The following is a 48,580-nucleotide window of genomic DNA, read 5'->3' as shown; positions in this document are numbered from 1 at the left end:
AGCTGGTCGAGATCGTGAATCCGCTCTCCATTGCCGGAACCTGCTTTGCCAATGCGTAACTGATCGCATCAAACGTCGCGGTCTTGGTGTCAGCCATTGTTTTGTTCCTCGTGCGGATCCACCGGCAGTGGCATCCAGTGAGTGACCGTGTGCTTGCATCCATCCTGGCTCACCTGAGATTCCCATTCGCCATGGAACAGGCCAGCGACATCGTGGTAGACCGCTTCGCCCCATTGCTTGCGAACCAGCACATCGATTTCCGGCTCGGGTAGTTGCTCGCTGACGGGTATCCACTGCGGTACCTGAGCCTTTAATTCTGCGATCGCTTCGAGGATCGGTTCGGCACCGCCGTCGTCCGGGTCGAGGTCGAGTGCCTCATTGATCAGCCCGAGGTCAGCGTAGGCCGCGCCGAACATTCGGGTCATCTTCGCCAGCTCGTCATTCGCGCCAATCTGTGGAGGCGCAGACGGCGGCGCCGGCTGGGTATTCAGCCCTTCAGGGCGGGGGTCGTAGGGGCTCATGCTAGGATTCCTGAAAAATTTGAACGAGCGAATACATGCGCACGTACACGGTGAGCTTTTTCGGGGGTGTTGCTATCGGTGTGCTTGCTGCCGCGTTTTGGCGATTTCCGCCTCAAGGCAGTGGCGAATTGGCGAGTTGGGTGCAAGCATTCGGATCAATCGCTGCTATTGCGGCAGCCGGGTACTTCCCTGTGCGCCATGCACGGGTTCAGGAAGCGAACAGGCAGCGCCGACTTCTGTCTACGATTTCGCAGATTGCGACGATGACAGAATCCGAACTGAAGGCATTTCGCTTTTACATGAGAACGCCCCAGGAAGCGGCTGATTATCGATTCAACGGCGCATTCTCGAGGTGGGCAGCGTTGTCGGTGCAGGTAGGCGCGTTATCCGTGTACGAACTCGACTCGGTCGCGGTTCGCGGTCATCTTCTATCGCTCGGACAGTCAATCAACACCATTGAAGGGCTCTTGCGACAGATGCCGTCCGGGGATAGCGCCAGCGGGAATAACCCATGGTATGAAGAAACCCGTTTGGAACTGGACCTTCACCTGATGGCTATTGAACTTGCGAAATCGCCGGAAAATATGGGGCCGTTCTCTGAGGGCTGACATACTCCCGCCAAGGGATCCAGCCTCGAGGCGTATGGAAGCCCCAGTTACGCTGCCACGGCCCCATGATGAACAGGGACCAGGCTTCGCCGCCGTCGGGGATTTCGAGCCGATGGCGATCCGTCGCACGTCGAAAGACGATGGAACCGGGGCCGCGCCAGACGCGGCGATATCCGCGCAAGAGGGTCGTTTCTGGGCGAGCATCCCATTTGGCCGGCTGCTCCTGCTCGGTTGGCATGATTTCCCAGTAGCCGCCGAGCAGCACGATGGAGATGCTCCACCACGGGTGATCGTGAAGATCCCGGCCAGCGTCACTGCGGAGTGTGTTGTGCACTCGTGCGCCCCAACTGGTGTCGCGGCGCCCGTCGGTGGCGGCGCTGGCATCGTGCCCGCGGGGCTTCTTGACCCACCAACGGCGCATATAGCCGCGAAGGTCGAAGTAGGGCGTGCGCTGGGCGTAAGCGATGATGGCTCGCGCGACAATCTTCGGCATCCAGATTCGCATATCAAGCTCCGGTGGCAGGCGTGGTGGGCGCGCTGGCGGCGCTGATATCGGAATGGGCTGCGAGCAATTCGCGAAGTGCTTTTGCGCTGACCGTCACGGGAAAGTCAGTTTCGCTGTTGGCGATTGCCTGTCGGTCTGCGTTGGGCAAGGCGGAGACGAAGGTTCCAATACGCTCGACGTATGCCGTCACTACCTTGCGTGAGTAGGACTTGCCCTTGATGGATCCGGCAGTGACTTTCTTCTTCCCGCCGGCGGATGCCTTCTCAAGCTCGCCCGACAGGAAGGCCCCGGCCTTCTCGCCGTGCTGACGCACCGCGTCAGCCGCGACCGATGCAGATGCCTTACCGGAAAACACCAGGCGGTGAACGTCGGAATTGGCCCCGGCGAGCACGAGCATCTTGCCTACCCATTGGGGCGAGACGTCGTCGGCTTCCGCGATTCGCGGGTTGTCCCATCCGAAGCGGGCAAGGCGCTGGTAACCGAACGCTTTTTCGAGCGGATGCAACTGCCGGTTCTTGTTGCTGGACAGGATGCGAAGCGTTCGGTCCGCGTCGTTGCCATCGAAGGCATCGATACGAACCATCAGCTCGCCGTCACGATCCCGCAGCGGCGCGCCGGCTGCGTCTGCCCGCCCGATGGCCGCATGGCGACGATGCCCGTCTACCAGCCAGACGCCGCCCTCAGCGCGAGGGCGAACCTCGAGCGCGGGGTATTGGCCGCCAGCCATGATGTGACGAAACAGGCTTTCGTCGTCTTCTTTGGCCTTCTCAAGCGCTTCGCCATCGAGCAGATCAAGCGAGGCGCGGAGATTGAAGCCCGGTTCGATGTGGATGTCGTCGTAGCGGATCTTCATCGCGTCCGCACGCCGGATTTCCTTGTCGTTGATCTTCTGTTTGAATGACGGCACAGCGGTCATTTCATTCCTCGTTCTCGGTCGACGGCGGTACGGATGTGTTCTCGGAATCCCTTGGAAGGGTGTCCGCCGTATGGGTAGTGGGATTCGACGTGGCGCCAGCGCTCGGCATCCGCTTCGGTATCCGTGCGGCGTTGGGCGTCGGTCTTGATGTAGAAGGCGAGGGCAGCGAGAAGGACGGGAAGGTGAGCGGCGATTGCTTCGTGCAGCTTGTGCCGATCTTCGGCTTCCTCATGATGCCGCGCGGAGCCCGTAAGGATTGGACGGCCCGATCGCACTCGCTGTTTGTTGACGAGAGGGCGTAGGGCTTCCCATGCTCGCTTTGCTGCCGCCCTATTCGGGGCATTGCTCATACATTGAAAATGAGTTTCGCGAGAAGTGCGGCACCAAGCGCCGAGAGGTGGCAGGTCCAGGCGGCGCGCTTGTGATCAATCGTCCACTGGTTGTATCGAAGGAAGGTGGCGTTCACGGGATCGACAACGAGGCGCTGAAACATTGCGCGCCTCAGTGGGTAGCGTCGCTATACCCGAGTCGGTACGCGAAGTCATCGGACTGACAGGGCATGCCGTGAAGGGCGTCATGCCAGCCTGCGTGGTACTGACGAATCTCTGCTGCGTGCATACCGCCCTCCTCAGTCGAGGCGAATGGTTGCGCTCTTGCTCAGGAAGCCCGAGCAGACGGCGCCGGAAACCGGTACTCCGGTCGGGCCCTTGGCGGTGAACGCGGTCGAATAGTCATCGTTGTCGCCACAGCCGTAGAAGCTGTAGCCGTCGATGCGAATGTCGGTATATCCGGCACCCTGGAGAGCGCGCCGCGCCGTATCGGAATCGGTGCAGGCAGACAGAAGGGCGAGCAAAGCCGCGAGCGCGACGAGTCTCATGGGGAAACCTCGAAAGGGAAGAAGGGGAAGCCCCGGCAGAACACCGGGGCGATGCGGCTTTAACCATGTCCGCCATGGGCCTGTGAGCTGTCAGGCTCGCTCTGATTCAGTAAGCGGGCGCAGATCACGCGGCACCTAACCGTAGTCGATTGGCACGGCGTGGTTACGGGTTCGTCGGATACGTCGGGGCAGCGCTTGCCCTAGGCGCGGATAAGCTACCGCTCGCGCCCATAGGAGCGGCAGCAGGATCAGGAGAATTGGCATCGCTATAGCAGGAGCCCGAGAGCACTGCGATCACGCGCGAGAATATCGCGCAGCTTGTTTAGGCTGTTGCCCCCCCCGCTTACAGAAGGGAAGTTCGAGACACGGGAAAACTCAAACTCTGCACGGTCGCGCCACTCGGCGGATTTCGTCGCGTCGGCCATTGCTATCCAGCCAGGTACGCGCCCGCACGCCAACAGAATCTGTTCCCGGAGGCTTCTGATCTCGTCTACCACTTGATTCTTGGCGAGCTGGATCTCCAGCGCCTTCTTGGTCGTTGCCATGTGTCCGTCCGATAGATGGGCGCGCGAGTTGAAAGAAGGCGCGCAGGTGAGAGGATCTAGGTGAAGAGGGTGGCCGGTGCTGACCCCGGCTCAGAGTGGCGCGCATGTTTTCATGGCAGCCGGCATACCGGCCTAGGATGTCTGCCCACCCGGTTGTTTCCATTCGCCGCGCATCAGCCTGCGCATTCACCCTCAAGAGAGCAGACCCTTCCAGCTACCGGGGAACGGTGTACGGGCTATTTAACGTCGCCGCGCCGACGCGGGTCTGCTCGCTTCAGGGTGCCGCACTCTGGCGGCCGTCACGCCTACGTCATCGGGGGCGTTCCCTCGCCGGGGAGGTGTCCGATTCAGTCGCAATGCGGGTAATAGGTGCTGATTTCCTTGGTTTCGTCGTCAAGGATCAACTCCGTTCCAGCCGCATAAAGCTGGAACAGGCGGCGCTCGAACCCGTACAGCCTGCCGATAAACAGCTTCTTACTCGGATCAACTTCGTTGAATGTCACGTTCGAAACGACGCCGTCGACAATCCGAATCTGATACTTGCACTGGTACTCGCTCTTATAGGCATCGGGATCCAGATACACATACTCGAACCGCATGGATCGGATGGATGTGTCTCTCTTCACGATGAGCGTGAATTCGTCGCTGGTCGGCGTGTGGCCTGCGCGTTCCGTCTCAAGCTTGATGAACTCGGTTACAAGGGCCGATAGCTCGATAGCGGACGGCGCGGGCGCGAGCAACTCAGCCATACGCTCTTGGATGTGTTCGGTGAGCGCCGAACTCATGTTGGCCTCAAGCTGCTGGCTCACGATCTTGAGGATCAATTCGTTATAGCCGGGCAGTCCGAGGGTGTCGAAATTGATCTGGAGCGATTGTTTGATTCGCTCGCCTATGATCTTGCCAAAGTCGGAGTAGCTGCGCAGTTCGCTGTCGATCGCGTCGGTGATAGTCTTTTGCAGCTTTTCTTCAACGGCTTTTTCGATGGCGCCCGAGGCCACGATGTTGGCGAAGGCGGTCGAAACTACGTTTTGCAGTTCCTGCATGGTTTCTCTCCTCGTGTATATGGCGCGGCTCTCGGAAGAAAGCCGCCTCAGATACAGCGTTTGGATGCAGCGCCCCGCGCTACTCCCGGCTGGGCCGGCTCACGACGGCGCTGCATCTCTTCAATCCAAGCGGCGGTCTATAGCTGCACGAAGCAGCCAGGCGGCGCTTGGATAGCCTCCGGTCTTTGATCAGGGGTAGAGGGTTCCGCCCTGCGCCTAGCCGCGCTCGCAGAGAATGCGAACGCCATCGGCGTGTTCTATCGGTAACTGAATTTTTAGAGAGCACCCGAGAGGTCGGGCGGGCAGCGATGTGTGCTGCGTTGGAGTGAAATATAGACAAACCGATAATATCAGTCAATAGATTTTCCGATATTTCTTGAAATGCTTCGTGAGCGTAAGCGGGCGCCGCTGCGAATGAGCCAAAATCGTGGCGGGCTTCTGAGCCAAACGAGGCTTGTCAGGACGTGGTGGCGCGAGGAGGGGGATGGGATTACAGGCGCCCAAGAATGACAAAACCCGCCGAAGCGGGTTTTTGCGTACGGATATTGGATGACAGGCGCTAGGCAGTAGGTGTTGCGCTGAGATCAGCCTGACAATGCTTGCAGCGAATGGCTTCGACCTTGATTTCCTCGGCGCAGAATGGGCACTTTTTTGTCAACGACGCACGAACTGGCGGCGGCGCTTTCTCGGCAGCCCAAGGATCTTGCGGCAGCGTAGGATCACTTTCGAGAACCCATCCTTTGTTGAGATATTTCTTCGCCAAAATGCCCTGGATGAACATTGCATACCCGGCGGAGAGAAGGAGAAGAGTCAATACCCAGAAAGGCCCCATGGAAGCTATCGTTGGCAACGAGATGAGCGCAAGCCAAATGAAGACATGGGACCACAGGCCTTTGAGCGCTAGGTAGATTGGGCCCAAAAATAAGACCCCATAACATGCCCCATAGCCCACTTCTTCGACGTATCCATTTGCTGGATTCTTGAACCGTTGCGACATTGCGTTTCCCCGTTGATCTGTGCACTGCTCTAGCGTCTGAGCACCTGCCGATGCTCGACAACGACCCCTATGATACGCACCGGCTCATTCTCGCTATTTATCGTTGCATAGTCAGGGTTGAGTGGCACAAGCTCGAACACGTCTTGGCCGGCGGCGTTGATGCCTCGGGGGCGATATTTCTTGAACGTGGCTTCCTCGTGACCGTTCTTCGCGATCACGAAATCACCGGGTCGCGGCGATAGAGCTGGATCAACTATCAGTCGATCGCCTTCGTAGAACTTCGGCTCCATGGACCGACCCTCGACCTCAAGGCCGAACGCGTGTTCCGACAACTCCAGATCGGTAAGCAGGTACTCGTATGCCCCCCCCGGAGGGAACGGGACCACCGTCTCAGTCATCTGCCCGGCTTGCACACTGCTGATGAGCGGAATCCGGCGATGCCCAATTGATGCTGCTGTGACGTTCTGAACAGGTTCATTGCCCCGTCTTGGACCTCGCCCTTCTGCAAGCCATAACGCACTGACCCCAAGAGCAGCCGCGATAGTCGCAATTGCCGTTGAACCCTTGGTTACATCATTTTCGAGGTCGGAAAGAGTGGGCTGCTTGATCCCAACGCGCTTCGCAAGCTCTGCTTGAGAGAGCTTTGCGTCTTTTCGCGCCTCGCGCAGTCGTTGTCCTAGTGTCATATCGGAATTCTTATATATCGAGCTATAGATTTACCGATTGACTTTGATTATCGGTTTGTCTATATTTTCAATATGGACATCCAACAAATCGTTCTCGAACTAATTGACGCCGGCTGGACCCAGAAAGCGATCGCAGATCGCCTTGGGTGCAGCCAGCCGACTATCTCTGACATTGCGCACGGGCGAGTCGGGAAAAAGCGTCCCGCCTACAAGATCGTCGTAGGGCTCGAGAAACTTCATGCGGAGGTCTTCGGTGCGCCGGGCGTGAGTCCGCCGCGCCTCCGACCACGCCCCGACGCTGCAAGAGACAGCGAGGGGGCGGAAGCAAGTAGTTGCGGGGCGGCGCTGATGGCCGGGGGTGTTTGAGATGAAACGACTTCGTATGTTCTTGCTGTTCGGGCCGCTCGCATGGATTGCGCGCGCCGTCGAAGGGTTGGTGGCCCCCATTCGCCGCGCGCAATTGCGGGAACTTTTTGGCGACGGCGTCATGAATTCGGTTTCAAGTGGCCCTTCAACCAGAAAGCGGCCTTGTTCAGTCCATACGTCTGCCAGTCATTCCCGAGAGAGCAGATGAACACACGATCGTCCGACATTGTTGCCTCTTGCACGGCGCTCAGGATCGCGTCGGCGCAATGATCGGAATTCACGACTGCGAATACGCCCATCTTATGCAGGTGCAGAAACTCATATTCGCCGTCCGACAGGGCATCGATTGCGCTTTTGATGCCTGCGTGCTTGGTTGCGGGCTCGCTGATGAAGACGCTCAATAAATAGGTTCGCTTATTTGAGCCCATGAGTCCCCCGACGGATGTTGTGTTGAACGAAGTGATGAGCGGCCAGCATAGCACCGGCGTGGGGACTCACCTTATGCAGTAGGCCAGATCGAAATTTCTCCATGTGGCCATCGTAATGACAGTCGCAGAAAACAAAAACGTTCGAGGAAACGACACATGAACATCACCGACGCAGCATACGCAACGGTCCACGACTACCCGGGTGGTAGCGAGTCGCTCGCGCCGCGCATGGGCTCGTCGGCCGCTGTTCTGCGAAACAAGGTCAACCCCAACAACGACACGCACCACCTGTCGCTGGCTGAGGCCGTGAAGGCGGTCGACATCACCAACGACGACCGGATTCTGGAGGCCTGGGCTGCTTCGCGGGGCTATGCACTCGTCAAGATGCCGCAGGTGTTCGAGTGCTGCGATTCGGCCATCGTCGAGATGATGGGCAAGGCATGGGAGACCCATGGTGACGTCGGCCGGGAGATCACGAAGACGCTGGAAGACGGCCGCGTCGAGTTCACCGAGGTGACGCGAGTCGAATCCCGAATTTTCGCGCACGCTCAGGTGCTGTTTAACCTGGCCGCACGCCTTCGGGGGATGGCCGAATGATTGAATCGTTCACGAATACCTGGCCCTTTCCGAAAGACGGCGCGCCCGTCGCCAACGCCTTCGCCGAGATTTGTGGCGATGCCCCGAATGCCGAGCCCGAAGCATATGCGCCCGTTTGCATTTCCTGCGGCGCTCAGCCCAATCAAGACGGCACTCTGCCGTGCGACCACTGAGGAGCATGCATTGAGTTCCCATCGAGTCAATCAAGCCTGGTCTATCGAGTTGCGCCACACCGAGAAGATCGTGCTGCTGGCGCTGAGCCACCACGCCGTGATGTCGACCGGCGAGTCGTCGCCCAAGATCAGCCGCCTGGCGCGTGACTGTGGCATGTCCGAGTCTGCCGTACGCGATTCGATCAAGTCACTGGAAGCGGCAGGCCACATCGTGGTGATGCCTATTCGCCGCGGTGTGACGCAGTTCCGCGTGAAGGCTGGAGGTGGGGAGTGAGCACGGTCATCATGTCCCAGTGCTGGCCGCTCGCTGGCATGACGATCGCGCAGAAGGCAGTACTGATCTCGCTGGCGGACAACGCGAACGACCAGGGCGTCTGCTGGCCGTCGATCCCGACGATCGCGGCACGTGTCTGCGCATCCGAGCGTGCGGTGCAGAACGCCATCAAGTGGCTGGAGTCGGCCGGTATCGTCTCAGCGAATCGTTCGAACGGCCGTCACACCAGCTACACACTAACCCCCGCAGCATATTCACCCCCGCAGGATATTCACCCCCGCACCAAATGCACCGGCGAAGGAAATGCACCGGCGCAGCAAATGCACCACACCCCCGCAGGAGATGCGGGGGACCCCCGCAGCAAATGCACCACACCCCCGCACCATGTGCCGTCTAACCGTAAAGAACCATCAGTTAACCGTAAAGGAACCGTCAAAGGGGCGCGCGCTTCGCGGCGCGTCGAATCGACGATCAATCTTCCCGACTGGTTGCCTGAAGAAGCCTGGGCGAATTGGGTGGCCTACCGCCGCAAAGGCAAGGCACCGTTCACGGATCACGCCGCGACACTCTCGATCGAGGCGCTCGGCACATTGCGGGCTGCTGGCTATGAGCCAGTCGCCGTGATCAACCAAAGCATTCTGCGCGGCTGGACTGGATTGTTTCCGGTCAAGGACGCTGGGAGCCCAGCGGAGCAGGGCGGCACAACGGCCGGTGCTGGCGCGATTTGGTGGGATTCGGCCTCCGGTATCGAAGCGAAGGGTGCAGAGCTGAAGGTTGAGCGCCGACCGGAATGGAACGGCCTCACTTACAAGATGCATGTCTTCCGCGCAGCAGGCCCCGGTGCGTGGATTGAGTCGGAGCTGGCGAAGGCACAGAAGGCGAACCCGAACGAGTACGAGCGCGCATTCGCGTTCTTCCACGGGGTGTCTGCCACCAAGTTTGAGGAGCTGAAGAAGCGCGCCGCGCCGTGATGGACCCGAATGAATGCTGGCGGCGCTTCGAAGAAGCGGCAAGGGCGGCGCTGGCGGGGATTGGCAGCGTGCCTCGCGCCTACCTCGCAGCGGTTCGGCGGCGCTTTGGGGACGAGATAGCGGCTAGGCAGGAGAAGGAGTTACGGGCGTACATCGCCCACTTACGGGAGAAGGGGAAGTGACGAGAAAGGGCCTCACGTTTCCGGAAGACGCAGTGAGCAATGGACGAGTCGGCACGGCGAGGATTCGCGCGCAGATCGGCGCTACGGCCGCCGCACTGGCATCACCCGAGCCCGCGCCGCTGATGGCGCCCCTGCTCGGGATGGCCGCGCCGAAGCGGAGCAAGTACAGCAACGAGAAGTGCGTCGTAGATGGCATTAAGTTTGACAGCCGCCGCGAGGCTGCCTGCTGGGTAGTGCTGCGAAGCCAAGAAGCGCAGGGCCACATCACGGATCTTCGGCGGCAGGTGAGATTCGAGATCGCGCCGCCGGCCGTGATCCAAGGGCGTAAGCGGCCGGCACGCTACTACGTGGCCGACTTCGTGTACCAGCGCAGCGACGAGGAAGTCATCGAAGACGTGAAAGGGCACCTGACGGCGGAATACCGGCTCAAGCGGCACTTGATGGCCGCCAAGGGCCTGACGATTACGGAGGTCAAATGAAGCGCGAAATTCTGGAAAGCATGGACAAGGACTTTTGGTACAGCTACCAGACCCTGGCGTCGATCACCGGTTTCGATACCGCGTCGATCAATCGAGCATGCCGCGCGCTGGCGGCTGAGAAGGTAGTGGAAATCGAGATGATCGGCAAGAAGTCTCGAGTCCGGCTCCTGATGAATCGTCCGTCGCTGAAAGTGAGTTCGTATCCAAGCGTTCCCTCTGTGGCGACTGTCCCGTATCAGCCGCGCTGGACGCCGATGCAGACGTATAGCCGCGACGTGCTGGCCCATCAGGCGCTGTGTGAGGAGCTTCGATGAGCCGCAGCAAGAATCCTCGTCGTCGGTATGACCCCAATCGCTCGCTCCGACGCATAGCGGCCAGCCAGGAGCGTAAGTCCGCCGCGCTCCCGCTGGATCAGTCGCAGACGAACGACATTGGGCTTATATATCACCTGTCGCTTGATGCCATCAAAGGTGGGTGCGCTACCGAGGAAATGTGGAGCAATCTTGCGTGCTCGGTGAATATCGCCCTGATCCTCGCTGAGCAAGGCATGGAAGAGGCTCGCATTGAAGACATCAAGCGAGCACAGGACGCGCTCATGAGAGCCAAAGGCCGCAGCGAGAGATTTGGCACTTGGGGCTTGGATGGCGACGGAATCCGGGATTTGCAGTTGGCTGTCACGGTGCATGACTCTCAGATGAAAACGGCGCCCAAGGCGCAGGTTCGGGCGGCGATCAACGAAATGCATCGCCGGATGGCTGCTGGTGATTTCCTAGAGATCCAGTGATGAAGCGAAGCAAGCCCATGAAGCGCACCGGATTCAAGCGCAGTGCGCCGGCGGCGCTCAGCCCGTTCAGCGGCAACGCGGCGCTTCACGGAACGACGTTCAAGCGGAAATCCCGGAAGAAGCGGGAAGGTCACGACAAACGGATGCTTGACGCGTGTCGCGGCGAGAACTGTTATCTGCGGGTGCCCGGCGTCTGCCCCTCGACTGCGGAAACCGTAGTTCCATGCCATTCGAACGAGCAAGAGCACGGCAAAGGGATGGGAATCAAGGCACGCGATGAATTTACCGTCCCGGGATGTTTCGCGTGCCACGCCTGGCTCGATCAAGGATCTGCACCACGCGAGGAGAAATTCAGTGTTTGGCGTGCAGCGTATCGAGCGTGGGAGCCGGTACGAGCGGCAAAGCTTTCAATCGAGGTGGTGTGATGGCGGCGCTCCCATCGAGGATGTACCAAGACCCAGCGATCGTATTGGAACAAGAGGAAAACAAGACATGCAAGGGATGCACACACAAACTGACGCTTTGGGGTTTGGAATATTGCGCCAAGGAGCGGACGAAAGCGGGCGCTCTGAACATGCGGCGGTGCAACCTATACGAGGACGGGAGTGCGCGCCGATGAAGCGCGATTTGCATGCATTCTGCGAAGACTGGTCGGCGTGGCATAGGTCGAGACGCCTGTTCGCGCCGCCGGTTCCAGAAAATATCCTGGCGCGCCTCGTGCCGCGCAAGGTCGGCGCAGAGCCTGACGCTATCTGTTCGTCGAGCCTAAGTTTCTTCAACCTGGCTGTACTTGCGTTGCCAGAGAGCGTTGAGAAGCAGACGTTCTATCTGTACTACATCCATCGGGTGAAGAATATCAAGGCAGTTGCCTCCGAGATGGGCGTTTCGCGCGATGCCTTCTACAAGCGCGTCGAGTCATTCCGAGATCAAGCATATCGCGCATATCGGCGCATGACTGAAATGGCGTAGCACGCCCCTAGTACATTGATGGAGGAATGTAAAGAACAAAGATGTATAGCCCCACGCTATACATCTTCGCGCTATACAAAAACCGCAAAAAACGTATCATTTCGGAAAGGCTGAATCAGTGCCTCCAAAGCCCGCACAGTGCAAATTGTGCGGGCTTTTTTGTTGTCATTTCATCGGGGCAGCAGACTGCCGGCATGGCTGGCTAAGCGCGTACGTGCTGCGAACGGGTTGGCTGCTTCGATGAAATGGCATGAGTTGTCTCCTCTGCGCCGACCGGCGCTTGCCCGACCAGTGCGGGCCTTTCTATTTATGGCACAGATCAAACTGAGAGTGACATTTGCATGGTGGCTCAAGCCATACATCTTCGCCCTCGCGTTCTGTGCGGTGCTTGCTGGCACCACCCCTGACGCGGAGAAGCTGGGTCGGGTGATCAAGCGTGCGGTTCGTGTGAGCGTTCGATGAGCCGCAAGCTGACCACGCTCAAGCCGCGAGTGCAGGCAGCGAATACCAGTCGCATTCCTACGCTTGAGGCTAAAGCAGGAACAACCGAACGCATTCGCGGAAGCCGCTGGGTTAAGACGCGGAATCGCATTGCGATCGCTCAACAGTTCAAGTGTCAGCGCTGCGGTCGTGTGTGGCTGCCTTGGCATGACCAGGTCGACCACGATGTGCCGCTCGAGCAGGGTGGCAGCAACGACGACAGCAACCTGAAGCTACTGTGCGACGACTGCCACAAGGGGAAGACCGCCGACGAGGCGCGTGCCCGCGCGAGGTGACGCACAAACGCGAATCAATCTCATTCGCGATGACTGCGCAAGCGGGTAGATCGGTGCAAATGATATCGATTCGCATTTGCACCGGGGGGTGTCGAAAGTTTGGCGTTCCGCATCGCGGGAAACCGACCGATCCCGCACGCGCAGAATTTTTCCTCGATTGGAGTTTTTGTTAATGGCTCTTAACAGCAAAAAGCGGCTGTTTGCCGATGCTGTTTTGGCCGGAAAGTCCAATAAGGACGCGGCTATCGCGGCGGGCTACAGCCCCGCGACAGCGTCGGCGGCCGGATCGCGACTTGTTAAAGACAAGGACGTAGTCGCATACCTGGCCGAGCGGCGAAAGAAGGGTGCGACGAAGGCGAAACCGGCTCAAGCCGAAACCGATGCGGCAATGACCAAGGCTGCAGTAGCGGCGGGCTTTGATCTGAACACGATTTTGACGTTTTCGGACCCGAAAGCGTTTCTCCTGGCAGCGATGAACGACCAGAAGACCGAGCCGAAGCTTCGGATCGACGCGGCAAAGACGCTCATGCCGTTCATGCACGCCAAAGTTGGCGAGACGGGCAAAAAGGACCAGCGCAACGAGGCCGCCAAGAAAGTCGCGAGCCGGTTTGCGCCGGCGGCGCCGCCCAAGTTGGTGGCGGCCGACGGTAAGAAGGTCGGATGATGGATTGGTCAACGGCCTGTCCCGACTGGGAAGCGCGTCTGGTTGCTGGCGAGTCCATCATTCCGAAGCCGATCTTTCCGGATCAAGCCGCACAAGCACTGGCGATCTTCAAGGAACTGCGGGTTGTCGACCTGCCGGGCAAGCCGACATTCGGCGAGTGCAGTGAGCAATGGGTGTTCGATTTCGTCGCGGCCATTTTCGGCGCGTACGACGCGGAGAGGGGCAAGCAGTTGATTCGGGAATTCTTCCTGCTGATCAGCAAGAAGAACACGAAGTCGACGATTGCCGCCGGCATCATGCTGACCGCTGTGATTCTGTGCTGGCGCGAGGAAGAGGAGCATCTGATCCTTGCGCCGACGAAGGAAGTTGCCGACAACAGCTTCAAGCCTGCGGCGGGGATGATCCGCGCGGACGAGGAACTGACCGCTCTCTTCCACATTCAGGATCACATTCGCACCATCACGCACCGCGTCACCCGCGCTTCGTTGAAGGTGGTCGCCGCGGACACTGATACGGTGTCGGGCAAGAAGTCGGGGCGCATCCTGGTGGATGAGCACTGGCTCTTCGGCACGCGCGCGAATGCCGAAGCCATGTTCATGGAAGCGACTGGCGGCCAGGTGTCGCGCGATGAAGGCTGGGTGATTTACCTCACCACGCAAAGCGACGAGCCGCCGGCCGGCGTGTTCAAAGAGAAGCTGAACTACTACCGCGACGTTCGCGACGGAAAGATCGAGGACCGGAAGTCGCTGGGTGTGATCTATGAATTCCCGCCGGACATGATCAAGTCCAAGGCTTATCTGGATCCGACGAAGTTCTACATCACGAACCCGAATATCGGTCGCTCTGTGAGTGCAGAGTGGCTGGAAGACCAGCTTAAAAAGAATCAAACCAAGACGGACGGAGCCTTTCAGCAGTTTCTGGCGAAACACCTGAACGTCGAGATCGGGCTCAATCTACGCTCTGATCGTTGGGCCGGCGCAGACTTTTGGCAGGACGCGGCGCGCGTGCCGGGGGTGACGCTCGCCGATCTGATTGCGCGCTGCGAAGTGATCGACGTCGGTATCGACGGCGGCGGCCTCGACGACTTGCTAGGTCTGGCGGTCGTTGGTCGAGAGAAGGTCACTCGACGCTGGCTTTTTTGGGCGCACGCATGGGCACATCCATCCGTGCTCCAGCGGCGCAAGGAGATTGCTCCGACCCTGCAGGATTTCGAGAAAGAGGGCGACTTGACGATGGTAGAGCAGATTGGCGACGACGTGCGCGACGTCGCTGACATCGTCTCGCTCATATTCGCATCGGGACTGCTCGACAAGGTCGGCGCGGACCCAGCCGGGATCGGAGGCGTCCTCGACGCATTGGTCGAGGCCAATGTGCCGGAAGAGCTTGTCATCGGCATTTCGCAGGGCTGGAAGATGTCCGGCGCGATCAAGACGACTGAGCGAAAGCTCGCCGAGGGCGTCCTTGTGCACGGCGGTCAGCGAATGATGGCGTGGTGCGTCGGCAATGCGCGTGTCGTGCCGGTAGGAAATGCGGTGAATATCACCAAACAAGTCAGCGGGACGGCAAAAATCGACCCGCTTATGGCTGGCTTCAACGCCATAACCCTGATGAGTCTCAATCCGCAGTCAGCACCAACACCGGGAATCGTTATCCTATGAGCGAAGCATTCAAGGCGGCGCAGGCAAAGGCCCGTATCCCGGGTTCGGCTGTGCTGAACGCCTGGCGCGCGCAGCATGGGCCCGAGACGACTGGTCGCGTCAACAACCTCAATGAGACGCGGCAGAGTCTGACCGTTCAGGAGTTGGCGAACATCATCGGCGGCGGCGCAATCAGCAATGCTGGCCCGGTCGTCAACGAGACGACCGCGATGAAGGTCTCTGCGGTCTACGCATGCGTTGCGTTGATCGCTGGCGCGATCTCGACGCTGCCGATGCAGATCTACGAGCGCACGCCGACGGGCCGCGCGGCTGTCGAGCACCCGTACTGGTGGCTGCTGAACGAGCAGCCTGAGCCTGACGTTTCGGCGGCAGTGTTCTGGGAATACATGGTCGCGTCGCGGCTCTTCTACGGCGATTGTTTCGCAGAGATCGTACGCCCGTCGTTCCGCAGCAGCTCGGTGTCGGGGCTCAAGGCGCACCACCCATTGCGCGTCTTTCCGTTCCGCGACAGCCATGGCGATCTCTGGTATCGCGTGCAGCCGCTGGTTGGCGCCGAGTATGTGCTGAACCCAGCAGACATCATCCATATCCCGAGTCTCGGCTACGACGGGATTCGAAGCCCGAGCCCGATTACGTATGCAGCGCGGCAGGCTGTCGGAACGTCGATCGCGGCGGCTGAATACAGCGCCCGCTTCTTTTCGAACGGCGCGCGCCCTGATTTCGCGCTGACGACCGACGGCAACATGACGGACGAGCAGGCGCGGCTGCTGCGCGCCACGTGGGGCGAGCGCCACAGTGGTGTCGCGAACTCGCACTTGCCCGCGATTCTCACCGGCGGCCTCAAGGTTCAGGAATTGACCATGTCGCCGGTCGATGCGCAGATCCTCGAGACGTCGAAGTGGGATCTGGAAGAGATCTGCCGCATCCTCGGCGTGCCGCCGTTCATGGTCGGGTCGACCGAGAAGACGACGTCGTGGGGCAGCGGCGTCGAGAACATGAGCCGCGGCTTCGTGAAGTTCACATTGCTGCGCGACCTCGTGAAGTTCAATCAGGAACTCAACCGCAAGCTTTGGCCGGCGCGGCAGCGGATCTTCTGCGAGTTCGACGTTTCCGGCATGGAGCGCGGTGATCTGGCGAGCGAGAACGACGCGTTGCGCGTTGCGATGGGAGGCCCCGGTGCGCCCGGCTGGATGACGGCGAACGAGGTCCGACACATTAAGCTGCTTCCGCCCGTCGAAGGCGGCGACGTCCTTTTCAGTGGAGTCTCGGGATCAGCGGCCGGAACGGACCCGAAATCGGGCGGCGAAAAGGCGGCACCTGAGCCCGCAGGGCAACCACACGAGGGAGCAACATGAGCAAACTGATCAAGCTGCTGGCGAGCAACCGCCGGCCGACAGCGCGCCCGCACGCGCTCGAAATGAGCGGCGGCGACGCGACGCTGTATATCTACGACGCGATCGTCGCGGACGACGACACCGCATACTGGTGCGGCGGCGTTTCCGCACAGTCGCTTGTGCCGGAGATTCGAAACATCAAGGGCGGCACGCTCAACCTGCGTATCAATTCGCCTGGCGGTGACGTCTTCGCCGCGCAGTCGATCGTTGCCGCGATCCGCGACACCGGCGCAAAGGTAATAGCGCACATCGACGGATTCGCGGCCAGTGCTGCCACCGTGATCGCATCGGCGGCAGACGAAGTCGTCATGTCCGATGGCGCGATGTACATGATCCACTGCGGCTGGACGATGGCAATCGGTAACTCCAAGGACATGACCGATACCGCAGCGCTGCTCGACAAGGTCGACGGCGTGATCGCGGGCCAGTATGCAAAGCGCAGCGGCAAGAGCGTCGACGAAATGAAGGCATTCATGGAGGCCGAAACGTGGTTCACCGCGCAAGAAGCCGTCGATGTCGGCCTCGCTGACAGCATAGCCGAGAGTGAGCCGCAGGCACAGGCATCGTGGGATCTCAGCGCCTACGCCAACGCACCGAAGATCGCGGCATCGGCCCCTGCGCCCGAGCCGATCGACGCCATCACCGCAGAACACCGCGATCGTCAGCAGCAGCGCCTGCGCATGCTGAATCGCCTCAATCATCAGTGACGCGCCTCGCGCAACTGAGAACAGCCGCCGAAAGGCGGTTTTTTTTCGTCCGAACGACCTGCGCGAGCGGTCAACTCTTAACGGAGAGAGTCACATGAAACTGCAGCAACTGCGTGAACTGCGCAATTCGAAGGCGAAAGAAGCCAACGAAATCAACAACAAATATCCCGCCGACCAACGTATGCCGGCCGCTGAGGCGGATCGCATGGATTCGATCCTCGCTGAGATCGAGGCCATCGACGGCGATATCGCACGCGAGAACCGCCGAGCGCAACTCGCCGCAGAAGACCCGGCGGCACAGCACGCCGCCGCAATGAATGCGGCGACGCGCGCTCCGGCCGCGCAAAGCGACGAATCGCGCGCACTGCGCGCCTTCATGGCCGGCGGCATCTCCAACATGGCCGACGAGGACCGCACGCGTATGCTGGCGCGCCAAACGCCGGACATTCGCAATGCAATGTCGACGACGACCAGTACGGAGGGTGGCTTCACTGTGGCGACCGAGTATCAACGCTCGCTCGAAATCGCGATGAAGGCATACGGTGGCATGCGCGCAGTCGCGCACGAGATCCGCACTGCTACCGGCGCCACGATGAACTTCCCGACGACGGATCCGACGGCTGAGGAAGGCGAGATCGTCGGTCAAAATAGTCCTGTGACCGGTCTCGACACATCGTTCAACAACATCGCGCTCGCCGTGTTCAAGTACAGCTCGAAGAAGATCGCTTTGCCATTCGAGCTCGTGCAGGACAGCTTCATCGACATCGAGGCCTACATTCAGGCGCTGCTCGCAATGCGCCTCGGTCGCGTCCAGAACCGACACTTCACGCTCGGCGATGGCGCGACACAGCCGATGGGCATCGTCACGGCGGTCGGCAATGGAAAGATCGGCGCAACCGGCCAGACGGTTACCGTCGGATACGACGACTTCGTCGATCTGGAACACTCCGTCGATCCGGCCTATCGCAGCATGCCTGGCGTCTGTTACATGATGCATGACACGACGCTTCAGGCCGTTCGCAAGATCAAAGATGCTCAAAACCGTCCGATCTTCGTTCCTGGCTATGAGGGGGACGCGATGATTAACGGCGGCGCTCCTGACCGTCTGATGGGACGATCGATCACCATCAACCAGCACATGCCGGTGATGGCTGCGAACGCGAAGTCGATCCTCTTCGGTCAGCTCTCGAAGTACACGATTCGCGATGTGATGGACCTCACGATCTTCCGCATGACCGACTCGGCGTTCACGCTGAACGGCCAGATCGGTTTCGTGGGCTTCCTGCGCACGGGCGGAAATCTGATCGACGCCGGCGGCGCCGTGAAAGCCTACGTCAACTCGGCAACCTAAGCACTCACATCATGAGTACGGCGAACTTCGGTTCGCCGTATCCTAATCCATCTCGGAGCAGAACATGGCAAAGACCCAAACGGCGCAGGCTCGCGCCCTCGCTGACAACGTCGGCCTTGGTATAAAGTGCGGCCAGATCGTCACCGGTCCCGACGCCGTCATCAAGGCGCTCGCCAAGGCCGGCGCCGTTGACAATCACCCGGACGCCGTCGCGTACGCGACCAGGCAAGGCGTCGAGCAGGTGGCGCTCGCGGATCCTGATGCTGCCGCAGAAGTCGCGGCAGCTGCGACGGACGCCAAGCGGTCCGATGGCGCACCGACTGAACCGGCAGTGCAATAAGCATGGGGATCAGGCTCACACAGGCGCCCGCCGAAGAGCCGGTCGCGCTCGACGATGCAAAGCTGCACTTGCGCGTCACCGATTCGTCCGAGGATACGCTGATCTCGATGCTGATCAGCGCGGCGCGGATTCACGCAGAAAACGTGTGCCGCCGCGTCTTTGTCACGCAAAAATGGGATCTGTTCCTGGACGCGTTCCCGTTTTACACCTATTACGGCGTGATTCCGGGGTACGTGCCAGTCGACCAGTTGCCGTCTGCCTGGATGACGATGCGCAACTACGCGGTGCGCTTTCGCGGCAGCAAGATCGACATTCCGTTTCCGCGCCTTCAGTCCGTTGATGCTGTGAAGTACATCGATGCGAGCGGCGTGACGCAGACAATGGACCCGTCGGCATACGTGGTCGACACGATCAGCGAGCCAGGCGTCTTGACGCCCAAGACCGGCACTTATTGGCCAGACACCGAAAACACGACGAACGCGGTTCAGATCAGCTTCACCGCTGGGTACGGTGCGGCCGTCGATGTGCCAGCCGGCATCAAGTCGTGGATTCTGCTGCGCGTCGGCGCGCTGTACGAGAACCGCGAGGAGGTGTCAGTGGCGACGCGCGTGACGGTGCAGGAACTGCCATATGTCGACACCTTGCTCGACCCATATCGAATCATGGGTTACGCCTGATGCGCGCCGGCGAACTTCGTCACCTGTTGACGTTCCAGGCGAAATCTGCGGCGCAGGATGAACTCGGCGAGCCGATTAACGCATGGGTCGCTGTGCTTACCTGTTGGGGAAAAGTCTCGCCGATGACCGGCCGAGAACGCCTTGCGGCTCAGGCGGTCCAGTCGTCAGTGACCCATTCTGTGACTGTGCGCTACGCACCGCAGCTCGCGAACCCGAAAGACGTTGCCGCAATGCGCATCGTGTTTGGAACTCGAATCTTCGATATCCACGATTCGATCAACGAAGATGAGCGCAATCGCATGATCACGTTGATGGCGGAAGAGGGCTTGAATAATGGCTAACTCCGCAGAGGCCATCGTCTTTGCTGCACTCAAGTCTCTGGTGCCCAATAGCGACGGTACGTTTCGCGTATATCCGGACGTGGCGCCGGCTGGCGTAGCGCGCCCGTACATTACCTATCAGGCGGTCGGCGGCCCGTCGCCGAACTACCTGAATAACACCGTCGACTTACAGAACGCTCGTATGCAGGTCAACGTCTGGGCCGACTCGCGCTCGGTTGCGAACAGCATCATGCAGGCCGCGATCGCGGCTCTCGCGGGCCCAGCGATCAAGGCGACGACCATCGGCGCACCGGTGAGCACGTATGAGGCTGACACGAAGCTCTACGGCTCGCGCGAGGACTTCAGCATCTGGTTTTACCCGTAACCCCCGAATTCCCAGTTTTCCACCCTGACCCGCCCTGAGCGGGTTTTTCCATTTGTGAGGTCTGAAAATGACGTCTACCGCGATTTCCGCTAAGGGATCGACCCTCGCTGTGTCCGGCTCGGCCGGAACGGCAAAAAACATCACCGCGATTGCCCTCGGCTTTCCGACCATTCTCACTTCGGCCGCGCACGGCTTTGCCAACGGCGACATCCTGACGCTCGCGGGCCTGACCGGCGCTGATGCTGGCGTGCTTAACGGTCAAACCGTGGTCATCAAGAACATCACGGCGAACACCTTCGCGGTCGACATCGACACGACCGGCAAGACCATCACTGCGGCGGGCACTGCGACCCCTGTTACCTGGACCTCGATCGGCAACCTGACTTCGTTCAAGGGTTTCGACGGGCAGGCGAACGAGATCGACAAGACGAACCTGTCGAGCGACGCGAAGGAATTCATGCTCGGCCTGCAGGATTTCGGGCATTTCACGTTCGATGTCGATAAGGATTTCACGGATCCGGGCCAACTCGCCTGCGACGCGGCGAAGCGCGCGGGCTCGCTGAAGCAATTCAAGCTCACGCTGCCGAATTCGAAGACGGCGACGTTCAGCGGGTACGTGAAGAACAGCCCCCTCGACGGCAGCGTCGATCAGATCCTGAAGACGACCGGCGTTTCGATCCGAATCACGGGCGACGTGGTCTACGCGTAAAGCGCGATCGAAGTCCATCACACACCAAATCACACGGGATAGAACGTGCAAATTCTCAGCAAAGAAGCCAAATCCGCCATCCTCGGAGCCCTCCACCTGAAGACGGAGCTAGTCGACGTGCCAGAGTGGGGCGATGGTGTCGCGGTGCTCGTATCGGAAATGTCAGGCACGGCGCGTGACGCCTTCTACTCAGCCCGCGAAGGCGTGCCCAAGCAGAGCATCAGTGAGTCGCAGGCCAAGCTGTTGTTGGCGACGGTGGTTGATGAGTCGGGCGCTCCGGTGTTCGACGAAGGCGATATCGAAGGTCTTCGAGCGCAGAGCAGCGTGGCATTGGACCGCATTGCAGGGGTCGCCATGCGCTTGAACGGCATGGGGCCGGCGGCTGTGGAGGAGGCTGCAAAAAACTCCGCAGCCGGCCAGAAGAGCGATTCTGGTACCGGCTCAGCATCGACTTCGGAATCCCCGTCCGCGAGCTAAAGGAGCGTATCACCAGCGCGGAGTTCGTCGACTACATGGCTTCCTACCAGCTGGACCAGCGTGGAAGCCATTATGACGATCTGCGTGCAGGCGCGATCGCTTCCGTTGTGGCGAACGTAAATAGGGACACGAAGGTGCGAAGGGAACCATTCGGTGCGCTGGATTTCATGCATTGGAACGAATATCACCGTGTCGCGGTGGAGAAGTCAAAGCCGGTGCTGCTTGATGATCCCGATGCTCAATCCAACTTACTGCTCTCGATGATGTTCCCGAATCGAAATGGCTAAGTCATTCAGCATCCAGAACCCGGAAGCGTTGGCCGACGCGATTCGGTCGCTCGATGATGTTGCCAGTGAGTCAGTGCTGAGGCAGGCAGCAGTCGCGGGTGCGCGTGAGGTGTTTTCTGAGGTCAGGTTGCGCGCTCCAGTCGACCTCGGGATATACGAGGGAAAGCAAGGAATGCATCCGTCGGGCTTCCTACGCGACAACATCCTGATCGCCTACGACAAAGAACAGTCCGTTGAGGGACGGATTGCGTCTTACCTCGTGACGTGGAGCAAGGATGCGTTCTACGGGCGATTTCTCGAATATGGGACTTCGAAGATGGCGGCTCGCCCCTTTCTGCGCCCCGCCTACGAAGCTACGAAGACCGCAGCGGCTGCTGCTGTAGATGCTGTGATCCAGGCCAAAGTGAAGGAATTGACCAGTGGCAAATGAGACCGTTGTTCGCGTCACTGCAGACGCTACCGGGTATGCCTCCGCACTTGAGAAGGCTCAGCGCAGCAACCAGGCGTTCCTCTCGTCCGTTGAGGCAGCTGCTGCACGGACAAAGGCGGCTCAAGACGCTATTTCTGAAGCTGCGGAGAACGGCAGTAACGCATCTAGTCGCAGCATCAATGCATTCATCCAGTCGCTCTCGAGGCAGGCTGATGCAGTAGGGAAAGCACGATCCGATTTGCTTCAGCTTCAGGCGGCTCAGATGGGCGTGGCTTCGTCTGCACAGCCCTTTATCGACAAGATCAAGGCTGCCGAAGAAGCAATGACGAAGGGCGGTCACGCCGCCGAAGGACTGAACTTCTCGACGGCTGCCGCGCGCCGAGAACTTCTGGTGCTGGTGCATGAAGCATCCCAAGGAAATTGGACCAAGTTTGGTGGATCGATCATGGTTCTTGGCGAGCGCATTGATGCCATGTCCCTGATCTTTAGTCGCACCGGTATGGCGATTGGTGGGGTTGGTGCGGTTATCGCGGCTGTTGGATATGAGGCCTACAAGGGATATGTCGAGGCTGACCGCTTGAACAAAGCGATTGAACTTACGGGAAATTTCGCCGGAACGACTCGCACGCAACTGGATAGCATGGCGGCGTCCATTGGCGCTTCTCATAACGAGATAACTAGGGCGAACGATGTGCTGACGGGCTTCGTCGAGAGCGGCCGCGTTGCGAGCGGCGTATTGCAGGACTTCGGTGCGGCAACGCTGGACGTAGCTCGTCGCAGTGGGCAGGATGCTGACAAGGTTGTCGCGGACTTCGTCAAGATGACGGAAGGGGTAACAAAGTGGGCTGAAGAGCACAACAAACAATACCACTTCCTCACAGAAGCCGAATATGAGCATATCAAGCGACTTGAGGAAGAGGGGCGCGCCGTTGATGCACAGAAAGCTACATTAAAAGCTCTCAGCGACTTCATGGGGGGCGAAGCCACAACCAACATCGGTATCATCGCCACTTCGATGAAGGGCTGGAAGGATGTCATCGAAGATACAACGCGCGCGTTGATGGACTTAGGAAAAGCGTCGACGGAATCTGACAAGATGCAGTCCATTTACGCCAACCTGACTGAACAACAGAAGCGGCTGGATACGGCTCACTCGTTAGGGCTTGACACATCCAAGCTTGAGGCCGCGATCAGCGCGAATCGAGATCTGCTTGCAAAATATAACCAGCAGATCCTGGATGATCAAGCAATAGCTGACAAGAAATCCAAGGATGCTCAGATCCAACAAGCCGGGATTGCAGCGAAAGACTGGATTGATAAGGAGCGCGAGAAGTACGACAAGGTATATGCAAAGCAAAAGGAATTAGCAGAGGCGAAGCGAAACTATGATCAACTGATTGCCGCCAATCCTAATGCCGCCGATGCGAAGGATGTCTACGACGGCATCGTTGCCGGAATCAACGACAAGTACAAGGACAATGCGCCGAAGCACGAAAAGGCGTACACCGATGACGCTGCGACGCGATTCCTGCAGCAGCTTCGAGATCAGGATGCCGCGCTGCAGGCTCAGCTCTCGACCACCGGCAGGATGTCGGAGGCGGAAAAAGAGCTTGTGAAGTTCGATCAGCAGATCAGCGACTGGAAGGGCAAGACCCTCACAGCAGATCAGAAAAGCCTCCTCTCGCGTCAAGATGAACTGCGAGCGCAACTTCAGGTGAACGTTGCCCATGCAAAAGCAGTTGAACAGCAGGAAGCCATCAACAAGCTTAAGGAGCGCTCCGCTCAGATCGACGCATCGATCGCGAGTTATCAGGATAAGCAGCGCGACCAGTACGGCCGTCAACTCGAAGCCTTCGGTATGGGCTCTGAAGCGCTGAAGAATGTTCAGGCCGTCAAATCGATCTATGCCGAGTATCAGCGGCTGCAGGAGCAACTCGACAAGGCGACACCGAAGAACCTGATCGGTGGGGCTGATTACGCGAAGGCGTCAGCCGATATTAAGGCTGGCCTCGATCAGTCTCTTGCCGATTACGATGCCTACTATGCGGCACTGAAGGAGAAGCAGGCCGACTGGACGTATGGCGCGACCGAAGCCATCGCGAATTATGTGGACGCGGCTCACAATATGGCGGCCCAGACGCAGGCGGCGGTCACGAACATGGGGAAGGGCATGGAGGATGCAATCACAACCTTCGTGACTACTGGGAAACTCAGTTTTTCGAGCCTCGCCGACAGCATCATCTCGGACATCGTTCGGATGCAGGCGCGCGCGGCAGTGTCAGGGTTGTTCAGTTCCATCAGCGGGTGGATCGGGAGTGCCATTGGTGGTGGGATCGGTGGAGACGTTACCGGCAGTTTTGGGTCGCTCGCGTCGACGTCGGCAGCATCATCCGCGGCGTCGGATGTGATGGGGGCCAGTTACTCGTCGGCCGTCACTGGGCCGTCGTCGCTCATATCGTCATATGCGAGCCTGCCGCAACGTGCCAGCGGTGGTCCCGTGGCGGATGGATCATCCTACCTTGTTGGCGAGCACGGCCCTGAGATGTTCGTCCCTAGTCAGGCAGGGTCGATCGTTGCGAATAAGGCTTTGGGCGGATCTGGTCCATCAAGCATCCGCGTGGAGCTGGTCAACGAAGGCTCGCAGCAATCGCAGGTTAAGAGTGCGACGCCGCAATTTGACGCAACTGGCATGGTGCTGAAGATCATCCTTACGGATCTGCAGAAGGGTGGTCCAGTGCGCTCTGCAATCCAGAATCTGCCGAAGCCATGACCACGCCCACCTTTCCGTCATACATGCCGGCCCCGATGATCGCTGGATTCGCACAGTCCCCGGATTTTGGGATGCTGGTCACGCAGATGGACTCCGGGCCAGATAAGCAGCGGCCACGCAATTCGGTCGCGATCATCCAGCGGACCTTGCAGTTTTTGGTTGAGAGTTTGGCAAACCGTAATGCATTCGAGGTGTGGGTGCGCGATAGCCTGGCCGGCGGCTCGCTCTGGTTCAATTGGCCTGACCCGTTGAGTGGCACAACAAAGTTGGCGCGGATCGTCGGCGGCAAGGTGGATTACGCGCCCAGCGATTCGGTCAATGCCTGGGCAGTGAAATTCACTTTGGAGACGTACGGCTGATGGCGCGCACGTACACGCCCCAATACCGGCAAACGATCAATGCACTATCTGCGCCAGAGTCGCGCCTTCTGCTGTTGCAAATTGACCATCCGGCATTAAGCGCGCCGATTCGCGTCGTGAATGATACGCAAGACGTAACCAGCAACGGCAACCTGTATCAGGCGCTGGCATTCAGTTGCTCTGTGCCAGACGATCAGCAGGGGCAGCTTCCGCAGGCACATCTTGAGGTGGACAACGTTGGGCGCGACCTGACCCAATGGCTTGAAGTCAGCCAGGGTGGCTTGGGCGCCACGGCGACGCTTTTGGAGATTCTGCGCAGCGTCCCCGACTTGGTCGAGTGGAGCATCACCATGGACATGACGGGCATGAGCATCACTCCGCAGAAGGTGACGGCATTGCTCAGCTTCCTCGATACGCTGAACCAACAGGCTGTCGCTGTGCAGTACAGGCCTGACACCGCGCCGGGGTTGTTCTGATGGCGGCGCATTGGAGCGATGCCTACATGTTTCGCCCATATGTGGTGAATGGGTTTGATTGTGGGGATCTTGCGCGCCTTGTTCTCAAGGAAGTTTTTAGCCGAGACGTGGCAATTCCGTCGGCTCGTGGAGGCGGGCCGTTTTCGGATTCCGCGCTCGTCGAGCGCTGCTGCGAAGAGATCGGGATGAGGACTGATTCGCCGACAGACGGGGATGCTGTCGTCATGATCGCGCGCGGGCGACTCGCGCATGTGGGCGTCTACTACGAGCAAAACGGCGTGCCATGGGTGCTGCACAACTCACGTGAATCAATGCAGGTAGTGCGTCACCGGGTACGCGATCTCGCGGGGAGCGGCTTCAAATTGGACGGATTCTACAAATGGAAGTGATCGATCAGCAGGCGCCGGCATTTGTTCACATGCCGCACCCACTGACTTCCGACGGTCGCGCTACCTACTACGCTGGTTTCTTGGCCGACGAGACGCTCGGTGACTACCTGCAGCGCCATGGGGTGATGCTTCCGCTCGGTGCCGTGTCGTTGTGGTGTAACGGTATCCCGGTGCCTTCCGCTAACTGGGAGCAATTGATTCCCTACCCGGGGGACAAGATCGTCATTCGGACCGCGCTTGAGGGCGGCGGCGGTGGTGTTGGAAAGGTGTTGCGAACCGTGGCTATGGTCGCAGTGGCCATAGCCGCGCCGGAACTCGGAATGATGGCCGTGTCGACCTTTGGCGGTATCGGGCTCGCATCGACTATCGGCGCCACCGGCATTTTGATTGCCAACGGCATAGCCGCGGCGGCGATAATGATCGGCGGGTCGATGCTCGTCAATGCGCTACTTCCTCCCCCCAAGGCATCGCTCAGCGCATCAACCGGCTACCAGACCAACAGCCAGACGCCGACTTACGCGTTGAATGGTGGACAGAACAGTGCTCGCTTATATGAGCCGATGTTGCTGTGCATCGGCTACAACAAGGTCATCCCGGATCAGGCCAGTACGCCCTATACCGAATTTTCCGGGCAGGACCAGTACCTTTATCAGGCATTCAATTTCGGGTTGTCGGACATCACCCTGACCGACTTCATGATAGGCGACACGCCTATCGCGAGCTATGCGGACGTGACAGTCCAGGTCAGTGGGGCAGATGGCAAACTGCCGATGATCGCCGGTAACGTAGACAGCCTGAGCGTGCAGGATTTGAGTTCTTCGGCCGGATGGGTTCAGCGAACAACCTCTGTCGATACGGTATCTATCGCGATCGACATCGTGACAACGCTGTTTTACGTCAATGACCAAGGCGGCATTGACCCGCGCGCGGTAACGTTTCAGATGCAATACTGTCCGACGGGGACAGCGGCCTGGACAGATTTTGCCGGCGGCACAGTATCTGTCTCGGGCTCCTCGCAGACGCCATTGCGAAACACATACAGGATGGATGTGGCGCAGGGGCAGTACGACGTGCGGGTGATAAAGCTGACGGGCGATATTGCAAGCACGCGGGAGTCTAACGCGGTGTCGTGGTCGCAGATGCGCAGCTATCAGGTCGATTCGACTGACTACACCGGGCAGACTCGCGTTGGCGTACGAATCCGCGCCTCGTCGCAGCTCAATGGAACCATCAGCACGTTTTCCGCCAAGGCACAGGCAGTTTGCCCTGTATGGAATGGCGCGGCCTGGGTGACGCAGGCGACGAGCAACCCGGCGTGGTGGTGCCTTTGGTGGGCCCGCGGAAAGTTCATCAACGGGCGCAGGGTGTATGGGGCCGGGCTGCCAGATAGCCGTATCGACATTGAAGGGCTGAAAGCGTTCGGCGCCTACTGCGATGCCAACGGCTTGACGTGCAACTTCGTACAGGGTGCAGCGACCAGCATCGGAACCATGATGGATCAAATTGCGCTCAACGGAGATGGATCCGCGACATGGTTGACCGGAAAGCTGGGCGTCGTATGGGATGCGCCGAATCAGCCGCCGATCATGCAGTTTGGCCCGTTCAACATCAAGCGGGATTCATTCCAGGTCGAGTACAACACGCAGAATCTGGCAGACGAGATCATCGTCAACTTCACCAACCCGGCGAAGGACTGGGCGACTGATCAGGTGCGGGCGAAAGCCCCGAACGTGACCGCTCCGAACAATCCGGTGACACTGGATTTCACCGGCTGCACGAGCGCAGCGCTGGCAGGACGAAAAGCCAACCTGATGGCAGCGGCGCAGTACTACCACCGCCGCAAGATGACTTGGGTTTCGGATCTGGAAGGTTTCGTTGCGCAGCGTGGCGATGTGGTGGTTTTGTCGCACGATATGACGACGTGGAGCTACGCGGGTCGAATGACCGGTGGTGACCGCAACACGCTGCGTCTTGATCGGTCGGTGCCGTTGTCGGCCACGCCGGGGTATGTTGGCATTCGGTTTCCTGACGGCACGTATCAGGTTTTCGGAGTCCAGGGGGGCGCAGGCTCGGTGGATTCACTCACCCTCACGGCTGCGATCCCTTCCGGATTGCCAGTGCCGGACGAAAATCCGGACATGCTCCCATATGACTGGGCGTTTTTCTATGACCCGCTCGCCACGCCTGGCAAGCTCGTCAAGATCACGGCTGTTATTCCGCAGGCGGGCGGCGACGAAGTGCAGATCATCGCGACTGACGAGGAACCGCTGTATTACGCCGCGGCGTCTGGTGTGTATGACTACATGCCGCCGCGCCAATATAGCCATCTCAGCGGCGACGTTCTGTCCATTGCATTCAAAGAAATGCTACTTGATGGGGCAACTGGTCGCAGCCGAGTTACCGTATCGTGGGCAACTGGCGCTCCCACAGATGCCGATGTGTCGGTTTCCATCAATGGCGGCGCGTCGACGACATACAGCGCCAACGGCAATAGTCTGGACATCGACGCCTATACCAACGACGCGATCTCCGTCACGGTTCAGCCGACCACGCTGGTCAAACTGACGAGCACATCTTCGATGAGCGGGCGCTATGTCGTGCAGGGCATCCTTAGCCCTCTTCCGACTCCAGCGAACGCTTCTACCGTCTACCGAGACCAGCTCACGCATATCATTTGGAGCCCTGTGGTCGATGTGCGTGCGCTGAGCTATGAGGTACGGCTCGGCAGCACATGGCAGAGCGCAGGTGTTGTCGCTGACACCGTAGTTCCTGACATTGTGGCGTCTGGTGATGGCACTTACTGGATCGCCTCGCGCTATCAGGCCCCGAGCGGCACGGTCGTTTATTCGCCCCCCGCCTCCATTGTCGTGGCCGGCGCGTCGCTCGTACGCAATGTGCTGGTGACACATGAGGAATCCCCAGTATGGAGCGGAGTACTGAGTGGTGGTGCGGCGGTAAATTCGGGGAGTCTATTGCTGGCTGGCGTTGGAAACGTTCTCGCAGATGCCGACGTGTTGCAGGAGGTCAATATTCTTGAATATGGCGGCATTGCCGCCTCTGGCAGCTATACGCTCTCGGCAGCACACCAGGTTAATGTCGGTCGTGTTGCGCCATGTCAACTGATTGTGAAGTCGTCAGTGCATGGCATCAGGTCAACCGATAACGTCCTCACGGCGACAAGCATTTTTGATAATCAGGACGTGCTAGGCGAGGCCCTTGGCGCTGCAGTATCTGCCAAGCCGCAAATCGCAGTTGCCCAGGCCGATGGGGTGTTCGGCGCGTGGCAGGATTTCCAGCCTGGCATCTACAGCGGGCAGTTTTTTACGGCGCGCATGTTGCTTACTTCGATCGACGTGACGATCAAGCCTGTTGTCGATCAGTTCAGTTTCACCGTTGATATGCCTGACCGGATCGATACAGGAACCAACGTACAGGCCCTCTCTGCCGGGATCGATGTAACCTTCGCCTCCGCGTTCAATGCGGGCCCAAATGCTGAGACGCAGCCACATGTGCAGATCACGCTGCTGAATGCGCAGCCCGGCGACGTGGTGGTTCTTAGCGGCGTCACGCTGGCTGGATTCCATGTGCAAGTATTGAATGGATCAACGCCGGTCACTCGATTTATAAACTGGTCAGCTCAGGGATACTAGTTGAGCACATCCGCACGCAAGACCGCCTCGGCGGTCTTTTTTTTGGGGAAAGCATGTCACAAGATAGTTTGATTATTCCGACAACTGGAACACTGTCGGGTCTATCCCTAGTCCAGGATTTGAATGCCGCGTTGGCCAACCTTGCAAGTTGCGCATCGGGAGCGACAGATCCAAGCTCGCTTCCCGGGGGAGTGCAGCCATTTTCTCTTTGGCTTGATTCGTCGGTCGTTCCGCCCGTGCTACGCCAACGCAATGCTGGCAACACCGCATGGGATGGCCTATCAGTCACGGCGGCAACCAAACCGGAGCATGCAATCAGTATGGGGCAGGCGGACGTAGCGTACGCTCCATACTCCAGCGCGTCGGGTAAGAACCGCCTGCTCAACGGTGCGATGTATTTGGATCAGGAGAACGCTGGCGCGACGGTTACCTTCACCGCGGGCGCGCCGATCCGCTACTGTCTAGATCAATGGTATGCATCGTGCACGGGTGCAAATATCACGGGCAGTCGCGTTTCAGCGGCTAGCGGAGATTACAAATTCACGGGGGCTGCCGGCAACACCGGTACGCTTTTCGGCCAGCGGATTGAATCTACATCCGTTGCGGATCTAGCCGGCGAAGTCGTATCGGGGCAGATCAAGGCGTCCAGTTCGTCGGTCACATCGATGACGTGGAATGCTTACTCGGCTAACGCGCCTGACAATTTTTCGGCAAAAGCGCTCATCGCCTCCGGCACGCTGGCGATCGATTCGACGGCCACTGTTTATCCATTCTCTTTCAACGCTGGCAGCAATGCCGCAAACGGGATCGCCGTCGAGTTTGTAACCGGTCCTCTTTTGGCGGGGCAGACGCTTACATACGGATCTGCCCAGTTCGAATTTGGAACTTCCGCGACATCATTCGAGCGTCGGAATCCAGCGCTTGAGCTCGTTGCTTGCGAGCGATATTTTCAATACGTTGTCGCCGGCGGTTACACGGGGCCGACAGACTCAATTTCGGTGTATGGCACGGCCACGCAGTTTCGCGTCAGACCACGTGCCGCGCCGACGATTACCTACGTTTCAGATCTCCCGGTGAGTTCGGGCTTCATCGGAACGGCGCCTACCGTTGACTCCATTTCGGTATATGGATTTCGCGCTTATAAACAATCGAATGCGACCCCATCGCAGTGGGGGTGCGTAATGTCAGCTAACGCGAGGTTGTGAACATGCTTGGATATCAATTGACGAATGCGGACGTTGTCGTTCGTTCAGATGGCGCGACGATCCCGAAGTACGAGGAGAACGCAGATTATCGGGACTATCTCGACTGGTTGAATGCTGGGAACGTGGCAACCCCTGCCGATCCCGGGAAGTCTGTGCCATAGCCAACTTTATGGCGGGCGACTTCCAGTGTCTTCGTCTTTCTTGAGACAACATTGCCTTGATTCGATGCCGCCAGTGCTGGCGGGGGCCGGGAAAGCGGTGCTTGATCGGCTCATGCCGCCGATCATCTAAATAGCTGAAAGAGCGACATTTGCCGCAGTCGCCTGTGAGCAGATGTGACAGAACATCCAAGCCGCCTTCTGGCGGCTTTTTCATTTCCGGGGAACCATGGATCAGGAACGGATCATGGAAATGTCCGAGAGCGATTTCAGGGCCTTCGTGAGCCAGCATCTCGCGGCGATGCGGGCCGAGATGGTCGCAAACACAGAGCAGACCAAAGAGACCGGTGAGGCGCTGAAGGGCCTGATCGAGGTCTTTCAAATCATGCAAGGCGGCATCCGCTTCCTGGGTGTACTCGGGAAGATTGCCAAATTCCTGACGCCGTTCGTCGCACTCGCGGGGGCGGTGTGGGCATTGATGCATGGCAAATGGCCGGATCGACTATGAGCGACACATTCAAATTATTTATGGCGGCGCTATGAGCCCGGAAGATTTCATCTCAGCCATCGCGCCGGCGGCCCAGGCTTGCATGCGGCGCACTCAAATTCCCGCCAGCTTCACGATTGCCCAAGGCGCGTTGGAGTCGGCCTGGGGCGCGTCGCAGCTCGCGACGACGGCCTTCAACCTGTTCGGTGTCAAAGCCGATCGCGCATGGAAGGGGCCGACGGTCATTATGCCGACCATCGAGGTCATCGCCGGTAAGCGGATCACGGTGTCGGCGCAGTGGCGCCGCTACTCGGGCTGGCAGGCGTGCATCGACGATCACGCCGCGTTCCTGTTGGGCAATCCTCGCTACAAGGCGGCGTTCGCATACGCCGACGGCCCGAGCTTCGCGCGGGTGATCGCCGCGGCCGGGTATGCCACCGACCCGCAATATGCGGAGAAGCTCAACGCCGTCATCAGGGGGCGCAATCTCAGTGCGCTCGATGCGGCTTAACGACAGGCCTCGCGCGAATTATTCCAGCCGCCTTCGGGCGGTTTTTTCGTTTCTGGAGCATTGAATGAGTCGATTGAGCAACATCCTACGAGGGTCCGAAGGTAACGGACTGTCGTTTTGGTGCCCAGGCTGTGGCCATCCGCACCGAATCCAGCACGGTGCCGGGAAGGGTCCGCGGTGGAACTGGAACGGAAACGTCGAGCGCCCCACGTTCACGCCCAGCGTTCTGGTCACGTGGAACGAGCCGAGCGACAACCCGAGTGAGTTCGAAGATCAGACGAAGGATGTCGGGAAGGCGTGCCATTCGTTCGTCACGGATGGCCACATCCAGTTTCTGAGCGATTGCACCCACGCGCTGGCTGGACAAACTGTCGCGCTCCCACCGTTTCCTGCTGGATGGGGGGAGTGACGCTCATGTCAGATGTAACCCAAACCCACGAAGAGAAAGAAACCCTGACCGTCGACGTGCTGCTGCCTGGTCACGATCCGCGCACGACCACTGCGTTATTCACTCGCACGCGTAAGACGCTGATCGAGCGAGAGGGCGGCCGGTGCTTCGTCTGCGGCGGCACCGAGCAGGACAGCGGCCACCCGCTCGAGGCGCATCACCATCCGATCGAGCGCAGCACCGCGAACATGATCGACTGGTCACGCCTCGCAGAAGACTGCCGCGTTGGCATCTGGGGTGAGAAGGCGAAGGCGTTCGACTGGGATGCGTTCCTTGGCGCTCAACCGTTCGACCCGTACCGGTTCGTGGACGACATGACCGTCAACGGAATGTTGCTCTGCAAGGAGCACCACATCGGCAAGGGGGAGGGCATCCACATGCTGCCGCTCCCGCTGCTGATCGCACAGAAGTATGCGATCGAGGGCTACCGCTTTACGCCGACCGAGATCATCCACCACCACGAGAAGGACACGACGAAATGAACCAGACCTCGAGCGTAGTTACCGGCGGCATCACCATCAGTGCCGCAACCCTTGAGCCGGCCGTGAGCTGGGCACTGGCCGCGATCTTTCATGCGCCGGTGCCCGACAGCGTGTCGGCCCTCGTCACGGGCGCGCTGGCCGCCGGCGCTCACCTCGCGATCAATGCCCTGAGCAAGCGCTTTGCGGGCGCTGCCGTAGTCGCCCCGCAATGATCCGCGCCGCGCTCGCGTGCGCCGCTGGCCTGGCGCTGGCGGCCTGCGCCGGCACTGCCCGGTACGAGGTGCGGCCGTTCTATGACTCGACCGGTCGCCTGATCTGCTGCGCGGCCTCTGTCTCGAGCAGCAAGGACGTAGGCGCCGTCACCGTGCGCGTCAGCAACACGCCGACGGGTTTCGCACTCGACTTCGGCGAGACCGGCGTTTCCGCCAGCGCGCCAATCGCCGCCGGCGGCGGTATCGCTTCCAGCATCTCAACCGCGGTCACCAGCGCGGCGGTCGCCGCAATCAAGCTCACCACCCCGTAAGGAATCCACCATGAAGCGTTTTGCCATTCTGGCCGCGTGCGCGGCCGTGCTTTCGTTCGTCCTCGCGGCTTGCTCGACCACTGGTCAGGCCGTGCAATCGCCCGCTGAAGTCGCCGCGCGCGTATGTCCGCCGGTCGAAGTCGCCGTCACGTCGCTGCAGCAGATCAACGGTATGAGCGAAGCCGCGCTGAAGGCGCTCGCCGACGCGCAGCCGATCGTGAACTCTGTTTGCGCTGCTGGCTCGACTGTCGATGCCGTCAACCTTCAGACGCTCGCAAGCGCGGGCCTGCCGGCGATCGTCACGGTGGTGAAGGCGTCGCCGCTTTCAGCGCAGGATCAGGATCGAGTCATCCTCGGCGTGACGACGGCGCAGATTCTGTTGACCGCAGCGATCGCGGCGTGGCCGCAGGATGTCGCAACGGTGCCGGCGGCAAAATGAGCCGGTTCCTGACGCGTCTGGTCATCGAGAACGCTACCGGCTGCGATGATGGCCGGTGGCGACTCGCCGCGGCGCTGGTGTATCAATCCGACGTTGCTGCCGACGTTTTCATCGTGCCGCGCGGGTTCGTCACAGACCTGGCGTCGGTGCCCAGACTGCCCGTGGTCTTCTGGCTGACGGGCGGCACCTCGAACGAGGCAGCCGTCGTGCACGACTGGCTGTACACGACGCAGCCGGTGCCGCGCGCAGTAGCAGACAAGGTGCTTCGCGAGGCGTCAGCGGCAACGCGCGTGCCTGCGTGGCGCCGGTGGCTGATGTATTGGGGCGTCCGGTTGGGTGGTGCATCGCATTGGTCGACGACTGCCGCAACACGCCCGCAGTGAACCAAGAAAAGATAATCAGTGCGAGCAAAAAATAAAAAAAGATCGCTTTGATTATCTTTTTCATGCGCCGCGCCAGCGCGGGGCGCTACCGGTTCGGGGCGTCCGGTATCCCCGGTAATTCCCCCCGCCGTTGTCGCTGATCGGAAAGCAGGGCCCGAAGCCATTCGAGCGCGATCAGGGTGTCGCCGACTTCTTCCCGCCATGCCTGGTGGATAACGACGTATAGCGACTCCACTTCCCTGAGCACTTTCTCTTTGCGTTGGGCTTCAAGTCGCCGGAACGCGACTTCCTCGATGGCGCGCCGCACATCAGGATCCTTATGCGTGAGCCACAGGCTGCGCAGTTGGTCGATCGTCAGATCTGACGGGCGGGGATTCAACGGCATACCACACCCCTCAGCTACGCCGCCGCGTACTCGTCGAGCACGGGGATTCGACCGTGCTCGAACAGGACCTTCGCCGATTCCATGGCGCCCGTCTCGGGGTCCAGCAGAACCTCGTAGGCTGCGACGCCGGCGTGGCGCTCGCGCATCGAGTGCGCGACACGCACGGCGCCGACGCTCGTGCTCGCCGGTCGCACTTCGACGGGAAGCAGCTCGTCGCCTTTCCCTTTGCGGAACGGGACAACGATGAAACGAATGGCGTGTGGGTCTCGCATGGTGCCCCCTCTCAGGTACGTTTGAGGGAGGTAAACTAGCATGAATCACTGTATAAAAACACAGTATAATTTTGAGTGAAATTCGCTGGTCCCGGCGAATCTGTCTGATAGGACTTCTCGCTCACACCATGACCAAACCTATCATCCCGTGGATTGGCGGTAAGCGCCGTCTGGCCGATGATCTCATTCCCCGATTCCCGCCCCATAAGACGTACGTCGAAGTGTTCGCCGGCGGCGCGGCCCTCTATTTCATGCGGCACCCCGCTCAAGTCGAAGTGATCAACGACATCAACGGGGAGCTGGTGAATCTCTATCGCGTGGTGCAAAACCACCTCGAGGAATTCGTGCGCCAATTCAAGTGGGCGCTTTCGAGTCGCGAGGTGTTCAAGTGGTTACAGGACACGCCCCCGCGAGTGCTGACGGACATTCAGCGCGCAGCTCGCTTCTACTACCTGCAGCAGAATTGTTTCGGCGGGAAGGTGGAAGGGCAGACGTTCGGAACGGCTACGACGACGCCGCCTGGACTCAACTTGCTTCGGCTTGAGGAGAACTTGTCAGCCGCGCATCTGCGCCTCTCGAGTGCATATATCGAGAACCTGGACTGGCACGCATGCATAGAGAAGTACGATCGCGAGCAGACCTTCTTCTATCTCGATCCGCCGTATTGGCAGACCGAGGGATACGGCGTTGAATTTTCGCTCGCAGAGTACGAGCGGATGGCGGCGCTCTTACGGCGCATCAGTGGGAAAGCGATCGTGAGCTTGAATGATCACCCGGATGTGCGTCGGGTATTTGCCGGTTTCGAGATTGACACGTGCGACATCAAATACACGGTCGGAGCAGATAAGCCGGTGGATCGAACCGAAGTGATCATCTACAGTTGGGATCGTCATGCGGAGCCCGCGGGGCTATTCGGTTGATGCCAGGGAATTTTTAGTTTTGCGGAATATTCCGCAATCTGTGGATAAGTGCGTTAGTAGGCACTTCGGCGGGGGGCTTGAATTTCGATGGTGCCCAGGGCCGGAATCGAACCGGCACGCCTTGCGGCGGGGGATTTTGAGTCCCCTGCGTCTACCAATTTCACCACCTGGGCGAGTGTGCGTTCACCGAACGGTGTCGCAGCGTGACTCGTTCAACGAACCCGAGGGCTCACCGGACGAAGGCGAGATTATGACCGAAATTTCTCGCGGCCACAAGCCCGCCCCGTCGGTATTCAATGCAGCTTCTGCTGGCTCTCGAGTACGCGCAGCAGCGACGACGTGTCGTCGTGCCCCCAGCCGTGCTCCATCAGTGCCGTCAACTGCCCCTTCACCAGCGACAGTGCCGGCAGCGATAGCCCGGCGTCGGCCACGGCGTCCAGGATCATCGCGAAATCCTTGTCGTGCAGGCGCGCTTCAATGCCCGCCGAAAAGTCGCGATGCGCCATCTTCGGCCCCATCATGTCGAGCATTCGACTACCGGCCAGCCCCTTCGAAATCGCCTCGATGACCTTGTCCTGATCCACGCCGTTGCGCGCCGCAAACAGCATCGCCTCCGCAATGCCCTGGATATTGATCACCTGCACGATCTGGTTGCACGCCTTCGCCACCTGGCCCGCGCCCACATCGCCCACATGCGTGATCGTCGTGCCGAGCACCGACAACAGCGGCCTGACCTTGTCGAAGACGTCGCGCGGCGCGCCAACCATGATCGACAGCGAGGCGTCGGCCGCGCGCGACGGCCCGCCGGACACGGGCGCATCCACCAGCGTGATCTCCTGACGCGCCAGGCGGGCTGCGATGCGCCGCGTCGCCTCCGCCGAAATCGTGCTGTGATCCACGCAAACCGTGCCCGGACGCGCCCCATGCACCACGCCGTCCGCCCCGAGCAGCACGGCTTCCACGTCCTGCGTGGTCGTGACGTTGGTGACGACGAAGTCGGCATCCGCGGCCGCCTGCGCGGGGGTCGCAAACCCCTTCGCGCCTTGCTCGACGAAAGGGGCCGCAGCCTCCGGCCGGCGTGCGTATACGTGCAGTCGATGTCCCGCCGCCATCAAATGACGAACCATCTGGCCGCCCATGGCGCCCAGCCCGATAAACGCGATGGTGTATGTCGTCATGCCGGGATCAATTCGAGACGTAGACGAACTTGCCGTTCTTGATCTGGCCCATCACCCCGGCGCGTTGGTCCAGCCCCACGTGATCCTTGGGGCTGAGATTCATGATGCCGTTCGGAATGGCAAGATTGTGCGTGGATTCAAGCGCATCGCGCAGCGCCGCGCGGAATGCCGGTGTGCCCGGTGCCGCCACCTTCACCGCGCGCGGCACGGCGTCGTTGAGCAGGTCCCATACACCATAGGCATCGGCAGCGAATTGCGTGACGGTGTCAGGGCCGTACTTCGCTTCATACTTCTTGGTGAACGCGAGCGCCGCCGTGCGCGCCGGATGCCCGGCCGGCAACGTCTTGGCGACGACGCCCGGCTGCGTCGGGAACAGCGTGCCTTCCACGTCCTTGCCGCCCACGCGAACGAAGTCGTACGTGGCGATGCCGTGTGTCTGGTAGATCTTCCCGGCGTACCCACGCTCCTGCAACGTGCGCTGCGGCAACGCGGCAGGGGTGCCCGACCCGGCCACCAGGATCGCGTCAGGCTTGGCCGCCATCAGCTTCAGGATCTGGCCCGTGACGCTCGTGTCCGTGCGGTTGAAGCGCTCCTGCGCCACCACTTTGAGCTTGCGCAGCTCGGCGAACTTTGTGAATTCTTTCCACCAGCTCTCGCCGTAGGCATCGGCAAAGCCGATAAAGCCCACTGTCTTGATGCCATGGTTGGCCATGTAGCGCGTCATCACGTCGGCCATTGCCGAATCGTTCGCGGCCATCTTGAAGGCCCACCGGCGCTTGGCATCCTGCGGTTCCACCGCAACCGCCGAACCGATCAGGGTGATCATCGGTGTCTCGGCCTCGGAAATCGGATCGAGCATGGCCAGCGCGCTTGGCGTGATGTTCGGGCCGACGATGACGTCGACCTTGTTTTCGCTGATGAACTTGCGCGCGTTCTTCACGGCCGTGCCCGGATCGGTGCCGTCGTCAAGAAAGAGGTAGTGCGCTTTCTGCCCACCGATATGGTCGGGCCAAAGCTGCATGGCGTTCTTGCTGGCGATACCGATGGCGGCCGCCGGGCCGGTCGACGACAGATCGATGCCGACGGTAATATCGGCGCGAGCCGCCGTTACAACACCGGCAAGGGTCATGGCAAGCAGCACGCCCGACAGGCGGATGCAGCGAAGCGGTGAGCGCATGGGATCTCCTTTTGGTCGAATCGCGTAAGCATACCGCACCGCTTCCGTTAGACCAGCGAAGAAAATTAGTGCCCGGTTCGCCAGAGGAATGCGCGCCGTATCGTGTGCCCGGCGATCGGGCCCCGGCGCGCTACGTCATCAAAGCTCGTAGCTCTCGTGTTCGCCGCGCAAGGCTTGCTCGACAAGCTTGCGGGTCAGGATCGGCGAGAGCAGCTCGACCATCGTGAACACGTAACCGCGCAAGTAGGCGCCCTGCTTAAGGGCGACGCGCGTCACGTTCGTGCCGAACAGGTGCCCCACCTGGAGCGCCCGGAGGTTGCGGTCGCGCTCGGGGTCGAACGCCACCCCCGCCAGAATCCCCACGCCAAGCCCCAATTCCACATAGGTCTTGATGACGTCGGCATCGATCGCCTCGAGCACGATGTCCGGCTGGACATGGCGCAGCGCGAAGGCCTGGTCGATCTTGGCGCGTCCGGCGAACTGGGGATCATAGGTAATCAGCGGGTACTTCGCCAGATCCTCGATACCGACGGACGGGAGCTGCAGCAGCGGGTGGTCCGGCGGCACCACGGCCACATGCTGCCACTGATAGCAGGGCAGCGACACCAGATCCTTATAGCCGGCAATCGCTTCGGTCGCGATGGCCAGGTCCGCCTGATCGTGCAGCACCATTTCGGCGATCTGCGTCGGATTGCCCTGAAGAATCGATAGCCGCACCTTCGGATACCGCTTCTTGAACTCGGCCACCGCATGCGGCAGCGAATATCGCGCCTGCGTATGCGTCGTGGCGATCACCAGGCTGCCCTGGTCCTGGGCGGCATAGTCCTTGCCGATCCGCTTGAGGCTTTCCACCTCAAGCAGGATTCGCTCGACAGACTCGAAAATGATACGCCCGGGCTCCGTCAGGTTGCGGATGCGCTTGCCATGCCTGGCAAAGATGTCCACGCCAAGCTCTTCTTCCAGCTCGATGATGGCCTTCGAAACCCCCGGCTGCGAGGTGAACAGCGCCTTGGCGGCCTCCGTCAGGTTGAAATTCTGGCGAACGGCCTCGCGCACGAAACGAAACTGGTGCAGGTTCATTTGTATAACTTTCGAAAATATACAAACAATTTTTAATTCGTTTGAAGTATATAGGGTTTTCATTACAGTGGGTGCCACTGTTTCGATAACGTTATTCCCGCCAGGCATTAAGCACCAACAGGAACGTCATACATGTCGCTGTGGCTCGAACCCCTCTCCGGATTTGGCGTCGGCCTGCTGGTCGGTCTGACCGGCGTCGGCGGGGGCTCGCTGATGACGCCGCTGCTCACGCTGGTGCTTGGCTACGCGGCCCCGGTCGCGGTTGGCACCGATCTGGCATTTGCGGCGGTAACCAAGAGCTTCGGCACGGTCGCGCATCGCTCGCACGGCCATGTGAAGTGGCACATCGTGCGCCGGCTCACGCTCGGCGCCTTGCCGGCGGCGCTGGTCACGATCGTTTTCCTGAAGCGTCTGGGGGGCATTGACGACGCGGCACTGCATGTCATCAAGCTGACGATTGCCGCCTCGGTGCTGCTCACGGTGCTCTCCTTGCTGTTCCGCGCAAAGCTGCTGGCAGCGCTGCGCACCCATCCGAACTGGCAGTTGACGGGCCGCACGCAGGCGGCGGCCACCGTGTTGGTGGGTGCCGTGGTCGGCGTGCTCGTGACGATTTCCTCGATTGGCGCGGGGGCGGTTGGCGCCACGCTGATCCTGATGCTCTATCCGCAGTTGGAACCGGCCGAAGTCGCCGGTACCGATATCGCGTACGCGGTGCCGCTGACGGCGATCGCGGCGCTGGGTCATATTTGGCTCGAGACGGTGCACTGGGCACTGCTCGGCAGTCTGTTGATCGGCTCCCTGCCGGGGATCTGGCTCGGTGCGAAGCTCACCCGCCATCTGCCCGAGCGCGTGGTGCGCGGGGCGCTGGCGGCAACGCTCACGCTCGCGGCAGTGAAGCTGGTCGGCTGACACCCCCACAGACAACAAGGAGTTCGCGACATGCGAAACGAATCCCGCTGGGAACCCGCGCAAGCCGCCACACCATCGAATGCGGCCGATGCCGAGCATCAGGATATGGCGCTGCTCGACGAGATGGAAGCCGTGCTGGCCGAGCGCCTCGCACGCATCGCGGGTTCGCATCGCAATGTGAAGTTTGCCAGCAGCCTGGCGGCCGAAGACATGCTCATTACGCACGTGATTCTGCGCCAGCAACTGCCGATCACCGTTTTCACGCTCAATACCGGGCGTTTGCACGCCGAGACGCTTGGCATGATCGACCAGATCAAGGCGCGCTATGGCTATGACGTCGCGCAGTACGCGCCGCAGGCCGATGCCGTCGAGGCCTACGTGGCCGAGCATGGCGCGAATGCATTCTACGAAAGCGTGGACCTGCGCAAGGCATGCTGCCAGATTCGCAAGGTCGAGCCCCTCGGCCGCGCGCTTGCCGACGCCGGCGCCTGGCTCACCGGCCAGCGGCGCGAGCAGTCGGTCACGCGCGGGGAACTGGCGTTCGCCGAGCACGACGACGCCCGCGGCATCGCCAAGTACAACCCGCTCTTCGACTGGACCGAAGCGCAGGTATGGGCTTACCTGACGGCACGCGACGTGCCGGTCAACCCACTGCATGCGCGCGGCTACCCGAGCATCGGCTGCGAACCGTGCACGCGCGCCATCCGCCCGGGGGAAGACAGCCGCGCCGGGCGCTGGTGGTGGGAGTCGCGCGACAGCAAGGAATGCGGGTTGCACGCGAGCAACCTGAGCCAGATCCCGGTGTCCGTGCAGCCGAGCTGAAGCCTCGGGCACGGCGCCGGCGGATCAGGCAAACGCACAAGACACATGACGATGTGACGGCCCAGGGCGGCGCATCGTGACGAATTGAATCACGGAAATCTCGGAATCATCAAGGAAGGGAACACTATGGGTGCGATGCACGAAGTCGGGCAAGCCAATGGCTCGCGTATGGATCATCTGGACTGGCTCGAAGCCGAATCGATGTACATCCTGCGCGAGGTCGTGGCGGAGTGCCGCAACCCGGCGCTGCTGTTTTCGGGCGGCAAGGATTCGGTCGTGGTGCTGCACCTGGCGCTCAAGGCCTTCGGCCTTGGTCCGAACCGCAAGACGGTGCTGCCGTTCCCGCTCGTCCATATCGACACCGGCCACAACTATCCGGAGGTGATCGAGTTCCGCGACCGTCACGCCAAGGCGCTCGGCGCCGAGCTGGTCGTGGGTCACGTGGAAGATTCGATCAAGCGCGGCACGGTTCGTCTGCGTCGCGAGAGCGATTCGCGCAACGCGGCGCAGGCTGTAACGCTGCTCGAAACCATCGCCGAACACGGCTACGACGCGATGATTGGCGGTGCACGCCGTGACGAAGAGAAGGCCCGTGCAAAAGAGCGCATCTTCTCCTTCCGTGACGAGTTCGGCCAGTGGGATCCGAAGGCACAGCGTCCGGAACTGTGGCATCTGTTCAATGCGCGCCTGCACAACGGCGAGCATTTGCGCGTGTTCCCGATCTCGAACTGGACCGAGCTGGACGTGTGGCAATACATCGCCCGCGAGAACCTGGACCTGCCGTCGATCTACTACGCCCACGAGCGCGAAATCGTGCGTCGCAACGGTTTGCTCGTGCCGGTCACGCCGCTCACGCCAAAGCAGGACGGCGAATCGGGCGAGCTGGCGTCGGTGCGTTTCCGTACCGTTGGGGACATCAGTTGCACGTGCCCGGTCGCCAGCGTAGCCGCAAGCCCGGTGGAGATCATTGCCGAGACGGCCGTGACCGACATCACCGAGCGTGGCGCCACCCGCATGGACGATCAGGCATCGGAAGCCGCGATGGAACAGCGCAAGAAGCAGGGCTATTTCTAAGCCGCCGAACCGCCACCATCCGCCCCAAATTCAGACACATCGGCCAGCCGGGCGCGCAGATTCGCCGCGCCAGGGGCCACGCAATCGAGTTGAAGAGATCATGAGCCTCACCCCGCATCAGGAAGACCTCGGCGTGCTGCGTTTCATTACGGCAGGCAGCGTCGACGACGGCAAAAGCACGTTGATCGGCCGTCTGCTGTATGACAGCAAATCGGTACTGACCGACCAGCTCTCCGCCATCGCACGCGCCAAGCACAAGCGTACCGCCGGCGAAGACATCGACTTCTCGCTGCTCACCGACGGCCTTGAAGCCGAGCGCGAGCAGGGCATCACCATCGATGTCGCCTATCGCTACTTCACGACCGCACGTCGCAAGTTCATCATCGCCGACACGCCGGGCCACGAGCAGTACACGCGCAACATGGTCACCGGCGCATCGACGGCACACGCCGCGATCATCCTGGTCGATGCCACGCGCGTGACCGAAGTCGACGGTCGCACCGAGTTGCTCGCCCAGACCAAGCGTCACAGCGCCATCGTCAAGCTGCTTGGCCTGCAGCACGTCATCGTCGCCATCAACAAGATGGACCTGATCGACTACAGCGAGACGGCATTCGACGCCATTCGCGCCGCCTATCTCGACCTGGCGCAGCGCTTGGGTCTGGAAGACGTACGCTTCGTGCCGGTCTCGGCGCTCAAGGGCGATAACATCGTGTACGCGAGCGAGCGTATGCCCTGGTATCAGGACGAACCGCTGCTCGACGTGCTCGAATCGCTGCCGGTCACGCAGTCGGGCGGCGAGCTGCGCTTCCCGGTGCAACTGGTGGCACGTCAGGACGGCGCGCATGCCGACGACTTCCGCGGTTATATGGGACGTGTGGAATCGGGCTCGCTGCGCGTCGGTCAAACGTTGCGTGTGCTGCCGGCTGGCCGCACGGCGAGCGTCGCCGAGATCGTCGGGCCGCGTGGCTTGCTCGAGGAAGCGTTCGCCGGGCAGTGCGTGACGATTCGTCTGACCGAGGACGTGGATGTGTCGCGCGGCGATACATTCGTTGCGGCGGCCTCGACGCTGGAGCCGTCGCGCAAACTGGCGGCCGACGTGTGCTGGTTCGACGAGGACGCCCTCGCGCCGCAGCGCAAGTATCTGCTCAAGCAGGCGACCAGCACGGTGTATGTGAAGGTCGGCAGCGTGGACACAGTGCTCGACGTCAGCACGCTTTCGCACGGCACGGAAAAGTCGACGCTCGCCATGAACGACATCGGCCGCGTGCAGTTGAGCTTGCAGAAGCCGGTGGCCGCCGACACGTACGACGCGAACCCGGCCACGGGCGCGTTCGTGCTGATCGACGAAGCCACGCACCACACGGTGGCAGCGGGCATGATCCGCAGCCTCGCGGCGTAAGTATGGCCTTGCCTGGCGCACGGTCCCCCGGATGGGACCGGCGCCAAACCCCACGAACCATGGCGACATCATGATGGTGACTTCTTCGCAAACCGGTACGGCCCCGGGCAAGGTCTATCTCGTCGGGGCGGGCCCCGGCGCGGCCGATCTGATCACGGTGCGCGGCGCTCGACTGTTGGCCCAGGCCGACGTGGTGCTGCACGACGCGCTCGTCGAGCCCGAGATGCTCGCGCTATGCCCGCAGGCCAAGCGGATTGCGGTCGGCAAGCGCTGCGGCAAGCAGTCGAGTGCGCAGCACTTCATCAACAAGCAGTTGATCGATCATGCGCGCACCCACGCGCGGGTCGTGCGCTTGAAGGGCGGCGATCCGATGCTGTTCGGCCGGGCAGACGAGGAACTGCGCGCGCTGGAGGCGGCAGGCATCGCGGTGGAAGTCGTGCCCGGCATTACGGCGGCGCTGGCTAGCGCCGCCGCGCTCGGGCGATCGCTGACGTTGCGTGGCGTGGCGCGCAGTGTGGCCTTCGCCACACAGAGCCGTGCGCCCGAGTCAGCCGAGATTGCGGCGCAGGCGTCGGCCGATTCGCTTGTCTATTACATGGGACGTGACAGCGCCCAGCGCATCGCGCAGGCATTGATCGCGGCAGGCAAGCCGGCCGCGACGCCCGTGGCGATCGTGGAAGCGGCAACGACATCGCGCGAGCGACGGGTGAGCCTCACGCTGGACGACGTTAGCCAGGGGCTGGCGGCGTCATGGTTCGACGCGTCGCAGCCGAGCGTGCTGCTCATCGGCGAGGCATTCGCGCATGCCGACGCTGCGTCGTTGCACGACTGGGCGACGCAGGCGGCGATGGCCGCCTGACGGAGATCGCTGGCGAGCGTAAGCGCTTGCGGCGGTGGTCGTTGGCGCCCGTTACGATCTATGCAAAACGGCGTCACAGTGTGGACTGTGACGCCGTTTTTTCATTGTGGCGATGCGCTGCCGCGACGAGGCGATTTCCCTTAGCGGGCGTCCATCATCCTGCCGCAGTAGTCGGCCAGGGCATCGAGTACCGTGTCGTCCTCGCCAATGGCCGCGCTCACGCGCAGATCGAGGCCGGGGTGAGCGGCGCGGCAAGCGTCGGCGAGCGCCGGCACATCACGCCTCACGTGGCCGCCCTGGCCCAGAAAGACCGGTACCAGTGTGATGTCGGACGTTCCCTGCGATGTCATGGCCGCCACGGCGTCGCCGAGCGTTGGCGTCATCAGTTCCAGGAACGCGAGTTGCACGTCGGCGTCGGGGCGCCGGACGCCGAGTTTGTCGCGCAGACGCTCGAACGGCTCGGCCCAGCGGGGATCGCGGGACCCATGGGCGAACAGGATGATGCCGGGTTTGCTGGGCATGATCGGCGGCTCAGTGTTTATCGACCCAGCGCAGCGCCGCAATGGCGAGCACCAGGTAGAGGAGTGACGGCAACGCGGCCGTGAACCACGACGGCCAGGTATTGAGCAGGCCCAGGTGCGAGAACAAGTTGTTGAGCAACTGGAAGCTCATGCCGAGCATGATCCCGCCGAACACCTTCAGGCCGATGGCGCCGGCGCGCGCGTGCAAGTAGGCGAACGGCAGTGCCAGCGCCATCATCACGAAGACGGCGAACGGGTAAAGCAGCTTCTGCCAGAGCGCGAGGCTGTAACGGTCGGTGTTCTGCTGGTTTTCCTTCAGGTGGCCGATGTAGCTGTACAGGCTGCCGATCGCCATGTTGTCGGGCGAGACCATCAGCACGGACAGGATCTGCGGCGTGAGTTCCGAGCGCATCTGCACCGTTTCAATGTGCACCTGCTTGCTCTGCACCAGGGCCCGCAGCGGATCGGTGCTGGCCGTGGCATCGTTCGTCGCGCTGAAGACCGTTTCGGACACATCCGTCAGCTTCCAGTAGTCCGGCGCGTCGAATTGCCCCAGCTTGGCCAGTCGCACGCTGTCCAGACGCAGCTTGTCGTCGAATTCGTAGATGCGCACGTTGGCGATGGTGTTGTCGGGATTGAGCGTGCCAACGTTGATGAAGCGGGTGACGCGCGAGCCGTCCTGATCGACGGTGTCCTTGACCCAGACGCCGGAGCGAAACCCGGCCGAGACCGAACTGCCCAGCGCTTCCAGACGAATCTTCTGCGCGAGCTGCTCGGCATTCGGCGCGACGTACTCGCCAATGAGGAAGGTGGCCAGCACGATCGGGACGCCGATTTTCAGCAGCGAGCGCAGTGCCTGTCCCGTCGACAGTCCGGAGACACGGAAGATCGTGAATTCCGAGTTCCCCGCCAGTTGCGCGCAGACATAGATGGCGGCAATAAGCGAGGCGACCGGGATGATTTCGTACATGCGCTGCGGGGCGAACAGCAGCACGTAGGCGAGGGCGTGCTGGAAGCGGTACCCCCCCCGGCCGACGTCACCCAGTTCGCTCACCAGGTCGAAGAAGACGAACAGGCCGACGAACGCGAGCAGGACGAACAGGAACGCCAGGTAGATCTGGCGAGCAAAGTATTTCTCATAGATGCGCATCAGCGAGCCCCTCCCGATGTCGGCGCTGTGCCGGATCCGCCCTGACGGCGACGGCCGAACAGCCCCCGGAAGCGCACGCGGCGCGCGTAAAGCAGCACGATGACGACCATGGCGAGCACGTGCAACAACCACACGCCGATGGCGAGCGGCATGCGCTCCTGCGCCACCCACGCCTGCGACAGGCTCAACAGGTTGGTGTACGCGAGATAGATAAGCACGGCCATGACGAGGTTGACGGTGCGGCCGTGGCGCGGATTCTGATAGGCCAGCGGCACGGCGAGCAACACGAGCGCGAGCGCGAGCAGCGGCAGGCCGATACGCCAGACGATCTCGCCGCGGAAGATAGGATTCTGGATCTCACGGAACAGGCGCAAGGTCGGCACCCCCTTGGTCGGGGTGTTGTCGGTTTGCGCGACGGCCGGATTGTCGATCTTCACGCCATAGCGCTCGAACTCCATCACGCGGTAGTCGGGCTGGCCGGGCACCCCATCGTAACGACGACCCTTTTCCAGGACGATGTAGCGATTGCCGTCCTTGGCCGTTTCGATGTGTCCCTCTTTCGAGACGACCACGCTGACTTTGCCGTTCTCGGTCCCGGAGACGAAAACGTTGTGCACCTTGGTCGCGTCCGGCGAGACCGTTTCGACGAAGAACACCCGGCGGCTGGCGGCGCTTTCGCGGAACTGGCCCGGCGCGATCATCGAGACGTCGTCACGTTGGGCGAAGCGGGCTTCGAGGGCGGAGATCTGCTGGTTCGCCCAAGGCCAGGCCACGAGCGCGCAGAATGTGATCACGGCCAGATAGGGCGTGGCAAAGCGCAGCACCGGCTTGATGAAGTGGGTAATCGACAGGCCCGAGGCAAACCACACGACCATTTCGGAGTCGCGGTACCACCGGGTGAGCACGAACAGGATCGAGACGAACAGCGTCACGATCAGAATGATGGCCAGGTAGCCGATCACGGCCAGGCCGATCAGCACGAGCACGTCGCGCGGGTCGGCTTTCCCGGATGCGGCGAAGCCCAGGATGCGGATCATCATCGTGGTGAGCATGACGGTGATCAGCACCATGAAGACGGCCCCGGCGGTGTAGTTCAGCTCGCGCTGCAGGGAACGCTGAAAAATCATGTGATGGCGATTGGGGTGCTCTCGCGGTTGGGCGAGCGGGGAAAAAAGCGGATAATTGCGGATCGTACGAATTTTACCCGAGGAAAGCGCGATGGACTTTAGCACAAAAGCCTTCGATTCGACCAAGGCCGGCCAGGCCGGCCTTGCCAACGCAAAGACCGATTGCCTGGTGGTCGGCGTGTTCGAGCAACAGCCGCTCGCGGGGCTCGCCAAGGCGCTGGACGTCGTCAGCAAGGGCCTGCTGGCACGCATGGTCAAGCGCGGCGAACTCGATGGCAAGCTCGGCAGCACGCTGATGCTGCACGAGGTCGCCGGATGGAGTCAGGCGCGTGTGCTGTTCGTCGGTCTGGGCCGCGAAGACCAGTTCTCGCCCAAGAGCTTCAATGAGGCCTCGCGCGCCGCTGCGCGCGCGGTGATGGCGTCGCGTGCGTCCGACGCCATCTGGACGTTGCCGCAAGCCGCGGTCCCCAAGCGCGATACCGCCTGGGCCGTGTGCGCCTCGGTCCTCGCGTTGCGCGACGCGACTTACCGTTTCACGCAGATGAAGAGCAAGGCCGAGCCGGCCAACACGGCGCTGCGCAAGGTGATCTTCGCGGTCGCTCCCGATGACCTGAAGGCCGCCCGGGTCGCGGCCAGGCGTGGCGAGGCGATCGGCAACGGCATGGCGCTCGCCAAGGACCTGGGCAACCTGCCGGGCAACGTGTGCACGCCGTCGTATCTGGCCGACACAGCCCGCAAGCTCGCGCGCGAATTCAAGCTCAAGGCCGATATTCTCGGGCCAAAGCAGATCGAAGCGCTCAAGATGGGCTCGTTCCTGTCAGTCGCCCGGGGGTCGGTGGAGCCGCCGCAGTTCATCGTGCTCAAGTATGAAGGCGGCCCTGCCAAGCAAGCGCCCATCGTGCTGGTGGGCAAGGGGGTGACGTTCGACTCGGGCGGTATCTCGATCAAGCCCGGCGAGGGCATGGACGAAATGAAGTACGACATGTGCGGTGCGGCCTCCGTGCTTGGCACGATGCGCGCAGTCGCCGAGATGGGCCTCAAGCTCAACGTCATCGCCATCGTGCCGGCCACCGAGAACATGCCGGGCGGACGCGCAACGAAGCCGGGCGACGTGGTGACCAGCATGTCCGGCCAGACCATCGAAGTGCTCAACACCGATGCCGAAGGCCGCCTGATCCTGTGCGACGCGCTCACCTACGCGGAACGTTTCAAGCCCGCGGCCGTGGTCGACGTCGCTACGCTCACGGGCGCTTGCATCATCGCGCTCGGCCACGTGAACACGGGCCTCTTTTCGAAGAGCGACGCCCTCGCCGACGAACTGCTCGCGG

66 protein-coding genes and 1 tRNA gene (1 of these 67 running past the window's edge) are annotated in these 48,580 nt (G+C 60.9%); 48 read left to right on the top strand and 19 right to left on the bottom strand.

Annotated features, from left to right (window positions below):
• Positions 1-89: 89 nt before the first annotated feature.
• The gene (locus PTE31013_RS23245; RefSeq protein WP_174978694.1) at positions 90-521 is read right to left on the bottom strand and encodes a DUF551 domain-containing protein; all 432 of its coding nucleotides are present in this window, start codon (positions 519-521) and stop codon (positions 90-92) included.
• 35 nt (positions 522-556) lie between these two features.
• Here PTE31013_RS23245 and PTE31013_RS23240 point away from each other — a divergent pair, with 35 nt between their 5' ends.
• Complete coding sequence (locus PTE31013_RS23240) at positions 557-1,129, top strand: hypothetical protein (RefSeq protein WP_150615005.1); 573 nt, start codon at positions 557-559, stop codon at positions 1,127-1,129.
• On the opposite strand, the gene PTE31013_RS23235 is transcribed toward PTE31013_RS23240, so the two are convergent.
• Both PTE31013_RS23235 and PTE31013_RS23230 read right to left on the bottom strand, forming a co-directional pair.
• Positions 1,077-1,634, bottom strand: a complete 558-nt coding sequence (locus PTE31013_RS23235) for a hypothetical protein (RefSeq protein WP_150615004.1) — start codon at positions 1,632-1,634, stop codon at positions 1,077-1,079. The two genes, PTE31013_RS23240 and PTE31013_RS23235, sit on opposite strands and share 53 nt — an antisense overlap.
• A gap of 1 nt (position 1,635) precedes the next feature.
• Positions 1,636-2,139, bottom strand: coding sequence for a hypothetical protein (locus PTE31013_RS23230; protein ID WP_150615003.1), 504 nt, complete (start codon positions 2,137-2,139; stop codon positions 1,636-1,638).
• On the opposite strand from PTE31013_RS23230, the gene PTE31013_RS23225 reads away from it, so the two are divergent.
• Both PTE31013_RS23225 and PTE31013_RS23220 read left to right on the top strand, forming a co-directional pair.
• The gene (locus PTE31013_RS23225) at positions 2,134-2,535 is read left to right on the top strand and encodes a hypothetical protein (protein WP_150615002.1); all 402 of its coding nucleotides are present in this window, start codon (positions 2,134-2,136) and stop codon (positions 2,533-2,535) included. The genes PTE31013_RS23230 and PTE31013_RS23225 overlap by 6 nt on opposite strands.
• Complete coding sequence (locus PTE31013_RS23220) at positions 2,532-2,852, top strand: hypothetical protein (RefSeq protein WP_150615001.1); 321 nt, start codon at positions 2,532-2,534, stop codon at positions 2,850-2,852. Before PTE31013_RS23225 ends, PTE31013_RS23220 begins: the two co-directional genes overlap by 4 nt.
• 44 nt (positions 2,853-2,896) lie before the next feature.
• On the opposite strand, the gene PTE31013_RS24970 is transcribed toward PTE31013_RS23220, so the two are convergent.
• The 6 genes from PTE31013_RS24970 to PTE31013_RS23195 form a co-directional block, all read right to left on the bottom strand.
• Positions 2,897-3,043, bottom strand: a complete 147-nt coding sequence (locus tag PTE31013_RS24970; RefSeq protein ID WP_174978693.1) for a hypothetical protein — start codon at positions 3,041-3,043, stop codon at positions 2,897-2,899.
• Positions 3,044-3,178: 135 nt separating this feature from the next.
• Positions 3,179-3,427, bottom strand: a complete 249-nt coding sequence (locus PTE31013_RS23215; protein ID WP_150615000.1) for a hypothetical protein — start codon at positions 3,425-3,427, stop codon at positions 3,179-3,181.
• Positions 3,428-3,693: 266 nt separating this feature from the next.
• Entirely contained in the window at positions 3,694-3,972 is a 279-nt protein-coding gene (locus PTE31013_RS23210; RefSeq protein ID WP_150614999.1) for a hypothetical protein, read from the bottom strand.
• A gap of 347 nt (positions 3,973-4,319) precedes the next feature.
• Positions 4,320-5,015 carry a hypothetical protein gene (locus PTE31013_RS23205; RefSeq protein ID WP_150614998.1) on the bottom strand — a complete coding sequence of 232 codons (696 nt, stop codon included), beginning with the start codon at positions 5,013-5,015 and terminating at the stop codon, positions 4,320-4,322.
• A gap of 559 nt (positions 5,016-5,574) precedes the next feature.
• Entirely contained in the window at positions 5,575-6,012 is a 438-nt protein-coding gene (locus tag PTE31013_RS23200; RefSeq protein WP_150614997.1) for a hypothetical protein, read from the bottom strand.
• Positions 6,013-6,041: 29 nt separating this feature from the next.
• Positions 6,042-6,698: a LexA family protein gene (locus PTE31013_RS23195; RefSeq protein ID WP_150614996.1), complete on the bottom strand. Its 657-nt coding sequence runs from the start codon at positions 6,696-6,698 to the stop codon at positions 6,042-6,044.
• A gap of 72 nt (positions 6,699-6,770) precedes the next feature.
• On the opposite strand from PTE31013_RS23195, the gene PTE31013_RS25410 reads away from it, so the two are divergent.
• Positions 6,771-7,064: a helix-turn-helix domain-containing protein gene (locus PTE31013_RS25410; RefSeq protein WP_150614995.1), complete on the top strand. Its 294-nt coding sequence runs from the start codon at positions 6,771-6,773 to the stop codon at positions 7,062-7,064.
• A 119-nt stretch (positions 7,065-7,183) separates the two neighbouring features.
• Here PTE31013_RS25410 and PTE31013_RS23185 read toward each other — a convergent pair whose 3' ends face one another.
• A complete protein-coding gene (locus PTE31013_RS23185; RefSeq protein WP_246174868.1) occupies positions 7,184-7,465 on the bottom strand; it encodes a hypothetical protein in 282 nt (93 codons plus the stop codon).
• Positions 7,466-7,648: 183 nt separating this feature from the next.
• On the opposite strand from PTE31013_RS23185, the gene PTE31013_RS23180 reads away from it, so the two are divergent.
• The 37 genes from PTE31013_RS23180 to PTE31013_RS23000 all read left to right on the top strand — a co-directional run bounded on the left by PTE31013_RS23180 (position 7,649) and on the right by PTE31013_RS23000 (position 34,376).
• Positions 7,649-8,089 (top strand): phage regulatory CII family protein, encoded by a 441-nt coding sequence (locus tag PTE31013_RS23180; RefSeq protein ID WP_150614993.1) that lies wholly within the window; start codon positions 7,649-7,651, stop codon positions 8,087-8,089.
• Between the two features lie 183 nt (positions 8,090-8,272).
• Positions 8,273-8,536, top strand: a complete 264-nt coding sequence (locus PTE31013_RS23175; protein ID WP_174978692.1) for a helix-turn-helix domain-containing protein — start codon at positions 8,273-8,275, stop codon at positions 8,534-8,536.
• A complete protein-coding gene (locus PTE31013_RS24965) occupies positions 8,533-9,507 on the top strand; it encodes a helix-turn-helix domain-containing protein (RefSeq protein ID WP_174978691.1) in 975 nt (324 codons plus the stop codon). The genes PTE31013_RS23175 and PTE31013_RS24965 overlap by 4 nt, the downstream gene beginning before the upstream one ends.
• 178 nt (positions 9,508-9,685) lie before the next feature.
• Positions 9,686-10,168, top strand: coding sequence for a DUF1064 domain-containing protein (locus tag PTE31013_RS23160; protein WP_246174865.1), 483 nt, complete (start codon positions 9,686-9,688; stop codon positions 10,166-10,168).
• Positions 10,165-10,482: a hypothetical protein gene (locus PTE31013_RS23155; protein WP_150614990.1), complete on the top strand. Its 318-nt coding sequence runs from the start codon at positions 10,165-10,167 to the stop codon at positions 10,480-10,482. The genes PTE31013_RS23160 and PTE31013_RS23155 overlap by 4 nt, the downstream gene beginning before the upstream one ends.
• Positions 10,479-10,952 (top strand): hypothetical protein, encoded by a 474-nt coding sequence (locus tag PTE31013_RS23150; RefSeq protein WP_150614989.1) that lies wholly within the window; start codon positions 10,479-10,481, stop codon positions 10,950-10,952. Before PTE31013_RS23155 ends, PTE31013_RS23150 begins: the two co-directional genes overlap by 4 nt.
• A gap of 17 nt (positions 10,953-10,969) precedes the next feature.
• Positions 10,970-11,377: a nuclease domain-containing protein gene (locus PTE31013_RS23145; RefSeq protein WP_246174863.1), complete on the top strand. Its 408-nt coding sequence runs from the start codon at positions 10,970-10,972 to the stop codon at positions 11,375-11,377.
• 67 nt (positions 11,378-11,444) lie between these two features.
• Positions 11,445-11,921: a hypothetical protein gene (locus PTE31013_RS23140; RefSeq protein WP_150614987.1), complete on the top strand. Its 477-nt coding sequence runs from the start codon at positions 11,445-11,447 to the stop codon at positions 11,919-11,921.
• Positions 11,922-12,230: 309 nt separating this feature from the next.
• The gene (locus tag PTE31013_RS24960; RefSeq protein ID WP_174978690.1) at positions 12,231-12,383 is read left to right on the top strand and encodes a hypothetical protein; all 153 of its coding nucleotides are present in this window, start codon (positions 12,231-12,233) and stop codon (positions 12,381-12,383) included.
• Positions 12,380-12,697, top strand: coding sequence for an HNH endonuclease (locus PTE31013_RS23135; protein ID WP_150614986.1), 318 nt, complete (start codon positions 12,380-12,382; stop codon positions 12,695-12,697). The genes PTE31013_RS24960 and PTE31013_RS23135 overlap by 4 nt, the downstream gene beginning before the upstream one ends.
• Positions 12,698-12,869: 172 nt before the next feature.
• On the top strand, positions 12,870-13,361 hold the full coding sequence (locus PTE31013_RS23130) for a terminase small subunit (protein WP_150614985.1): 492 nt from the start codon (positions 12,870-12,872) through the stop codon (positions 13,359-13,361).
• Positions 13,361-15,019: a terminase large subunit gene (locus PTE31013_RS23125; RefSeq protein ID WP_150615016.1), complete on the top strand. Its 1,659-nt coding sequence runs from the start codon at positions 13,361-13,363 to the stop codon at positions 15,017-15,019. Before PTE31013_RS23130 ends, PTE31013_RS23125 begins: the two co-directional genes overlap by 1 nt.
• Complete coding sequence (locus PTE31013_RS23120) at positions 15,016-16,374, top strand: phage portal protein (protein WP_174978689.1); 1,359 nt, start codon at positions 15,016-15,018, stop codon at positions 16,372-16,374. The genes PTE31013_RS23125 and PTE31013_RS23120 overlap by 4 nt, the downstream gene beginning before the upstream one ends.
• Complete coding sequence (locus PTE31013_RS23115) at positions 16,371-17,120, top strand: head maturation protease, ClpP-related (protein ID WP_150614983.1); 750 nt, start codon at positions 16,371-16,373, stop codon at positions 17,118-17,120. The genes PTE31013_RS23120 and PTE31013_RS23115 overlap by 4 nt, the downstream gene beginning before the upstream one ends.
• A gap of 94 nt (positions 17,121-17,214) precedes the next feature.
• Entirely contained in the window at positions 17,215-18,471 is a 1,257-nt protein-coding gene (locus PTE31013_RS23110) for a phage major capsid protein (RefSeq protein WP_150614982.1), read from the top strand.
• Between the two features lie 64 nt (positions 18,472-18,535).
• Positions 18,536-18,811: a hypothetical protein gene (locus PTE31013_RS23105; protein ID WP_150614981.1), complete on the top strand. Its 276-nt coding sequence runs from the start codon at positions 18,536-18,538 to the stop codon at positions 18,809-18,811.
• Between the two features lie 2 nt (positions 18,812-18,813).
• Positions 18,814-19,488 (top strand): head-tail connector protein, encoded by a 675-nt coding sequence (locus PTE31013_RS23100; protein WP_150614980.1) that lies wholly within the window; start codon positions 18,814-18,816, stop codon positions 19,486-19,488.
• Positions 19,488-19,829 carry a phage head closure protein gene (locus PTE31013_RS23095; protein WP_150614979.1) on the top strand — a complete coding sequence of 114 codons (342 nt, stop codon included), beginning with the start codon at positions 19,488-19,490 and terminating at the stop codon, positions 19,827-19,829. The genes PTE31013_RS23100 and PTE31013_RS23095 overlap by 1 nt, the downstream gene beginning before the upstream one ends.
• Entirely contained in the window at positions 19,822-20,193 is a 372-nt protein-coding gene (gene gp17 / locus PTE31013_RS23090) for a tail completion protein gp17 (RefSeq protein ID WP_150614978.1), read from the top strand. Before PTE31013_RS23095 ends, gp17 begins: the two co-directional genes overlap by 8 nt.
• 67 nt (positions 20,194-20,260) lie before the next feature.
• Entirely contained in the window at positions 20,261-20,902 is a 642-nt protein-coding gene (locus PTE31013_RS23085) for a phage tail tube protein (RefSeq protein ID WP_150614977.1), read from the top strand.
• Positions 20,903-20,947: 45 nt separating this feature from the next.
• On the top strand, positions 20,948-21,379 hold the full coding sequence (locus PTE31013_RS23080; protein ID WP_174978688.1) for a hypothetical protein: 432 nt from the start codon (positions 20,948-20,950) through the stop codon (positions 21,377-21,379).
• A complete protein-coding gene (locus PTE31013_RS23075) occupies positions 21,349-21,666 on the top strand; it encodes a phage tail assembly protein T (protein ID WP_425495591.1) in 318 nt (105 codons plus the stop codon). The genes PTE31013_RS23080 and PTE31013_RS23075 overlap by 31 nt, the downstream gene beginning before the upstream one ends.
• Positions 21,659-22,096 carry an HK97-gp10 family putative phage morphogenesis protein gene (locus PTE31013_RS23070; RefSeq protein ID WP_150614975.1) on the top strand — a complete coding sequence of 146 codons (438 nt, stop codon included), beginning with the start codon at positions 21,659-21,661 and terminating at the stop codon, positions 22,094-22,096. The genes PTE31013_RS23075 and PTE31013_RS23070 overlap by 8 nt, the downstream gene beginning before the upstream one ends.
• On the top strand, positions 22,086-24,866 hold the full coding sequence (locus PTE31013_RS23065; protein WP_150614974.1) for a phage tail tape measure protein: 2,781 nt from the start codon (positions 22,086-22,088) through the stop codon (positions 24,864-24,866). The genes PTE31013_RS23070 and PTE31013_RS23065 overlap by 11 nt, the downstream gene beginning before the upstream one ends.
• A complete protein-coding gene (locus PTE31013_RS23060; protein WP_150614973.1) occupies positions 24,863-25,225 on the top strand; it encodes a hypothetical protein in 363 nt (120 codons plus the stop codon). The genes PTE31013_RS23065 and PTE31013_RS23060 overlap by 4 nt, the downstream gene beginning before the upstream one ends.
• The gene (locus PTE31013_RS23055) at positions 25,225-25,701 is read left to right on the top strand and encodes a DUF1833 family protein (protein WP_150614972.1); all 477 of its coding nucleotides are present in this window, start codon (positions 25,225-25,227) and stop codon (positions 25,699-25,701) included. Before PTE31013_RS23060 ends, PTE31013_RS23055 begins: the two co-directional genes overlap by 1 nt.
• A gap of 26 nt (positions 25,702-25,727) precedes the next feature.
• Positions 25,728-26,090 carry an NlpC/P60 family protein gene (locus PTE31013_RS23050; RefSeq protein WP_174978687.1) on the top strand — a complete coding sequence of 121 codons (363 nt, stop codon included), beginning with the start codon at positions 25,728-25,730 and terminating at the stop codon, positions 26,088-26,090.
• Complete coding sequence (locus PTE31013_RS23045) at positions 26,081-29,740, top strand: TipJ family phage tail tip protein (protein WP_150614970.1); 3,660 nt, start codon at positions 26,081-26,083, stop codon at positions 29,738-29,740. Before PTE31013_RS23050 ends, PTE31013_RS23045 begins: the two co-directional genes overlap by 10 nt.
• A gap of 53 nt (positions 29,741-29,793) precedes the next feature.
• A complete protein-coding gene (locus PTE31013_RS23040) occupies positions 29,794-30,945 on the top strand; it encodes a hypothetical protein (protein WP_150614969.1) in 1,152 nt (383 codons plus the stop codon).
• 405 nt (positions 30,946-31,350) lie between these two features.
• Positions 31,351-31,611, top strand: a complete 261-nt coding sequence (locus PTE31013_RS23035; RefSeq protein WP_150614968.1) for a hypothetical protein — start codon at positions 31,351-31,353, stop codon at positions 31,609-31,611.
• Positions 31,586-32,101 carry a glycoside hydrolase family 73 protein gene (locus PTE31013_RS23030; RefSeq protein WP_246174861.1) on the top strand — a complete coding sequence of 172 codons (516 nt, stop codon included), beginning with the start codon at positions 31,586-31,588 and terminating at the stop codon, positions 32,099-32,101. The genes PTE31013_RS23035 and PTE31013_RS23030 overlap by 26 nt, the downstream gene beginning before the upstream one ends.
• A gap of 64 nt (positions 32,102-32,165) precedes the next feature.
• Complete coding sequence (locus tag PTE31013_RS25215; RefSeq protein ID WP_150614967.1) at positions 32,166-32,510, top strand: ubiquitination-like system serine protease family protein; 345 nt, start codon at positions 32,166-32,168, stop codon at positions 32,508-32,510.
• 5 nt (positions 32,511-32,515) lie between these two features.
• Entirely contained in the window at positions 32,516-33,031 is a 516-nt protein-coding gene (locus PTE31013_RS23020; protein WP_150614966.1) for a hypothetical protein, read from the top strand.
• Positions 33,028-33,243 carry a hypothetical protein gene (locus PTE31013_RS23015; protein WP_150614965.1) on the top strand — a complete coding sequence of 72 codons (216 nt, stop codon included), beginning with the start codon at positions 33,028-33,030 and terminating at the stop codon, positions 33,241-33,243. Before PTE31013_RS23020 ends, PTE31013_RS23015 begins: the two co-directional genes overlap by 4 nt.
• Complete coding sequence (locus tag PTE31013_RS23010) at positions 33,240-33,554, top strand: hypothetical protein (RefSeq protein ID WP_150614964.1); 315 nt, start codon at positions 33,240-33,242, stop codon at positions 33,552-33,554. Before PTE31013_RS23015 ends, PTE31013_RS23010 begins: the two co-directional genes overlap by 4 nt.
• Positions 33,555-33,564: 10 nt before the next feature.
• A complete protein-coding gene (locus tag PTE31013_RS23005; protein WP_150614963.1) occupies positions 33,565-33,993 on the top strand; it encodes a hypothetical protein in 429 nt (142 codons plus the stop codon).
• The gene (locus PTE31013_RS23000; RefSeq protein WP_150614962.1) at positions 33,990-34,376 is read left to right on the top strand and encodes a DUF1353 domain-containing protein; all 387 of its coding nucleotides are present in this window, start codon (positions 33,990-33,992) and stop codon (positions 34,374-34,376) included. Before PTE31013_RS23005 ends, PTE31013_RS23000 begins: the two co-directional genes overlap by 4 nt.
• An 85-nt stretch (positions 34,377-34,461) precedes the next feature.
• Here the strand turns inward: PTE31013_RS23000 and PTE31013_RS22995 are convergent, their stop codons facing one another.
• Together PTE31013_RS22995 and PTE31013_RS22990 are read right to left on the bottom strand one after the other, a co-directional pair.
• Positions 34,462-34,761: a hypothetical protein gene (locus tag PTE31013_RS22995; protein ID WP_150614961.1), complete on the bottom strand. Its 300-nt coding sequence runs from the start codon at positions 34,759-34,761 to the stop codon at positions 34,462-34,464.
• A 14-nt stretch (positions 34,762-34,775) separates the two neighbouring features.
• Positions 34,776-35,033 (bottom strand): hypothetical protein, encoded by a 258-nt coding sequence (locus PTE31013_RS22990; RefSeq protein WP_150614960.1) that lies wholly within the window; start codon positions 35,031-35,033, stop codon positions 34,776-34,778.
• 128 nt (positions 35,034-35,161) lie between these two features.
• Between PTE31013_RS22990 and PTE31013_RS22985 the strand changes: the two genes are divergently transcribed.
• Positions 35,162-35,953: a DNA adenine methylase gene (locus tag PTE31013_RS22985; RefSeq protein WP_150614959.1), complete on the top strand. Its 792-nt coding sequence runs from the start codon at positions 35,162-35,164 to the stop codon at positions 35,951-35,953.
• An 88-nt stretch (positions 35,954-36,041) separates the two neighbouring features.
• Here the strand turns inward: PTE31013_RS22985 and PTE31013_RS22980 are convergent.
• The 4 genes from PTE31013_RS22980 to PTE31013_RS22965 all read right to left on the bottom strand — a co-directional run bounded on the left by PTE31013_RS22980 (position 36,042) and on the right by PTE31013_RS22965 (position 39,388).
• Positions 36,042-36,126: transfer RNA gene (locus PTE31013_RS22980), tRNA-Leu, on the bottom strand.
• 120 nt (positions 36,127-36,246) lie between these two features.
• Positions 36,247-37,131 carry an NAD(P)-dependent oxidoreductase gene (locus PTE31013_RS22975; RefSeq protein ID WP_150614958.1) on the bottom strand — a complete coding sequence of 295 codons (885 nt, stop codon included), beginning with the start codon at positions 37,129-37,131 and terminating at the stop codon, positions 36,247-36,249.
• 7 nt (positions 37,132-37,138) lie between these two features.
• Entirely contained in the window at positions 37,139-38,308 is a 1,170-nt protein-coding gene (locus PTE31013_RS22970) for an ABC transporter substrate-binding protein (protein WP_150614957.1), read from the bottom strand.
• A 138-nt stretch (positions 38,309-38,446) separates the two neighbouring features.
• Complete coding sequence (locus PTE31013_RS22965; RefSeq protein WP_150614956.1) at positions 38,447-39,388, bottom strand: CysB family HTH-type transcriptional regulator; 942 nt, start codon at positions 39,386-39,388, stop codon at positions 38,447-38,449.
• Positions 39,389-39,520: 132 nt separating this feature from the next.
• Between PTE31013_RS22965 and PTE31013_RS22960 the strand changes: the two genes are divergently transcribed.
• From PTE31013_RS22960 to cobA, 5 genes are all read left to right on the top strand, one after another.
• Positions 39,521-40,297 (top strand): sulfite exporter TauE/SafE family protein, encoded by a 777-nt coding sequence (locus tag PTE31013_RS22960; protein ID WP_150614955.1) that lies wholly within the window; start codon positions 39,521-39,523, stop codon positions 40,295-40,297.
• Between the two features lie 30 nt (positions 40,298-40,327).
• Entirely contained in the window at positions 40,328-41,119 is a 792-nt protein-coding gene (locus PTE31013_RS22955; RefSeq protein ID WP_150614954.1) for a phosphoadenylyl-sulfate reductase, read from the top strand.
• Between the two features lie 126 nt (positions 41,120-41,245).
• Complete coding sequence (gene cysD / locus PTE31013_RS22950) at positions 41,246-42,193, top strand: sulfate adenylyltransferase subunit CysD (RefSeq protein ID WP_150614953.1); 948 nt, start codon at positions 41,246-41,248, stop codon at positions 42,191-42,193.
• A 100-nt stretch (positions 42,194-42,293) separates the two neighbouring features.
• A complete protein-coding gene (locus PTE31013_RS22945; protein WP_150614952.1) occupies positions 42,294-43,595 on the top strand; it encodes a sulfate adenylyltransferase subunit 1 in 1,302 nt (433 codons plus the stop codon).
• Positions 43,596-43,668: 73 nt separating this feature from the next.
• On the top strand, positions 43,669-44,454 hold the full coding sequence (cobA, locus tag PTE31013_RS22940; protein ID WP_150615014.1) for a uroporphyrinogen-III C-methyltransferase: 786 nt from the start codon (positions 43,669-43,671) through the stop codon (positions 44,452-44,454).
• Between the two features lie 140 nt (positions 44,455-44,594).
• Here the strand turns inward: cobA and PTE31013_RS22935 are convergent, their stop codons facing one another.
• The 3 genes from PTE31013_RS22935 to lptF are packed head-to-tail and all read right to left on the bottom strand — an operon-like array spanning position 44,595 to position 47,252.
• Entirely contained in the window at positions 44,595-44,975 is a 381-nt protein-coding gene (locus tag PTE31013_RS22935) for a sirohydrochlorin chelatase (protein ID WP_150614951.1), read from the bottom strand.
• A gap of 10 nt (positions 44,976-44,985) precedes the next feature.
• On the bottom strand, positions 44,986-46,125 hold the full coding sequence (gene lptG / locus PTE31013_RS22930) for an LPS export ABC transporter permease LptG (RefSeq protein ID WP_150614950.1): 1,140 nt from the start codon (positions 46,123-46,125) through the stop codon (positions 44,986-44,988).
• Positions 46,125-47,252 (bottom strand): LPS export ABC transporter permease LptF, encoded by a 1,128-nt coding sequence (gene lptF, locus PTE31013_RS22925; RefSeq protein ID WP_150614949.1) that lies wholly within the window; start codon positions 47,250-47,252, stop codon positions 46,125-46,127. The genes lptG and lptF overlap by 1 nt, the downstream gene beginning before the upstream one ends.
• A gap of 91 nt (positions 47,253-47,343) precedes the next feature.
• On the opposite strand from lptF, the gene PTE31013_RS22920 reads away from it, so the two are divergent.
• Positions 47,344-48,580: the 5' portion of a leucyl aminopeptidase gene (locus PTE31013_RS22920; RefSeq protein ID WP_150614948.1), read on the top strand. 275 nt of this gene lie beyond the right edge of the window; 1,237 of the gene's 1,512 nt are visible here — the first part of the coding sequence; its start codon is at positions 47,344-47,346; its stop codon lies off the right edge, out of view.

This window comes from Pandoraea terrigena (assembly GCF_902459705.1).
GTDB classification, from domain to species: domain Bacteria; phylum Pseudomonadota; class Gammaproteobacteria; order Burkholderiales; family Burkholderiaceae; genus Pandoraea; species Pandoraea terrigena.
Note: the sequence above shows the minus strand (reverse complement) of the source record. Positions and strands in the feature narration are given on the sequence as shown.

What these genes read in the sequence shown, in the direction of transcription:
- PTE31013_RS23245 (WP_174978694.1), bottom strand. Translation starts at nt 521, where the DNA reads ATGAGCCCCTACGACCCCCGCCCTGAAGGGCTGAATACCCAGCCGGCG.
- PTE31013_RS23240 (WP_150615005.1), top strand. Translation starts at nt 557, where the DNA reads ATGCGCACGTACACGGTGAGCTTTTTCGGGGGTGTTGCTATCGGTGTG.
- PTE31013_RS23235 (WP_150615004.1), bottom strand. Translation starts at nt 1,634, where the DNA reads ATGCGAATCTGGATGCCGAAGATTGTCGCGCGAGCCATCATCGCTTAC.
- PTE31013_RS23225 (WP_150615002.1), top strand. Translation starts at nt 2,134, where the DNA reads ATGCAACTGCCGGTTCTTGTTGCTGGACAGGATGCGAAGCGTTCGGTC.
- PTE31013_RS23220 (WP_150615001.1), top strand. Translation starts at nt 2,532, where the DNA reads ATGACGGCACAGCGGTCATTTCATTCCTCGTTCTCGGTCGACGGCGGT.
- PTE31013_RS24970 (WP_174978693.1), bottom strand. Translation starts at nt 3,043, where the DNA reads ATGTTTCAGCGCCTCGTTGTCGATCCCGTGAACGCCACCTTCCTTCGA.
- PTE31013_RS23215 (WP_150615000.1), bottom strand. Translation starts at nt 3,427, where the DNA reads ATGAGACTCGTCGCGCTCGCGGCTTTGCTCGCCCTTCTGTCTGCCTGC.
- PTE31013_RS23210 (WP_150614999.1), bottom strand. Translation starts at nt 3,972, where the DNA reads ATGGCAACGACCAAGAAGGCGCTGGAGATCCAGCTCGCCAAGAATCAA.
- PTE31013_RS23205 (WP_150614998.1), bottom strand. Translation starts at nt 5,015, where the DNA reads ATGCAGGAACTGCAAAACGTAGTTTCGACCGCCTTCGCCAACATCGTG.
- PTE31013_RS23200 (WP_150614997.1), bottom strand. Translation starts at nt 6,012, where the DNA reads ATGTCGCAACGGTTCAAGAATCCAGCAAATGGATACGTCGAAGAAGTG.
- PTE31013_RS23195 (WP_150614996.1), bottom strand. Translation starts at nt 6,698, where the DNA reads ATGACACTAGGACAACGACTGCGCGAGGCGCGAAAAGACGCAAAGCTC.
- PTE31013_RS25410 (WP_150614995.1), top strand. Translation starts at nt 6,771, where the DNA reads ATGGACATCCAACAAATCGTTCTCGAACTAATTGACGCCGGCTGGACC.
- PTE31013_RS23180 (WP_150614993.1), top strand. Translation starts at nt 7,649, where the DNA reads ATGAACATCACCGACGCAGCATACGCAACGGTCCACGACTACCCGGGT.
- PTE31013_RS23155 (WP_150614990.1), top strand. Translation starts at nt 10,165, where the DNA reads ATGAAGCGCGAAATTCTGGAAAGCATGGACAAGGACTTTTGGTACAGC.
- PTE31013_RS23150 (WP_150614989.1), top strand. Translation starts at nt 10,479, where the DNA reads ATGAGCCGCAGCAAGAATCCTCGTCGTCGGTATGACCCCAATCGCTCG.
- PTE31013_RS23145 (WP_246174863.1), top strand. Translation starts at nt 10,970, where the DNA reads ATGAAGCGCACCGGATTCAAGCGCAGTGCGCCGGCGGCGCTCAGCCCG.
- PTE31013_RS23140 (WP_150614987.1), top strand. Translation starts at nt 11,445, where the DNA reads ATGCAAGGGATGCACACACAAACTGACGCTTTGGGGTTTGGAATATTG.
- PTE31013_RS24960 (WP_174978690.1), top strand. Translation starts at nt 12,231, where the DNA reads ATGGCACAGATCAAACTGAGAGTGACATTTGCATGGTGGCTCAAGCCA.
- PTE31013_RS23135 (WP_150614986.1), top strand. Translation starts at nt 12,380, where the DNA reads ATGAGCCGCAAGCTGACCACGCTCAAGCCGCGAGTGCAGGCAGCGAAT.
- PTE31013_RS23130 (WP_150614985.1), top strand. Translation starts at nt 12,870, where the DNA reads ATGGCTCTTAACAGCAAAAAGCGGCTGTTTGCCGATGCTGTTTTGGCC.
- PTE31013_RS23125 (WP_150615016.1), top strand. Translation starts at nt 13,361, where the DNA reads ATGGATTGGTCAACGGCCTGTCCCGACTGGGAAGCGCGTCTGGTTGCT.
- PTE31013_RS23120 (WP_174978689.1), top strand. Translation starts at nt 15,016, where the DNA reads ATGAGCGAAGCATTCAAGGCGGCGCAGGCAAAGGCCCGTATCCCGGGT.
- PTE31013_RS23115 (WP_150614983.1), top strand. Translation starts at nt 16,371, where the DNA reads ATGAGCAAACTGATCAAGCTGCTGGCGAGCAACCGCCGGCCGACAGCG.
- PTE31013_RS23110 (WP_150614982.1), top strand. Translation starts at nt 17,215, where the DNA reads ATGAAACTGCAGCAACTGCGTGAACTGCGCAATTCGAAGGCGAAAGAA.
- PTE31013_RS23105 (WP_150614981.1), top strand. Translation starts at nt 18,536, where the DNA reads ATGGCAAAGACCCAAACGGCGCAGGCTCGCGCCCTCGCTGACAACGTC.
- PTE31013_RS23100 (WP_150614980.1), top strand. Translation starts at nt 18,814, where the DNA reads ATGGGGATCAGGCTCACACAGGCGCCCGCCGAAGAGCCGGTCGCGCTC.
- PTE31013_RS23095 (WP_150614979.1), top strand. Translation starts at nt 19,488, where the DNA reads ATGCGCGCCGGCGAACTTCGTCACCTGTTGACGTTCCAGGCGAAATCT.
- gp17 (WP_150614978.1), top strand. Translation starts at nt 19,822, where the DNA reads ATGGCTAACTCCGCAGAGGCCATCGTCTTTGCTGCACTCAAGTCTCTG.
- PTE31013_RS23085 (WP_150614977.1), top strand. Translation starts at nt 20,261, where the DNA reads ATGACGTCTACCGCGATTTCCGCTAAGGGATCGACCCTCGCTGTGTCC.
- PTE31013_RS23070 (WP_150614975.1), top strand. Translation starts at nt 21,659, where the DNA reads ATGGCTAAGTCATTCAGCATCCAGAACCCGGAAGCGTTGGCCGACGCG.
- PTE31013_RS23060 (WP_150614973.1), top strand. Translation starts at nt 24,863, where the DNA reads ATGACCACGCCCACCTTTCCGTCATACATGCCGGCCCCGATGATCGCT.
- PTE31013_RS23055 (WP_150614972.1), top strand. Translation starts at nt 25,225, where the DNA reads ATGGCGCGCACGTACACGCCCCAATACCGGCAAACGATCAATGCACTA.
- PTE31013_RS23050 (WP_174978687.1), top strand. Translation starts at nt 25,728, where the DNA reads ATGTTTCGCCCATATGTGGTGAATGGGTTTGATTGTGGGGATCTTGCG.
- PTE31013_RS23045 (WP_150614970.1), top strand. Translation starts at nt 26,081, where the DNA reads ATGGAAGTGATCGATCAGCAGGCGCCGGCATTTGTTCACATGCCGCAC.
- PTE31013_RS23040 (WP_150614969.1), top strand. Translation starts at nt 29,794, where the DNA reads ATGTCACAAGATAGTTTGATTATTCCGACAACTGGAACACTGTCGGGT.
- PTE31013_RS23035 (WP_150614968.1), top strand. Translation starts at nt 31,351, where the DNA reads ATGGAAATGTCCGAGAGCGATTTCAGGGCCTTCGTGAGCCAGCATCTC.
- PTE31013_RS23030 (WP_246174861.1), top strand. Translation starts at nt 31,586, where the DNA reads ATGGCAAATGGCCGGATCGACTATGAGCGACACATTCAAATTATTTAT.
- PTE31013_RS25215 (WP_150614967.1), top strand. Translation starts at nt 32,166, where the DNA reads ATGAGTCGATTGAGCAACATCCTACGAGGGTCCGAAGGTAACGGACTG.
- PTE31013_RS23020 (WP_150614966.1), top strand. Translation starts at nt 32,516, where the DNA reads ATGTCAGATGTAACCCAAACCCACGAAGAGAAAGAAACCCTGACCGTC.
- PTE31013_RS23015 (WP_150614965.1), top strand. Translation starts at nt 33,028, where the DNA reads ATGAACCAGACCTCGAGCGTAGTTACCGGCGGCATCACCATCAGTGCC.
- PTE31013_RS23010 (WP_150614964.1), top strand. Translation starts at nt 33,240, where the DNA reads ATGATCCGCGCCGCGCTCGCGTGCGCCGCTGGCCTGGCGCTGGCGGCC.
- PTE31013_RS23005 (WP_150614963.1), top strand. Translation starts at nt 33,565, where the DNA reads ATGAAGCGTTTTGCCATTCTGGCCGCGTGCGCGGCCGTGCTTTCGTTC.
- PTE31013_RS23000 (WP_150614962.1), top strand. Translation starts at nt 33,990, where the DNA reads ATGAGCCGGTTCCTGACGCGTCTGGTCATCGAGAACGCTACCGGCTGC.
- PTE31013_RS22995 (WP_150614961.1), bottom strand. Translation starts at nt 34,761, where the DNA reads ATGCCGTTGAATCCCCGCCCGTCAGATCTGACGATCGACCAACTGCGC.
- PTE31013_RS22990 (WP_150614960.1), bottom strand. Translation starts at nt 35,033, where the DNA reads ATGCGAGACCCACACGCCATTCGTTTCATCGTTGTCCCGTTCCGCAAA.
- PTE31013_RS22985 (WP_150614959.1), top strand. Translation starts at nt 35,162, where the DNA reads ATGACCAAACCTATCATCCCGTGGATTGGCGGTAAGCGCCGTCTGGCC.
- PTE31013_RS22975 (WP_150614958.1), bottom strand. Translation starts at nt 37,131, where the DNA reads ATGACGACATACACCATCGCGTTTATCGGGCTGGGCGCCATGGGCGGC.
- PTE31013_RS22970 (WP_150614957.1), bottom strand. Translation starts at nt 38,308, where the DNA reads ATGCGCTCACCGCTTCGCTGCATCCGCCTGTCGGGCGTGCTGCTTGCC.
- PTE31013_RS22965 (WP_150614956.1), bottom strand. Translation starts at nt 39,388, where the DNA reads ATGAACCTGCACCAGTTTCGTTTCGTGCGCGAGGCCGTTCGCCAGAAT.
- PTE31013_RS22960 (WP_150614955.1), top strand. Translation starts at nt 39,521, where the DNA reads ATGTCGCTGTGGCTCGAACCCCTCTCCGGATTTGGCGTCGGCCTGCTG.
- PTE31013_RS22955 (WP_150614954.1), top strand. Translation starts at nt 40,328, where the DNA reads ATGCGAAACGAATCCCGCTGGGAACCCGCGCAAGCCGCCACACCATCG.
- cysD (WP_150614953.1), top strand. Translation starts at nt 41,246, where the DNA reads ATGGGTGCGATGCACGAAGTCGGGCAAGCCAATGGCTCGCGTATGGAT.
- PTE31013_RS22945 (WP_150614952.1), top strand. Translation starts at nt 42,294, where the DNA reads ATGAGCCTCACCCCGCATCAGGAAGACCTCGGCGTGCTGCGTTTCATT.
- cobA (WP_150615014.1), top strand. Translation starts at nt 43,669, where the DNA reads ATGGTGACTTCTTCGCAAACCGGTACGGCCCCGGGCAAGGTCTATCTC.
- PTE31013_RS22935 (WP_150614951.1), bottom strand. Translation starts at nt 44,975, where the DNA reads ATGCCCAGCAAACCCGGCATCATCCTGTTCGCCCATGGGTCCCGCGAT.
- lptG (WP_150614950.1), bottom strand. Translation starts at nt 46,125, where the DNA reads ATGCGCATCTATGAGAAATACTTTGCTCGCCAGATCTACCTGGCGTTC.
- lptF (WP_150614949.1), bottom strand. Translation starts at nt 47,252, where the DNA reads ATGATTTTTCAGCGTTCCCTGCAGCGCGAGCTGAACTACACCGCCGGG.